Here is a 57,671-nt window from a genome sequence, read left to right as displayed (position 1 = left end):
GGCGGCGGGAAGGGCGGGAGCAACGACTCGCTCTTCACGTACAAGGCCGGCTTCTCCCCGTCCCGTCATCCCTTCCACACCTGGCGTGTCGTGACCGACTCCCCGGCGTACACGAGCCTGGTTCACGAACGCCGGGCCGGCGCCGACCCGGCGGATCTCACCGCGACCTTCCCGTCCTATCGCTAGGGGGTATCCATGCGTATCACCTGTATCGGCGGCGGACCCGCCGGGCTGTACTTCGCGGTGCTGGCCAGGCTCGCCGATCCGGCCAACCGGGTGACCGTCCTGGAGCGGAACCCCCCGGGCGTGACCTACGGGTGGGGGGTGGTCTTCTGGGACGACCTGCTGGACGACCTCTTCCGGTACGACCCGGTCAGCGCCCGCCGGATCTGGGAGGCGGCCTACCAGTGGGACGAGTACGAGGTCCGCGCCGCCGGCAAGCCGGTCACCCACCTCGGCGGATACGGGTTCAGCCTGGGGCGGCACCGGCTGCTCGACATCCTCGCCGAGCGGGCCCGTGAACTGGGCGTGGAGATCCACTACGAGGACGAGCCGACCAGCGTGGACGCGCTGCCGCCGGCCGACCTGATCGTGGCCTGCGACGGGGCGGGCAGCCGGATCCGGGACGCGGCGAGCGGGCACTTCGGCACGCAGATCGAGACCGGCAGCAACCGGTACCTCTGGCTGGGCACGCCGCACGTCTTCCGGACCTTCACGTTCGGGTTCGAGCGTACGGACGCGGGGTGGATCTGGTTCCACGCCTATCCGTTCACGTCGACGTCGAGCACGTTCATCGTGGAGTGCACCTCCGCCACCTGGGAGGCGCTGAATCCCAGCGTCGGCGACCTGGAGCGGATCTTCGCGAGACACCTGGACGGTCAGCCGCTCGACGACGGCGGACGGGGCTGGCTCAACTTCCGGCGGGTCACCAACGAGCGCTGGGACGCCGGGAACGTGGTGCTGATGGGCGATGCCGCGCACACCACACACTTCGCGATCGGCTCCGGCACCAAGCTGGCGATGCAGGACGCGATGGCGCTGGCCTCGTCCCTCTCCGTCTCCGACGGCCTTCCTGCCGCCCTGGAGCGCTACGAACACCAGCGCAAGGCGGCGATGGCGCCACTTCAGCGTGCGGCGTACGCGAGCAGCGCCTGGTTCGAGCGGATGCCCGACTACGCGTCGCTGCCCGCCAAGCAGTTCTCGTACGCGCTCTCCAACCGTCGCGGCGACTACCCGGCGTGGCGGTACCTGCTGCACATGTCCACCCAGGGTGCGGTGCCGCGGACGATGCTGCGCTGGACCCTCAGTGCCCGGCGCTGGAACCGGGCCCGCCGCCGTCCCCTCGTCCTCATATAACTGCGCAGGTAAGGAGCAGCGATGGCCGAAGGTGCTCTGCTCGAACCCGGTGACACCGCCTGGACCGAAGCACTGGACCGCGCACGACACGACGTCTACCACCTCCCCTCCTACGTCCGGCTCGACGCCACGCTCTCCGGCGGCACCCCGGTGGCGTTCCGCTACGACGAGGCTGATCACGTTCTGCTCGTACCGCTGATCCTGCGCCCGGTACCGGGGACCGGGCTGCTGGACGCGGTCTCCCCCTACGGCTATCCCGGGCCGGTCAGCGACCTCGGCCCGGCCAACACCGGCTTCTGGGCACGGGCGGCGCGGGCGATGGCCGAACTGCTCCGCGCCAACGACGTCATCTCCGCTTTCGTACGACTCCACCCGCTCCTGCCGGCGCCCCGGGTATCGCTCGAGGTCACCGGCACGGTCGTGCACCACGGGCAGACGGTGTCGATCGACCTGACACATACGCCGGAACAGATGTGGGAGCAGACCCACCGCAGCCACCGCAACCAGATCAACAAGGCCCAGCGGGCCGGTGTCACCGTCGTGATGGACGACTGGAGCCGGTACGACGCGTGGATCGACACCTACCACGCCACCATGCGACGGGTCGGAGCGACCGATTTCTATTTCTTCGGGCGTGAGCACTTCCACGAGCTCCGAGCGGCACTCGGTTCGCGGACACACCTCGCCGTCGCGCTCGATGATTCCGGCGGGCTCCTCGGGGGCAACCTCTTCTTCGAGTACGCCGGAATGATGCACACCCATCTCCAGTCCACCCGGGAGGCACCGATCTTCCACGCCGACAAGCTGCTCTACCAGCACGTCCGCCTCTGGGGCCGTGACCGCGGCAACCGGGTTTACCACCTGGGCGGCGGGCTGGGCGGTTCGGGAGACTCGCTGTTCCGGTACAAGGCGGCGTTCTCCTCGGGCCGGCAGGACTTCCACACCTGGCGGGTGATCACCGAGCCCGTCGTCTTCGCCCGCCTGGCCGGCCCGGTCACCCCGGCATCGCTGACCGGGCGGTTCCCTCCGTACCGGTGAGTCAGGGCTGTTGGATACTGGCCTGCGGTGCTGAGCCAGGTCCCTCGGGGAGGTGATGAGCGTGACGGACGGCGGTTGGGCCGGGACGCTGCACGGCCTGTGGCGCTCGGTGGCCGGGATCGGGGCGCGGGACGAACTCGCCGACCTGGTGCTGCCACCGCTGTGCACGCTGCCGGGAGTGATCGCGGCCTGGGGACTGCGATACGGGGTCGACAGGCGGGTCAGCGCGTACCGCTGGGCCGGAGTGCCGCTGGTAGGCCCACTGCGGCCGCTCGCCTGCTCCCTCGCCGCCGCCCCACCCACCTCCACCGCCCCTCCCGCCACGTCGTCCCTCAGCCCCACCTCGCCGACCGCAGGGCCGTCCCCCACCCCCACCTCACCGACCGCAGGGCCCTCCCCCACCTCGCCGACCACCGGGCCCTCCCCCACCCCCACCTCGCCGACCGACCCGGCTTTCCACCGCCCGGCCCCTCCGGGCGTCCCCGCCGTCGTCGACGTCACGGGGCCGGGGGCTCTCACCGAGGCCGGCGTGGTCGCGGCGGTCGTGCTCCACCTCGACGTGGCCGGGGAGTGGCCCGGCACGTTCATCGCGCTGGTGGACGCGACGGCGGACACGGCGTTCGTGGGCGAATCCCTCACCCAGGTGGCCGACGTGACCGCGGAGGTGCTCCGGCGGCTGGCCGCACGCCGGGTCGAACAGCAGCAGCACACCCGGGACGCACTGCTGGCCGAGGCGTCGCTGCAGATGGACGCGGTGCTGGACAGCACGCAGACGATGCACCGGGTGCCGCGGATGGCCGTACCGGCGATCGCCGAGGGCTGCCTGGTCTTCGTCTGCGAGGACGGCGACCCGGAGCTGCGCAGTGCCGTCCACGTCGACATGCGCCGCCTCTCCGCCCTGCTGAACGACCCGGCCGCCGCCACCCGGCTCGCCGCCCTGGCCAAGGCCGCGGTGGCCGGTGAGATCCTGCTCGACGAGCACGACGCGGCCGTGCTGGACAGCCGCTCCGTCGACCTGCAGGTACTCCGCGCCCGAGGCCGCGTCATCGGCGTGCTGATCTTCCTGTTCGACCGGGACCCGAACCACATACCGCCCAGCTCCTTCCTGCGCGACATCGCCTCCCGCGCCGCGCTCGCCATCGACAACGGCACGCTCTATGAACAGCGCCGCCACGACGTGATGACGATGCAGCAGCACCTGCTCCCCACCCGCCTGCCCGTGGTCCCGGGCCTGCAGATGGCCGCCTCGTACACGGTCGGCGACCGCGTCCTCGAAGTCGGCGGCGACTTCTACGACGTGGTCTCCCGCGACGACGGCACCACAGCCGCCCTGATCGGCGACGTCTGCGGCCGCGGTGTGGACGCCGCCGCCCTCACCGGCATGGCACGGCACACCCTGGCCGCCCTGGTCGCCGAGCGGGTGACCCCGGCCCGAGCGATGAGCCGCCTCAACTCCCGTCTCCGCTTGGACGGCTCGTGGCGTTTCGTCACCGCCGGCGCCGCCATGTTCCGCCCCGTCACCCCCATCTCGCCCAGCGCTCCCGGCTCGCCCGGTTCTCCGGCATCTCCCGGCTCGCCCGGCTCTCCGGCATCTCCCGGCTCGCCTACGTCTCCCGGCTCACCTACGTCTCCCGGTTCATCTACGTCTCCCGGCTCACCGGCTTCTCCCGGTGCGCGCGGTTCGCAGGACTTCGTGGTGGAGTGGCTCTCGGCAGGGCATCCGGCTCCGGTGGTCCTGCAGGCCGGGCGCCCGGCACGGCGCGGGCGCGGCGGTGGCGTACCGCTCGGCGTCCTCCCGCGCCCGCGTTTCGGCCGTTCCCGCCTCACGCTCTCCCCCGGCGATACTCTGATCATCTTCACCGACGGACTCACCGAGAGCCGCGACGAGCGGGACCGGATGTTCGAGGACGACGCGATGTGGACCGCCCTGAACCGGCTCCGCGAGGCGGACGCCCCGGTGGAGACCTTGGTGAACGAGCTGAGCACGGCCGCCGTGAAGTTCGGTGGCACGAAGGCCGACGACATCGCCGTCCTGGCGATCCGCGTGGAGGGTTCCCCGCATGACTGAGGTGTTCGTCGTCGAGGACTCGGACGAGGACGTCGAAGCCATCGAGCGCGCGATCGGCCGTTCCCACCCCGATGTCACGGTGGAGTTCTTCCGCTCCGGCAGCGAGGTACTCCCCCGCCTCACCGCTCCCGGCGCCGCCCTCCCCCACATGGTCCTGCTGGACCTGAACATGCCCGGTGAGAGCGGCCTCGACGTGATCCGCAACCTGCGCTCCCGCCCCGGCCTCGCCCGTCTGATCCTGGTCGTCTTCACCTCCTCCGAGGACCAGGCCGAGGCCGACGCCTGTTACGCCGCCGGCGCCGACAGTTACATCTACAAGCCCCTCAACTTCGCCCTCTTCCAGAGCGTCCTCAGCCAGACCCTGGACTACTGGCGGTCCCGCACGGCTCCCCGCACCCCCTGACCTCCCCTTCCGCTCACCCCGGCAACCACTCAAGCCTTTAACCGAGCGCATGAAACACCCCCAGAAAATCGCCGAAGCCCCCCAGCCCTTAAATTTCGCGCGTCGAGCTGCGATTGAACGCAGGACGTCAGACCTCATTGATCAAAGGTCGAAGCCAGCATGAGAATTTCCCGATGAATGCCGGGGAAGCACCTCCGAGACTAACGGCGAGTGCGATCCATGGCCAGCTCGGACGGCATCTAGTGTCGGTAAATAATTCACACTCCCCGGCTCACCACCTGCCAAGAATTGCAAACCCAGACACGACATTGAGCTTGCATATCCAGACTGGACGCGGCTAGCCTTCAGGCACGCTTTACAGCGCACCCGAAAGGGGGCTGCAAAAGAGCCTCGAACGCGCGATTCACTGCATTGACGGCGCGCTACCACCAGCCGCGCCGCTTGGCCCAGGCCAGGAGGACGGCGGACATGACGAGCATCAGGGTCAGGACGACCGCGAGGAGGGTGACGTCGGAGTGCTGGTTGACGATGATGTTCATGCCCAGGACTGAGGAGAGGGCGGTGATCGGCAGGGTGACGACGGCGATGACGGCCAGGCGTTCGGCGGCCACGGTCATCTTCGTATCGCTGCGGGTGCGGTAGAACTCGATGACGCCCTGGAGGTATTCCTTCTGGGAGTCGGCCACGCCGTAGACGCGGGTGAACTGGTCGACGATGTCGTCGAGCAGGGGCTTGGCGGCGGGCGGGACCGAGCGGCCGATGGCGGCGAGACGGCTGTAGATCTCGCGGCCCAGGGCGCCCATGGCACGGACGGCGATCAGGCCGTGGCGAGCGCGGAACATCTCGTCGAGGAACTGCTCGGGGTTGCCGAGGTGGCCGCTGGTGACGCGCTGTTCGAGCTGCCAGACGGCCAGGGTCTGCCTCTCGATGAACTCCTCCAGGCGGCGGGTCATCGCGGCGACCACGGCGTACGAGAGCTCGTGGCCGGAAGCGGGGTGGAAGCGACCGGCCTCGAGGCGGCGCAGGACCTCCTGCGTCTCACGGAGAGAGGAGGCGATCGACACGGCGGGGTTGAGCGGACCATGCACGGTGACCAGGTAGTTCGGGCCGATGAACTGGTCGAGTTCGACGTAGTGGACGTGGCCCGCGGCGCCGGCCTCGGGAGCGTGCAGGATGACGAACGCGTGGTCGGCGTAGACATGGACCTTGGGGACGCGGTTGCGTTCGGCGCAGTCGCGGACCGCCTGTGGGTGGAACGCGAAGACCTCGGTGAGGAGCCGTGTGGCCTCCTCGTCGCAGGACGGGATGTCGACCCAGACGACGCCCTCGGGACCGGCCAGTAGTTCCGGCAGGCGATCGGTGGTCTGCCGGGTGACGCCGTCCGGCTCCACCAGCCAGATGTCCATGCCTGCCAGCGTAGGACCGGGCCGCTGAACACCGGGAAGATCGCGCAAGGCCAGACGGGATCAGGTCCAGACGGGGCCAGACCCGGATGGGGCCAGACCCGGATGGGGCCAGACCCGGATGGGGCCAGACCCGGGCGGGACCGGGGGCAGGCGGGACCAGGCCCGGGCGGGACCGGGGGCAGGCGGGACCGGGGGCAGGCGGGACCGGGGGCAGGCGGGATCAGGTACGGCGGTCGGGGTGGGGCTGGCCGAGAACGCGCAGGTCGATGTGGCCGTCCAGGGTGGCGATGGCCAGGTTGAGTTCGCCGTAGCGGCTGAGGACCGTGGCGGAGCGGCCCGGGACCGGGGCGCCGACCTGCTCGCCCGTGGTGGCGTCCCAGCGCTGGACCACCTCGTCGGCGCCGGTGGTGATGAGTTCGGCGCGCCCGTTGACCAGGACCGGGGTCAGGCCGGCCACGGCGTAGCTGTCGACCACCACCGGGACGCCGACGGGCTCGCCGGTCAGGGCGTCCCAGCGGTACAGGTCGGCGCTCGCGGCGGCGATCAGCAGGCGGCCGTCGGGCAGGCGGATCTGGCTGAGCTGCATGACCACGTCGTCGTTGGTGTCCAGCGGGGTGCCGGCGGAGGCTCCGGTACACGGGTTCCAGCGGCGGATCGTGCCGCTCTTGTCCGCCACGCAGACGATCGGGCCGTCCGGGAGGTCGAGCACGGTGATCGCGGTGACCTGGTCCTCGTGGACGCCGAGCGGCTCCAGGCGGCAGCCGGTGCCGGCGTCCCAGCGCTGCACGGCGTACGGCTCGAAGACCGACCCGGCCAGCAGGGTGCCGGCCCAGGTGCCGAGGGCGCCGACGTACGGCGTCCGGTCCGGGGAGTACGCCGGGCCGCCGGTGCGCGGTTCCAGCCAGGAGACCTCGTCGTCGGTGGCCGCCACGATCAGCGGGTCGCGCCAGCCGACCGGGCAGACCGCGATCGCGGTAATCCCGCCACTGAGCGGGGCCGACTCACTCACCTGCTTCCCGGTACGCGGATCCCAGACGCGCACCCTCTCGTCATCCGCGGAAACAAGCATGTCGATGCCGCCCAGCGTGAGGGTCGTGAGGTGCGTGGCGTCGATGATCACGCCCGAATAATGCCATCGAAGGGGTTCTGTTTTGGCGTACGGGCGAGAAACGTGAGGCACGAGTCCACCCAGGGAGCCCACTCAAGGAGGGGAGAACACCATGGGCAACAGAGCGGTTGTCTACCAGGGGCCCGGCCGTGTGGAGGTCCGCGACACCGAGTACCCCGGCTTAGAGGTGAAGGACGGGCCGGGCGTCAACAAGGCGAACGTCGGACGGCGCACCCCGCACGGAGCGATCCTCAAGACGGTGGCCAGCAACATCTGCGGCAGCGACCAGCACATGGTCCGCGGCCGCACCACCGCCCCGGAGGGCCTGGTGCTCGGGCACGAGATCACCGGCGAGGTGGTCGAGGTCGGCCCGGACGTGGAGTTCGTCAAGACCGGCGACATCGTGTCGGTGCCCTTCAACATCGCGTGCGGGCGGTGCCGCAACTGCAAGGAGGGCAAGACCGGGGTCTGCCTCAACGTGAACCCGGACCGCCCCGGCTCGGCGTACGGCTACGTCGACATGGGCGGGTGGGTCGGCGGCCAGGCCGAGTACGTGATGGTCCCGTACGCCGACTGGAACCTGTTGCGGTTCCCGGACCGTGACCAGGCGCTGGAGAAGATCCTCGACCTGGCCATGCTGACCGACATCTTCCCTACCGGGTATCACGGCTGTGTCAGCGCGGGCGTCACCACCGGCTCGACCGTGTACATCGCGGGCGCCGGCCCGGTCGGGCTGGCCGCGGCCACCTCGGCGTTCCTGCTCGGTGCGGCCGTGGTGATCGTCGGTGACCTGAACGAGGAGCGGCTGGCGCAGGCCCGCAGCTTCGGGTGCGAGACGGTCGACGTGTCGAAGGGCGAGCCGGTCGCCCAGGTGCGGCAGATCCTGCGCCAGGAACTGGTGGACTGCGCGGTGGACGCGGTCGGTTTCGAGGCGCGCGGGCATGGCCGGGACTCGGCCACCGAGATGCCGGCGACGGTGCTGAACTCGCTCATGGAGATCACCCGGGCGGGTGGCGGCATCGGGGTTCCCGGCCTCTACGTGACCGGTGACCCGGGCGGCGTGGACGAGGCGGCGAAGGTCGGCTCACTGTCGCTGCGGCTCGGGCTCGGCTGGGCGAAGTCGCACTCGTTCGTCACCGGTCAGTGCCCGGTGATGCGCTACAACCACGGTCTGATGATGGCGATCCTGCACGACCGGGTGCAGATCGCGAGGAACGTCGGTGCCACGCCGATCGGCCTGGACGACGCACCGCGCGGCTATCAGGAATTCGACCGCGGCGCGGCCCGGAAGTACGTGCTCGACCCGCACGGCTTCATCAAGCGCTGAACGGGGCAAGGGGCCCGCCCGGGCGTGGAAGCGCCGTCCGGGCGGGGCCATAACCAAGGGGTGTAGCTCAAAGGCCGTGACTCAAAGGCCGTGGTTCACAACGGTGACTCTGAAAATCAGAGGTTGACCGAGATGGTCAGGTTCGCGACGTAGCCGGCGGAGACCGAGCCGGTGACCGTGGCCATCTCGCGCGCGGCCGAGTCGTCCCCGAACACGTTGTCCGTGGCCAGGGTGATCCGGCTCAGGTTGGTGACGCTGGCGGAGTATCCGGTGGCGCTGGAGTACACCGTCGACGACACGTCCTGCGGGAGCGCGATCTGCGAGGTCTTCTTGATCGGCCCGGATCCGCTGGTGGCGGCCGTGAGCGACGAGTAGACCTCGAAGTGGATGTGCGGCCAGCGACCCGAGTAGCAGCCCGGGTAGATGCTGGTGAAGGTCACCACGCCGGAGGAGTTGGTGACCTGGATGCCGCGCAGGTAGTTCTCGTTGGTCACGCCGGACGAGTAGAGCGAGTAGAGCCCCGCCCGGTCGCAGTGCCAGGCGTAGACCGCCGCGCCCGAGACCGCTACGCAGTTCAGGTTCTGCACGGTCAGCGAGAACTGCAGCGGAACGCCCGCCGCCGTGGTGGTGGAGGTGCCGAAGGACGAGCGGATGTCGCTGCGCACGATGCCGGAGAGCACCCGGACGTCCGGGCCGTTCGACCCGTCCGCGGGGTAGGGGCCGGCCGTCTCCGACTCGACCTCGGCCAGGCAGGCGGCCGCGGTGATGTCGTCGGCCTGGGCCGCGCCGCCGCCGAGCAGGGCGCCACCGGTCAGGGCCGCCGCGCCGACACCGCCGACCGCGCCGATCATCCGGCGACGGGACATGTTCGGCAGGTCGAACTGGAGCCCCTTGTCGTGCACCTCGCGCACGTACGCGTCGTTGTCTTGCATGGGGATTCACTCCTCCTCAGGGATGCCGCCGGGGGGACGGCTGGCCCGTATGCCGGGCCGGAGGAGAGCCAAACATTGAAGCCTATGAATGACCTGTGGTTGATCTTCATTTCATAGGCATCGTCCATATTCAATCAGTCAAATCGCCTGATCGTCACCCTCAGCGCCTTGTTTCCGCTTCTTTTCGGGTACGCACGGCGAATTCGTCAATCATCCTGTCAACATTTTTATCGGACACCGAGAACGGCACCGGCGCCCCTCACCGGCGGGGGCGCATGTCCACGGCGAGGGCCTCCTCGCGCACGTCCGGGTCGGCGTGCGCGCGCAGGCCCACCAGCAGTTCGCGCCACCGCCCCGCCCAGCCCGCCGCGGCGCCCCGGCGGACCAGCGCCACCGCGAACAGCCCGCCGGCCAGGTCGCCCCGGTCCGCCAGTCGCGCGATCAGCTCGTGCAGCACCGGGTCCTCGGGCATCTCGCGCAGCTCGCCCAGGGTCGCGCCGGCGCGTACCGCGGCCACCGGACGGTCCGCGCAGAGGTCGGCCACCCGGTCCAGGTTCTCCAGGCGGCCCAGGACGACCAGGGCGGACGCCGCGGTACCGAGGTACTCGGGGTGCTCGGCGAGCACCCCGAGCGCGGCGAGCTGCGCGGTCCGGTCGGCACTCGCGGGCAGCGTCCGGTTCAGCAGCGTGACGGCCCGGCCCAGCGCGACGATCCGCCGCCGAGCCGGGTGATCGGCAGCCGGGTGATCAGAAACGGGCGGCTGATCGGCAGCCGGGTGATCAGAAACGGGCGGCTGGTCGGCGGCGTCCCGGTCCACCAGGCGGGTGAGTGCCTGGCCGAGGGCGTCCGGGCCGGCGGCGAGCAGCAGCTGTGTGCCGGTCATCCCGTGCAGGTCCTCGCCCAGGTCGGTGAGGCGGTCCACGATCAGGCCGGTGACGTCGCCCGCCCAGCGCGACCAGGCCGGCAGGACGGCGTACGCCAGACGGCGCACCTCCCGGTCCCCGGCCCGGCAGGCACCGACGACCAGGCGCGCGTAGCGGTCCCGGTACGGCACCGGAACCGCGTGGGGCGGGGCGGCCAGGACCGCGCGGCGCTCCTCGCGGCTGCCGGACGCCGCCCGGTCGAGGATCCGCCAGGCCGCCCCGGTGTCCAGCCGCTGCCGGGCCGCGCCGGTGATCGCGGCCCGGACGTCCCGGTGCTGGTCCGCTGCGGCGTACGTGCCGAAGAGCAGCTCCATCGCGCTCGGTGGGCCGTGCACCGCGAGCACCCGGGCGGCCTCCTTCCGGCTGGTCACCTTCGCCGGGCCGGCCAGTACCGCGCCGAACGGCTCGACCAGCGCCGAGGGCGGGAGGTGCCGGGCGGCGCGGGACGCGGAGTAGAGCGCGACCCGGGCCCGGTCCCCGCCGGCGTGCGCGAGCAGCACCGGCAGCGCCTCGCCCGGGCGTACCGTCCAGACCAGAGCGGCCAGCGCCGCCTCGGCGATCTGCACCTCGGTGGCGTCCAGGAAGCGCAGCACCATCCCGCGCCCGGCCGGGCCGAGCGGGGCGGCGGTCCGGATCGCGGCGACCCGGCGCCACATGTCGTTCCCGGCGTCGTCGGCGATCGGCTCGAGCATCCCGACCAGCGCGGACTGCTGCCGGGGCAGCCACCGCCCGGGGTGCGCCACCCGGTCCGGCACCCAGCGCCTGCCGCCCTCCACGAAACGACCCGGCGAGGCCGGCGGACCGGGGGTCAGGACCCGGTCGAGGAGGTCGGTGCGGCGGGAGGCGACCGTCTCCCAGACGACGCGGAGGGCGATCGACGACGGGTCGGCGTCGAGCACCGCCTCGACGCGCTCCGCCCGGGTCCGCGGATCGGCGAGCCAGAGACCGATCGCCTCCGTCGCCACCCACGGCAGGGTCGCCGGGCCGGCCGCCGCGCCGAGCAGCGCCTGGAGCCCGGGCAGCCGCCAGGCGCGCTTGCCGAGGGCGACGGTGAGCGCGAGGAGCGGCGCGTACCGGCCGCGCGCGAGGTTCGCCTCCACCCAGCCGCGGAGCCGGTCGAAGACCATGGTCTCCCGGCCGCGCGGCAGCACCGCGTCGAAGCGGTGCAGGGTCGGCACGGTCGCCCTGGTGCTCAGCAGGTCGATGGTGAGCAGCGCCCACTCGCGCAGCTCCGGGACCTCGACGTGGTGCCGCAGCGTGCCGGTGGCGAGGTGGCTGAGCGCGGCGGTGGTGCCCGCCGAGGCATCCCGGGCCTCGACGGCGTCGGTGGTCAGCGCGGTCAGTCCCGCCGCGGCGTCCGCGGTGAGCAACCGGGCCACTCCGGCGAGCGCGCCGAGGGCGGCGGACCGGACCGGATCCTGCTCGTTGCGCAGCCGGGCGAGCCGGGCCACCACGGCGGCCACCGCCTCCGGGTCCCGGGAGCGCCGGGCCGCGGCGACCAGCCGGCGGTACGCACCGGCCCGCTCGTCCGCGTCGCCCGAGCGCAGCCCGGCCTCCTGCGCCGCCGACGCCTCCGGCCAGTCCAGGTACGCGCTCCACTCGGCGACGGCGGCCTCGGTCCGGCGGATCGTGTCGAGCCCGAGCACCCGGGTCGCCTCGCGGACCCGTGCCGTACGGGGCAGCACCTCCATGATCGCGGCCGAGGGGACGGAGTCTCCGGTCTCCACTCCCGCGAACGCCCCGTCGTACACGAGGAGGCGCCGGGAGGGAGGCAGGGCGGCGAGAAGGACCACCAGGGTCCGGTCGGTCTCCCGGGCGCGCCGGGCGAACGGGATCAGCTCCTCGGCGGGGAGCAGGGTGGCGAGGCGGCGGAGCAGGCCGGGCGGGAACGAGGTCTGCCGGACCCACTCGGCCCGGGTGGGCGCGGTGAGCAGGCGGACCACCCGTCGCGGGTCGTGCGCGGCGAGGACGCCGTAGAGCGCGAGGTCACCGGGGAGGCTCCGCTCCGGGCCGAACCGCTCCAGCAGGCCGAGGGCGTGCTCCGGGGCCGAGCGCAGCACCGCCCCGGCGAGCCGTGCCCATTCCCCGGCCAGGTCCACCGGATCGGCGGCGGCCAGCAGCTCCGTGGCGTACCCGAGAAGAATCTCCTGATGGGGACGGATCAGAGCGGTCAGGGTGACCGCGTGGCCCAGCTCGGGCAGCAGCGCGCGGACCGTCGCGGGACCGCAGCCCGGCAGCACCGCGGCCGCCTCCCGATCGCCGTGGGCGGCACGGATCTCGCCCAGCAGCGCGTCGGCGACCGCCGGGTCCCGGTGCCGGCGCAGCGTCCGGTAGATCCGGCGACGGTCCAGCGCGGCGAGGTCGGCGGCGTGCCCGGGCAGAGTGCCGTCGCGCAGGGCCGCACGCAGGGCGACGGTCCGGATGTGCGGGGCCGGATCGTGGGCCGCCGCGGCGAGACCCGCCGCGTCCCCGGTGATCATCGAGGCGACCAGGGCGAGATACCGCTCGTCGTCGTTGCCGGACCGCAGATCGGCGCAGATCCCGGCCCGATCGGGCGCGCTGCGGGCCCAGTCGGCGAGGCGGCTCATCCGCTCGCGGTGCGGGAGCGGATCGAGCGAGGTCAGCAGTGCGCGGGTGGCGGCGAGCATGCCGATCATTGTCGTCACACGCGCACCGCGAACCCCATCGAATTACGCGGCGGCCGCCGCTTTCGTGGCACGCTTCGCCTCGTACATCGCGGCGTCCGCGTCGCGCTGGAGCTGGCCGACGCCCCGCTCGCCGGGCAGGCAATCGGCCACGCCGATGCTCGCGCCGATCCGGACCGCGGCGGCCGGCAGCTCGACCGGCGCATGGATCCCGGACCGGAACCGCTCCGCCAGCGCGCCGGGATCACCGGTGGTGAGCACCGCGAACTCGTCACCGCCGATCCGGGCCACCACGTCGTCCGGGCCGGCCGCCGCGACCAGCCGCCGGCCCACCTCGACCAGCACCCGGTCGCCGCTGTCGTGGCCGTACACGTCGTTCACCGGTTTGAACCCGTCCAGGTCGATGAGGAGCATGCCCACCCGGCCGGCCCCGCCGTGCGGAGCGAGGGCCCGCTCGGCGCACTCCTCGAAGCGGGCCCGGTTGGCGAGCCCGGTCAGCGGGTCGTGCTCGGCCCGGAAGCGCAGCTCCTCGACGAGCGTCAGGTTGTCGTTGAGCACCAGCAGCTGCCGGAGCACCACCAGGCCGGTGAGGAGCAGGCTGAGCCCGGAGAGCACCCGGTCGATCTCCTCGCCGGTGATCAGCAGCGTCACGCCGGTGCCGAACGCGAGCAGGAACGGGACGTACGGCAGGTAGGTGCGCGGCCGGTTGACGACGCTGAGCCGGGTGACCCCGAGCAGTTCCGACCGGCGGGGCGCACCGACCGAGATGGTCAGGAACGCGATCAGCCAGAAGAGGTCGGGCAGCGCACCGAACCGGTACGTGCCGGCGACCGCCTGGTACGCGTACGTGGTGTCGGCCGCGAAGTTGAGGACCACGCCGACCGCCGCGATCTCCAGCGGTGTCCGGAGCGCCGGGCCGGTGTCGGCGAGCAGCAGGATCACCAGGCTCAGGATCACCACGTCGGCGAGCGCGTAGATCGTCGTGCCGGTCTGCGCGTCACCGGCCCGGAACCGCGGGCCGATCAGCAGCGCCCAGGCCACGAAGAAGAGCGAGGTGCCGATCAGGAGCGCGTCGAAGAGCGTACGCAGGCTCGCCGAGGGGCGGCCCACCAGCAGCCCGACCGCGACCGGGGTGGAGATCATGGTGATCCCGAAGCCGATGTTGGCGGTGGCGCTGATCGGGACTCCCACGCCGCCGCTGTGCCAGCCGTCGGTGAGCCAGATCGCCTCGCCCATCGACCAGCCGAGGCTGGCCAGACTCCAGAGCGCGAGCCCGATACGGATCCGCCCGCGGGCCCGGATCGCGGCCCAGCCCCAGACCACGGTGACCAGCCCGGAGACGCCGCTCAGCAGGATCTGGCTGATCCGGCCGGCGATCAGCTCGGAGACCGGCAGCACCCAGCTGATCAGGATCCAGACGGCGACCAGCCCGGCAGCCGCCGCGCCCGCACGCCACCGTCGCTCCATACCGGGGAGTATCGGCGGCCCGTTCCGGGGTCTTAGCCTTTCGTCTTCCCGGCGCGGCGCGTCCCCGGCGGCTATCGTCGGCCGGTGGGCAAGACCGACAACGAGTGGCTGCCGGATCGGGTCGTGGCGGCCGAACGGGAGGCCGGCGGCGGGTTCGACCTGGCGGCGTGCGTCCGGGAACCGATCCACCGGCTCGGCGGCGTCCAGTCGCACGGCGCGCTGGTGGCGCTCCGGGACGGCACGGTCGAGGTGATCAGTGCGAACGCCCCGGTGCTGCTCGGCGTGCCGGACCTGGCCGGCGCACCGGCGAGCAGGCTGCTCAGCGAGGACCAGCTGGCGACGCTCGTCGCGCTCGCCGACGCGGACACCGGGCAGACCGCGATGATGCCGATCGAGATCGGTCCGGCCGGGGATCGCCGTACGTTCGACGTGACCGTGCACCGCTCCGAGGGACTCCTGGTGCTGGAGTTCGAGCCGGCCAGCGAGGCGGGCGCGTTCGCCACGTTCTACGCGCCGGTCCGGCAGGCCCTGGTCCGGCTGCAGCGGGCGGTCTCCGTGGTCGAGGCGTGCCAGGCCGCGGTCGCCGAGATCCGCGCGATCACCGGGTACGACCGGGTGGTGGCGTACCGCTTCGAGTCGGTGGACGGCCCCGGTGAGGTGATCGCCGAGCAGGTCGCCGAGGACTGGGAGCCGTGGCTCGGTCTCTGGTTCCCGGCCACCGACATCCCGCCGCAGGCCCGCCGGCTCTACGAGCAGAACTGGATCCGGGTGATCGCGGACGCCGACGACAGGACCGCCCGGCTGGACCCACCGGCGCTGCCGGAGACCGGGGAGCCGCTCGACCTCTCCATGTCGGTGCTGCGTACGGTCTCCGAGTTCCACCTGGAGTATCTCCGGAACATCGAGGTGGTCTCCTCGATGTCGGTGTCGCTGCTCGCCGACGGACGGCTCTGGGGCCTGATCGCCTGCCACGGCCGGGCCGCCAAACAGCTGAGCCCGCCGGTCCGGGCCGCCTGCGAGTTCTTCGGCGTGGCCCTCTCGCTGCACCTCGCCGCCCTGCGCGAACGGGACGAGACGGCGGCGCGGGAGTATTCGCGTGTGGTCATCGCCCGCCTGCTGGAGAGGTTCTCCGCCGACATGCGCTCGCCGTGGGCCAAGGACCCGGCGATGCTGGCCGGCCTGATCGAATGCGACGCGGTGCTGGTCCGCTCCGGCGGCGTGATCCGGGTACACGGCGCGAACCCGGGACCGGAGACCGTCGCCGGCCTGCTGCGTGCCCTGCCCGCCCCGGAGCTGGGCGGTCTCTGGCACAGCGACCGGCTCGGCGAGGACCTGCCCGACCTGGCCGGGTACTCCACGGCGCTGGCCGGCGCCCTGGTCCTGCCGGCCGGCACCGACGACGACATCGTGGTCTGGCTGCGCGGCGAGCGCCGGGTGGCCCGCCGCTGGGCGGCCGACCCGGCGGGACCGGTCGTGGTGGGCCCGCACGGCCGCCGCCTCACCCCGCGCGGCTCCACCGCGGTCTTCCTGGCCTCGGTACGCGGCCGCGCCACCCCGTGGTCGACCAACGACCTCGCCACCGCGGTCGAGCTGGGCCGGGCGATCATGGGCGTGGCGATGACCCAGGTACGCCGGGTCGCCGCGCTCAACACCGAGCTGAGCCGCAGCAACGTCGACCTGGATTCGTTCGCCCACGCCGCCGCGCACGACCTGAAGGAGCCGCTGCGCGGGATCGCGAACACCGCCACGTTCATCGCCGAGGACGCGACGGGTATGGACGAGACGACCCTCCGGCGCCTGGAGACCATCCAGCGGCTCGCGGCCCGGATGGACGAGCTGCTCAACGCGCTGCTCTACTACTCGCGGCTCGGGCGCACCGAGCTGGCCCGGGAGCGGATCACCCTGGTCGACGCGGTGCACCGGGCGCTGGAGGTGGCCGGTCCCCGGCTGCGCGAGGCCGAGGTCGAGGTGATCCTGCCGCGTGACGAGGCGACCGTACTCGCCGATCCGGTCCTGCTCGACCAGGTCCTGGTCAACCTGCTGGTCAACGCCGCCAAGTACGCCATGGACCGGGGACCCCGCCGGGTCGAGGTCGGCATGGACGGCGCGCTCTTCGTCCGGGACAACGGCATCGGCATGCCCTCGCACCTGCGCGAACAGGCGTTCCAGCTGTTCCGCCGGCTGCACCCGGCGACCGACGGATCCGGGGTCGGCCTCGCCATCGTCCGCCGGATCGTCGAGCGCCACGGCGGCCGGGTCTGGGCCGAGGACACCCCCGGGGGCGGCACCACGATCCGCGCCACCTTCCCGGAGGACGGCCTCGACCGGCAGTGACGGCTTCTGGCTGGTGCTCACGGGTGTCTCGAGGGGCCGGAGACACCCGTGAGCACCAGCCAGATTGCCGGACTCACACCGGCGGGGCGGTGAAGAGGGGGTCGGGGTCGTTGAAGCTGTCCTTGGCGACCAGCTCGCTCATCGGGTCGGCGGTGCCCCACTGGTCCTGGGTCATCGGGTCGGCGGTGTCGTAGCGGCTCGGGTGCCAGGTGTCCTCGTCCAGCACGGCGAGCGCGGTGGTGTACTCGATGGTGTTCCCGTGCGGGTCCAGGAAGTACGCGAACGTGTTGTCCCCGGCGAGGTGACGGCCCGGTCCCCAGACGAACTTGGCGCCGGAGCGCTTCACCCGTCCGGCGCCGCGCATGTACTCCTCGACGCCGCGCATCTCGAACGAGGCGTGGTGCAGCGACGGGTGCGGGCCCCGGGCGATGGCGAAGCTGTGGTGCAGGCTGTTGCAGCGCAGGAAGTACATCAGGTCGCCCATGTGCTCGCTGTAGAGCGTGTCGCTGAGCCGGAAGCCGAGTGTCCGCTCGTAGAACGCGCGCAGCCGCTCCGGGTTCGGCGAGTTGACCACGCAGTGCGACAGCCGTACCGGAACCGCCTCACGCTCCTCGATCACCCGGTGCTTCCGGACCTCGACCTCGGCGGAGACCTCGACCACCCGGCCGTCCACGTCGAAGAAGCGCAGCCCGTAGCCGCCGCCGGGGGTGTCCATCTTGCCCGGTTCGCGGACCAGCGGGACGCCGGAGGCGATCAGGTGCTCGGCGAGCGCGTCCACGTCCGCCGGGGTGGCCGCGCCGAACGCGACCAGATCCATCCGCTTCTGCCGGTCGCGGCGGAGGCGGACGACGTACTGCTCGGGCGAGCCCTCGGCGGCCAGGAACGCCAGGCCGTCGTCGTCGGCGACCTTGGTCAGGCCCCACGTCTCCTGGTAGAAGGCCAGCTGCCGGTCGTAGTCCGGCACGGCCAGATCGACGTGGCGCAGATGGGTGATCGGCTGGAAGGCCATGGCAACTCCTCGATGCCTGTGGGATTCCCTCAGGCTAGGCGCGCCGTGAGCAGCCGCGGAAATGGAACGGAAACATACCTGGCATCGGGTGACGAATACCTGCGCACGGTCAATCCCGTACGGCGGCCCGGTCGCGGAAGATGTCGGCGAAGATCCCGCGCAGCCAGATCATCGCCGGGTCCTTGGCGCGGGCCGGGTGCCAGTGCACCGCCTCGACCAGCTCCGGCAGTGGGAACGGGACCTCCGCCACCACCAGGCCCAGCTCGGACGCGCAGAGCCGGGCCAGCCGCCGGGGCACGAACGCGCAGAGGTCGGTGCCGGCCACCGCGAACGGCAGCGGCAACAGGCCGTGCACGGTCACCTCGACCTTGCGCTCCACCCCGAGGTCGGCGAGCGCCCGGTCCGCGGGGGTGCTGTCCGGGCCGCCCAGCCCGGCCGCGGCGTGGTTCATCGCGGCCAGGTCCTCCAGGGTGAGGCGGCCGTCGCGCAGCCACGGGTTGTCCGCCCCGACCAGGCAGACGAAGGTGTCCCGGAAGACCACGCTGCGCTGCCCGGGCAGGCCGTACCCGAGAGGTCCGATGAGGATGTCGCAGCGCATCAGGTAGCTGAGGGTGTCGACGCCGGGGGCCGGCATCGGGGTCAGCTCGACGGTGACGCCGGGCGCGCGGCGGGCCAGCTCGGCCAGGAGCGGCTCGGCGAGCACGGTGATCGCGTAGTCGGAGAGCGAGACGGTGAAGTGCCGCGTGCTGGTCTCCGGGTCGAAGGCGGTGCGCTGCCCGAGCACCCCCTCGGCGGCGGCGAGCGCGCTGCGGACCACCGGCAGCAGCTCCTCGCCGAGCGCGGTCAGGTCGTACCGGCGGCCCTCGCGGTGCAGCAGCTCGTCGCCGAAGTGCGCCCGCAGCCGGGCCAGCGCGGCGCTCATCGCCGGCTGGCTCATATTGATCCGGGCGCCGGCGTGGGTGACGTTGCGCTCCTCCAGGAGAGCCCGCAGGGCCACCACGAGATTGAGATCGACCCCGGTCACACCCGCGTTACCCATCGCCATCCTCCCAGCTCGCACCCATGTTCACAGGCGCGAGGTGTGAGCCACACTACAGCGGTGACTCTGGGAGCCGTCGACCTCAACCTGCTCATCGCGCTGAAGGCACTGCTCGAGGAGGGCAACGTGACACACGCGGGCGCCCGGATCGGCATGGGGCAGCCGACGATGAGTGCCGCGCTCGCCCGGTTACGGCGGCACTTCGACGACGAACTGCTGGTCCGGGTCGGCCGGGAGTTCGAGCTGACCCCGTTCGCCCGGTCGGTGCTGCCCGAGGTGCAGCAGGCGGTGCAGTTGCTCGGCGACGCGCTGCGGGTGACCGACGGGTTCGATCCGGCCAGCAGCGAGCGACTCTTCACCATCACTCTGAGCGACTACGCGATGACGGTACTGCACGAGCCGCTACGCCGCCGGGTGAAGGCCGCCGCGCCCTCGGTCCGGCTGGCCTTCACCGACCTGACCGAGGACCTGATCGGCTCGGAACGTGCGCTGCTCCGGCAGGACGTGCTGGTCGGCCCGCTCGGCTACGGCTTCGCCGGGGAGCACGTCCGGCTCTTCCGGGACCGCCTGGTGTGCGTGGTCGACCCGCGGAACCCGTACCTCGAGGAGAACGTACTCAGCGTGGACGCGCTACGGCGGATGCCGCACGCGATCGCGGTGTTCCGCGGCGGCATCCCGACCCCGATCGACCGCGCGGTGAGCGAGCTGAGCATCGAACGGCGGGTGAGCATGCGGGTGTACGGGTTCCTGCCGCTGCTCTTCGCGGTACGCGCCACCGACGCGGTCGCCTTCGTACCGGAGCGGATCGCCCGGCGGTTCGCGCACGACGAGAACCTGCGGATCGTGGAGCCGCCGTTCGAGGCGCCGCTGATGCTGGAGGCGGCGTGGTGGCACCCGAGCCGGGACATCGACCCGGCGCACCGATGGTTCGTGTCGGTGCTCCGGGACGTCGCCGCCGAGCTGACCCTGAGCGAACCGGCTAGGTTGCCGGGTTGACCCAGACGGTGCGGGGGTTCGTGAACTCGCGGATCCCCAGGATGCCCAGCTCCCGGCCGTAACCGCTGCGCTTGATGCCGCCGAACGGGATGCGCGGGTCGGAGGCGACCACGCCGTTCACGAAGAGCGCGCCGGACTCGATCCGGGAGCCGACCGCCACACCGCGGGCCACGTCGCCGGTCCAGACACCGGCGCCGAGCCCGAACCCGGTCCGGTTGGCGATCGCCACCGCGTCGTCGTCGTCCTCGGCCCGGTAGACGACCGCCACCGGCCCGAAGGTCTCCAGATCGGGCAGGATGCCGTCATCCGGGGCGAGCAACACGGTAGGCGCATAAAAATATCCCGGCATATCGGAAATGTCGCCGCCGACCACCGCGCGCGCACCCGCCACGATCAACTCGGCGACCTGCTGACGCAGCCCCTCGCGCAGATCGGCCCGCGCCATCGGCCCGACGTCCGTGTCCACATCGAAGGGATCGCCGACCTTCAGTTTGACGACCGCCTCACCGAATCGTTCGACGAAGGCGTCGAAGACGGGGCCGGACACGATGAAACGCTTCGCCGCGATACAGCTCTGGCCCCCGTTTCCATAACGGGACCTCACCGCCGCCGCGACGGTGGAGGGAATGTCGGCATCATCCAGGACGACGAACGGATCGGAACCGCCCAATTCCAGGACGCACTTCTTCAGCACCCGTCCGGCGGCCGCCGCGACCGCCGCTCCGGCACGTTCACTTCCGGTCAGCGTGATCGCGCTGATCCGCGGGTCGGCGATCAGCTCCCCGACCACCGCCGGGGTCGCCGCCTCCCCCGCCAGCACCGTCCCGAACAGCCCCGACGGGAATCCGGCGTCCGCGAAGAGCTGCTCCAGCGCCAGCGCCGACCCGCTGACGTTCGGCGCGTGCTTGAGGATCGCGCCGTTGCCGGCCAGCAGCGCCGGCGCGGCGAACCGGACGACCTGCCAGAACGGGTAGTTCCACGGCATCACCGCGAGCACCACGCCGAGCGCCTCGTACCGGATCACGCTGGTCAGCGCCTCGGTCGTGACCGCCTCGTCGGCGAGCAGCCGCTCACCCTCGTCCGCGTAGAACCGGCAGGTCCGCGCGCACTTGGCCACCTCGGCGCGGGCCTCGGCGACCGGCTTGCCCATCTCCCGGGTGATCAGTTCGGCGTACTCCTCGGCACGCGCGTCGAGCAGTTCGGCGAGCGCGTGCAGGGCCGCCCGCCGCTCATCGAAATCGGTCTCGCGCCAGGCTCGCTGGGCCCGATCGGCGGCCGCGAGCAGATGCTCCCGCTCCTCCGCGCCGTGCTCGTCATAACTGGCCAGAGGCGCACCGGTGGCTGGATCGACCGTCCGTATCGAACTTCTCACGAGCATTTCCTTCTTCTGGTACGAGCCACGGGGCAGCCGCCCCGCTCAAAAGGCGACCGGCTGCCCCGAAACACGGGCTAGAGGCGCCGGGCTTTCGGAATGGGGGACGCCTCGGGCCGCGGCGCGCCGACCACGTTCGTGACGCTGCCCAGCCCGGTGACGGTCATGGTGACCTCGTCGCCCTCGCTCAGCGGCGCCGGTTCCCGCTTCCCGACCCGCCCCCAGACCTCGACGAGCGAACCGTTCGCGCAGGTCCCGGACGCGATCACGTCCCCGGCCCGGATCCACGCGGACCGGGACGCGTACGCCACCAGCTCCGGGAAGGACCAGGCCATCGTGCCGAGATCGTCCGACCCGACCTCGGTGCCGTTGATGCTGACCGCCATCCGCAGCCGCAGCCGGTCGCCGTCGTCGTGCTCGGCGAGCTCGTCCGGGGTGGTCAGCCAGGGCCCGAGCGTGGTCGCGAAGTCCTTGCCCTTCGCCGGCCCGAGCCCCATCTTCATCTCGCGTCCCTGCAGGTCACGCGCGGACCAGTCGTTGAGGACCGCGTACCCGGCGATGTGCCCGGCGGCCTCCTCGGGTGTCAGATCCCGGCCGTCGCGCCCGATGATCGCGGCGACTTCGAGTTCGAAGTCGAGTTCCCTGCAGCCGTACGGCGGCGCGACCGGCTCTCCGGTACCGATGATCGAGTGCGGGTTGAGGAAGAGGAAGGTGGGCTGCTCGAACCACGCGTCCGGCACCCCGGCCTCGCCCTCGACCGCCCGCTTCGCCCCCTCCACGTGCCGCTGGAAGCTGACGAAGTCCCGCACCGCGACCGGCTGCACCGGGGCGAGCAGCGTCACCTCGGCGAGCGGGACGATCGGCTCGGTGGCCTCGGGAACAGAACCGGAGGCGACCCCGAGGACGGTGGCGCCGGCCGGCAGAGGACGCACGGACTCGCCCTCCACCAGGCCGACACGCTCCGTGCCCGCGTACGAGAAACGGGCGATCCTCATGTCAGACGTCCAGCGTCTGGAAGAAGGCCCGCTCGCGCTTCTCCAGCACCGGGATCGCCTTACCGAACGCCAGGCGCTGGAAGTGCTCCGACTCCCCGTGCGCCTTGTACGCCTCCTCGTCGTCGTAGATCTCGAAGAGGTGGAAGACGCGCGGCTGCTCCGGGTCCTGGTAGGCCTGGTAGAACTGGTTGCCCGGCTCCTCGCGCGACGGCGGGGCCAGCTCGCGGAGGGCGTCGAGGACGATCTCCTCGGAGCCCTCGTTGGCGGTCCAGACGGCGCGGACGACGTACCCCATGGTGGTGTTCCCTCTCAGTTGCGGTGTGCCGGCGGCCGGGTGGCGTCGGCGATGGCCTTGTGTGAGACGTGCGCGGTGAGCCCGCCGTCGACGACGATCTCGGCGCCGTTGACGTACGCGGACTCGTCCGAGACGAGGTAGACGATGAGCGGGGCGATGTCGTCGGGCGTACCGACCCGGCCGAGCGGGATCTCCGGCAGCGCGGCGTCGAAGAAGGCCTGCGGCGCCGACTCCATCAGCGGCGTGTCGATCAGGCCCGGCATCACCGCGTTCACCCGGATCCCCCGGATGCCCAGCTCCAGCGAGGCGCTGCGGGTGAGCCCGCGCAGCGCCCACTTGCTGGACGTGTACGGCGCCGCCGCGTGCCCGGAGACCGCCGCGACCGAGCAGATGTTGACGATCGACGACCCGGCCGGCATCAGCGGGACCAGCGTCTTCATCGCCAGCATCGGACCGGTCACGTTGATCGCGAAGACCCGCTCCCAGGCGACCGGGTCGATCTCCGGCAGCCGGTCCCGCCCGGTCACCCCGGCGTTGTTGATCAGCGCGTCGACCCGGCCGTGCTCCTGGGTGACGTCCGCTGCCAGCGCGGCCCAGTCCTCCAGGCTGCTCACGTCCAGGTGCCGGACCCCGTCACCGTCCAGCACGTCGGTGGCGATGACGGTCGCGCCCTCGGCACGCAGGGCCGCCACCTCGGCGGCGCCCTGGCCCCGGGCCGCCCCGGTGACCACCACGATCTTGTCCTTGCACCTCACGGCGCCTCCCACGGGTTGACGTTGCGCGGCGGTTCCCCGTCGCCGGTGAGATAACCGACGAAGATCGACTCCGGGTCACGGACCGCGCGGATCTCCCGGAGGCGCGCGTACTGCGCGGCGCCCATGAAGCGCATCTCTCGGGCGGTGAAGTCGGAGTCGCCGAGGTACTGCCCGGCGGTGACCGGTGCCAACTCGGTCATCCGGGCGGTGAGCCAGTCGCGCAACCGACGATCGTCCGCGGGGTCGTCATAGACGAGATAGGTGGCGCAGTAGATCTCCGACTGCATCGAGAAGGCCATGTCCGGGAGTTCGCGGAGCGGCGCCATGCTGAACCAGATGACGAATGATCGTTCCGTCGGCAGGCCGGTGAAAAGCGGATTTATCGCCTTTGTGACCTCGGCGGGTGAGCCGGTCAGCCAGGCGTTGTCCACGATGTAGCGGAAGCCTTCCGGGTTCGCCGCGATCTGCCGCTCGGCGTGCGACTCGAAGGAGGAGGGCACCGCGGTCTCCCGCACCAGCGCTTTGTCGATCACCGGGCAGGTCTCCAGCGGCGCGAGCGCCTCCCGCCCGGCCTCCGCCGAGGAGGTCAGGGCGAACCCGGTGACGACCAGGTTGCCCCGCTCGGAGACCGCCACGATCTCGACGTCCGGTGAGATCGTGGCGTGGATCCCGTGCAGCCACGTCATCACCGTGTCGAAGTGGTCGAACGAGTACACGTGGATGGTCTCGACGATCGCCGCGGGGAACGGGCGGGTGCGCAGGTGGAAGCGGGTGACCAGGCCGAAGAAGCCCGGCCCGGCACCGCGGGCGGCCCAGAACAGGTCGCTGTTCTCGGTCTCCGAGGCGCGGACCAGCTCACCCTCGGCGGTGACCACGTCGATCGCGGCGATCTGCTCGGCCGCCCAGCCCCAGCCGCGGGCGTTGTAGCCCTGACCGCCCTGCAGCAGGAAGCCGCCGACCCCGACCGTCGGGCAGTGCCCGCCGCCGAAGAACCGGCCCCGCTCGGCGAGGAAGGGCCGCAGCTCCAGGCCGCCCTTGACCGACGGCGTCACCGACACGATCTCCGTCTCCGGGTCGTACGCCATCTCCCGGTAGCCGCCGAGGTCGATCAGCAACGCGTCGTCGCGGACGCTCCACGCCGCCCAGCTGTGCCCGCCGGAACGGACCGCGATCCGCCAGCCGCGCTCCCGGGCCAGCCGCACCCCGTCGACCAGATCCTGCTCCGTCGAAGCGAGCAGGACCGCGGCGGGCTGCCGGTCCGGGCGGCGCGCGTTGAAGACCCGCCCCACGCGGGCCTCGTCCCAGTCCGCGTCGCCCGGGAACACCAGCCGCCCCATCACTTCACCGCGATCGGGTTGACCGGGGCACCGACCGCACCGGTCACCGGCAGCGGGCCGGCGACCAGCAGGAACTCGTAGACACCGTCGGCCGCGCACTCCTCGCCGAGCTCCTCCAGGTCGAACATCTCGCCGAGCAGCAGGCCCATGTTCGGGATGGCGATCTGGTGCACCGGGGAGAAGACGTGGCCGGGGAACTCGTAGGGGCGGACCTCGAAGCCCCAGGTGTCGGTGGCGGCCGCGGCGATCTCGGTGCGGTGCAGCCAGCCCAGGCTGGTGAAGGAGAACCCGGGCGCCGCCCCGCCGGCGTAGTCGCCCCACGAGCCCTGACGGCGACAGCGCCCCAGCTGGCCCGTACGCAGAAGCACGATGTCACCGCGACCGACCGCCGAGGTCGGACCCTGCAGCGAGATGATCTGTTCCAGGTGCTCCTCCGTGATGGCGAAGCCGTCCGGAAGCTCGCCGTTCTCGCCCAGCGCGCGCCCCGCGTCGAGCAGGACGCCCCGGCTGACGAACTGCGAGGCCATGTTCTCGATGCCGGTGACGTGATCGCCGGTGCCGTCCACGATCGTGCAGGGCCGCCCGTTCCAGGCCTGCTTGCGGTCGAAGATGTGGCCGAGCCCGTCCCACTGGGTGCTGGACTGCAGCGGCATCACCACGTGGTCGTCGCAGCCGCCGAAGCCGTGCGGGAAACCCTGCGTCTCGGCCCACGCGTCGCTGCCGGTGTCCTTCATGTAGTGCTGCGGGTTGATCCGGCCCCGGAAGCCGTTCTGCGGCCCGTCCTCACCGAAACGCTGCGCCAGCGAGATGGACCGGCCGCGGCGGACCAGCGAGGCGGCCCGCGCCCGCTTCTCGTCGTCGATGAAGTTGAGCGTGCCGAGCACGTCGTCCTCACCCCAGCGGCCCCAGTTCCGGTACGCCGCCCGGGCCTTCGCCAGCTCCTCTTCCAGACTCTTCACGCCGACTCCTGCAGGAACGAGAGTGCACGGTTCATCACACCCGCCGGGTCCGCGCCGGGGGTGCCGGGATTGGTCTCCCAGAGGGCCATCAGCAGCGAGCTCTCGAGCACCACCCGGACCCGGGGCTCACGCCGGGCCAGGAAGCTCGCCAGCTGGTCGTCGAGCGGGCGGTCGTCGTCCAGCTCCTCGGCCAGCACCACCGCGTCCTCGGCGCACATCGCGGCGCCCTGGGCGATCAGCGGCGGGCAGGCGTGCGCGGCGTCGCCGATCACGATCACCCGGTTCTTGAACCACGGCTCGCGCAGCTGGACCGCCTCGATCCAGCGGTAGTCGAGCGCGGTGTCGTCGGGCAGCGCGTCGCGGATCCGGCCCCAGGTGCCGCCGTACCCCGCGGACCGCTCCCGGAACAGGCCGATCGGCGCGCGCGGCCCGATCAGCGACGCGTCCAGGTTCTCGTCCAGCAGGTACGCGTAGCACTGGGTCGCCGAGATCGGGCTGTACCCGGCCTTGTACCGCGGCCCGCCGTAGTACACCTCGGCACAGTCCATCTCGGCCGGGCGGTCGGCGATCAGGCGCCAGATGCCCATCCCGACCGGTTCCGGGGCGGCCCTGATGCCGATCAGGTCCCGGATGTGCGAGCGGATCCCGTCGGCGCCCACCACCAGGTCGTACACGCCGGCACTGCCGTCGGTGAAGAGCACCTCGACGGCGTCGGCGCCGTTGCGCATCGACGAGACGGTCAGGCCCAGGCGTACGGTGACCCCGGCCGCGTAGACGGCCTTGCAGAGGACCTCCTGCATCGACGAGCGCAGCGAGCCCATCGTGGACGGGAGGTCCTCGCCGCCGGTGTGCGGCGTGGGCACCTCGACGATCAGTGAGCCGTCCGCGTTGCGCATCCGCATCTGGTCGAACGGGACGCCCTCGACGGCGATCTCGTCCCAGACGCCGACCCGGCGCAGGGCCTTCATCGCGTTGCCCTGGATGGTGATGCCGTGCCCGACGCCGAACCAGCGCGGGCTGAGCTCCACCAGTTCGGCGGCGATACCCCGCTGGGCCAGCGCCAGCGCCAGCACACTGCCGGCGACACCGCCACCGACGATGAGGACCTTCGACACGGCCATGGTGTTTTCCTCGTTCCCCGAACCCTTATAAGTCACGCTAAATGTGGATTGCTGGTAGGCGGAAATGGACTGCCGCCATGGCAGCCATCACCCGGGCCGATGCGTGGATCAGCCGCCCATGGCGGAGACACCGCCGTCGATCGCGATGTCCGCGCCGTTGATGTACGTCGCGTCGTCGCTGGCCAGGAACGCGGCGAGCTTCGCCACATCGGACACCTCGCCGACCCGCCGGGACGGCGTGATCTTCATGAGGGCCGGCACCGGGCCGTCCGGGTCGTCGACGAACTGCGCGGTCTCCGGCGTACGGATCATCCCGGGCGAGATGGTGTTGGCCCGGATGCCGACGTCCGCGCCCTGTGCCGCCAGGTGCTTGGTGAGCGCGAGCACCCCACCCTTGGCCGCGCCGTGCGGTCCCATCGGCACGAACGCCGCGCCCCGCTTCGCCGCCACCGACGCCACGTTGAGGATCACCCCGCCGCCCCGGGCGACCAGGTGCGGCCAGGCCGCCCGGGTGCAGTGGAAGACCAGGTGCAGCTCGTTCTGGATGGTGAAGTACCAGTCGTCGAGCGGGATGGTGTCGACCGCCCCGTGCCGCAGCGCCGACGCGTTGTTGTAGAGGATGTCGACCCCTCCGAACGCGCCGATCGCCGCCTTCACCCAGTCGTCGGCGCCGGCCTGGTTGCCCAGGTCCACCGGGGCCAGCGACGCCATGACGCCACCGGCCTCCTTGACCAGGCGCTCGGTCTCCGCGTTGCCGTCCACGTCCAGGTCCGCACCGAAGATCCGGGCACCGCACGCCGCGAACTCCAGCGCCGCCGCGCGTCCCATCCCCCGCCCGGTGCCGCTGATCAGCGCCACCTTCCCGGTCAGGTCACTGCCCATTGATCGCGCTCCGGTCGAGTAGTTCCAGCAGGTTGCCCTCGGGGTCGGCGACCCAGGCCATGTGCACGCCCTTCTCCGGCGACTGCACCGGCGGCATCACCGAGGTGGCGCCGAGGTCGAGAAGGCGCTGGTAGGCGCCGTGCAGGTCGGGGACGTCGAACGCGGCGTGGCCGTACCCGTGGGTCAGCGCCGCCTCGGGGGGCGTGCCGGCCCGCAGACCGGTCGTGCCGCCCGGCCGGTGCAGCAGCTCGAAGCGGTAGCCGTGCTCGTCGCTGATCAGCATCACGATGTCCAGGTCGAACGCGTCCACCCGCAGCCGCCGCTCGGCCCGCAGCCCGAACGCCTCGCTGTACCACTTCTCGGCCGCGTCCAGATCCGTGACGTTGAGTCCTACGTGGTCGAGCCTCACTTCGCCGCCACCCCCCGGTGCCGTCCCAGGTAGGTGGAGAGCCCGACCGCGATCAGCAGGGCCGCGCCGTTGAAGACCGGGCTGACCCAGGCGCTCGCCCCGGCCAGGGTCAGGCCGCTGACGCTGACGCTGACCAGCAGCACGCCGATCATCGTGCCGACCACGTTGAAGAAGCCGGGCCGGACGGCGGTCGCGCCGAGGAACGCCGCGGCCAGCGCCGGGAAGAGGATGCTGGTCCCGGTGTCCGCGGTCGCCGAGCCCGAGCGGGCCAGCTGCAGCACCCCGACCACGCCCGCGATCAGGCCGGCGAGGACGAACGACAGGTGCACGTTGCGGTCGGCGGGGATGCCGAGCAGCTTCGCCGAGCGCGGGTTGGCGCCGATGGCGTAGAGCGTTCTTCCGTACGGCGTGTGCACCAGCAGGTACCAGAGCACGATCGCGAAGAGGATCACCACGTAGACCACGCGCGGCAGACCCAGCCAGGTCGACGAGCCGAAATCGATCAGCCCGTCGGAGATGCCGTTCACGATCGTCTGCCCGCCGGTGTACCACTGGATCACGCCGCCGAGCAGCGTCGCCATGCCCAGCGTGGTGACGAACGCGCTGAGCCGGAACCGGGTGACCAGCAGCCCGTTCACCCCGCCGATCGCCGCGCCGAGCAGGATGCCGAGCAGCGCGGCCAGCCAGAGCGGCACGTCGTGCCGGGACATCAGCCCGGCCTGCAGCACCGTGCTGGCCGCCGCGATCGAGCCGAGCGAGAAGTCGAAGTAGTTGCTGACCAGCGGCAGGATCGCGGCGAGCGCGAGCAGCGCGACGACCGCCTGGTTGCCCAGCAGCACGCTGAAGTTCTCGGTGGTGAAGAAGACCGCCGAGCTCTGCGGCCAGACCGAGAAGAAGACCACGATGGCGATCAGCAGGGCCAGCAGGGCGTTGCGCTCGGCCAGATCCTTGAAGCGGAGATCGCGCTTCTTCTTCGGCGCCGCCTGGGCGGGCGCGGCGGCAAGCGTCTGTTCCATCAGGAAGCCCTCTCGAGAGGCGCGGACGATTGGGTGAGGGCGGTGAGACGGTCGACGGTGAGGGCCTCCCCCTCCACCGAGGTGGTGACGGCGCCCTTGGCGAGCACGGCGACCCGGTCGCAGAGTTCGCAGAGCTCGACGAAGTCGGAGGAGGCGACCACCACGGCGCACCCGGCCGCAGCGGCCTGCCGGATGCTGGCGTAGATGTCGCGGCGGGACATGATGTCGACGCCCTGGGTGGGCTCGTCGAGCAGCAGCAGCCGGGGGTTGCGGCGCAGCCAGCGGGCGAGCACCACCTTCTGCTGGTTGCCGCCGGAGAGCGAGGCGAAGACCGCGTCCACCGACGTCGTCTTCACCTTGTACGTGCCGACCAGTCCCTCGGCCGCGTCGCGCTCGGCCCGGTGCGCCATCCGGCCCCCGCGCCAGAAGCTCCGCAGCACCGAGGCGCTGAGGTTCTCCCGGACCGAGAGCTCGTTGAGGGCGGCCTCGCCGAGCCGGTCCTCCGGCAGGTACGCGACCCCCTCGGCCATCCGCCGGCCCACGCCGTCGCGGGCGGACGCCGCCCGTCCCGCGATGCTGATCGTGCCCTCGGCCGGCCGGTGCTCGCCGAAGACCGTCTTGAGCAGCGAGGTACGCCCCGACCCGACCAGCCCGGCGATCCCCACGATCTCGCCGGCCCGGACGGTCAGGTCGACCCCGGTCAGCGGCCCGCCGACCAGCCCGCGCACCTCCAGGACCGGCTCGGTGGTCGCCTCCCGGGACGCGGGCGCCGCCTCGTGCGCGGTCACCACCGCGCCGGTCATGTGGGCGATCAGCTCGTCCTCGGTCGGCGACGCGTCCACCAGGTTCGCCACCGTACGACCGTCCCGGAAGACCGTGAAGTCGTCGGAGACCGAGAGCACCTCCTGCATCCGGTGGCTGACGATCAGCACGGTCTGCCCGAGGTCGGCGCGGCGGCGGACCGCGCGGAGCAGGATCTCCGACTCGTGCAGCGGCAGCGCGGCGGTCGGCTCGTCGAGGATCAGCACCCGGTCCGCGCCGTCGTGGTCCTGGACCGCCCGGGCGATGGCGAGCATGGTGCGCTGGGCGGGGCGGAGCTTGGCCACGATCATGTCGGGGGTGGCCTCCACCTCGTACCGCTCCAGCAACTGAGCGACACGTGAGCGCAAGGCGCCCCACCTGATCCGACCGCCGCGGCCGCGCGGCCATCCGTGGTCGAGGGCGAAGTTCTCCGCGACGGTCAGCTCGTCGAAGAGGCCCAGGTCCTGGTGGACGAAGCGGAGACCGGCCGCGAAACCCTCCCGCGCGTCGTAGGACGGTGCGTCCCAGCGCCGCTCACCGATCTCGATCGTCCCCGCGTCCGCCACGTACGCCCCGGCAAGGATCTTGATCGCGGTGGACTTTCCCGAGCCGTTGCCGCCGAGCAGGGCGTGCACGGTGCCGGGGCGCAGCGTCAAACCGGCCCCGGCCAGCGCCTTGGTGGCGCCGAAGGTCTTACTGAGGTCTTCCAGACGGACCGCCGCTTGCGGCATGGGGGCTCCTTTCCTGGGAACTGCCGCCGCCTCTCGCCGAGGCGGCGGCTTCCTTCAAAAACCGGTCAGCTCAGGCCCCAGAGCTTCTTGTACGCGGCCTTGTAGTCGACCGAGCCGTCGTAGTCCGTGCCGGCCGTGGCGGGCAGGTTGTGGTCCTTGTCGACGATCTGCATGCCGTCGCCCTCGACCTGCGGCTCCTCGCCGTTGATGATCCGGATGGCGGTGTCGATCGAGCCGTACGCGCCCCACTGGCTGGCGTAGCCGATGACCGCGTCCTGGCCCTTGTCGTCGCGGATCAGGTCCATGTTGCCCTCGTTGCCGAACCCGGTGACCACGTTGAGCTTGTCGCTGCGGCCCGAGGAGACGATCGCCTGGGAGAGGCCGGAGGACATCCAGCCGCCGACCGGGATGCTGACCGCGTTGGCGGTCGGCGCCTGCAGCAGCGCGGTGGAGAACTTGGTCGCCGCGGTGTTGTTGACGAAGTCGTTGTTCGCGACGTCGAGGTTGGCCACGATGGTGCAGCCGGAGCAGGTCGCCATCTCCTCCTTGAAGCCGGCGGCGAGCCACGGGCCCCAGATCGGGTCGGTGAAGGTCAGCATCAGGACCTTGGCCTCACCGTTGGTCTTGCCGATGATCCAGTCGGCCTGGAGCTTGCCGTTGAGCTTCCAGTACTGCTCGTTGGTGACGTCCTTCAGCTGGAGCCGCTCGCTGGCCATCAGCTTCTCGCCGCCGGCCGCGTCGCAGTCCGAGGCGCCGCCACCGACGATCTTCACGCCGGCGTCCTTGGCCTCCTGGAACGGCGCCTTGACGCTGGCGCAGTCGATGCCGATCGGGATCACCACGTCGGCCTTGGCGCTGGTCGCCTGCCGGATGCAGTTGCCCCAGCCGGTCGGGTTCAGCTGACCGTCGCAGACCTTGACGGTCCAGCCGACCAGCTTGGCCGCCTCCTCCATGCCGGAGGTCGGGGTCGAACAGGACGGGACCTGCTGGCCGCAGGAGACGACCCAGAGGTTCACACCGGCCTTGGGCGTGGTCGGGACGGTCGGCGGGGTGCCGATCTCGCCGGTGTACGCCGCCTCCAGGGCCTTCGCGGCCTCGGCCGACGTCGTGCTCCCCGAGTCGCCGCTGCTGGTCGTATCGTCAGAGGAGCTACAGGCTCCGGCGAAGAGGGCGAGGGTGGCGGCGAACGTGACCGCGACCCGCCGGTGGACTGAAAACATGGGCGACTCCTGGGATCTCGCACCTGAGCTTCACGTCTATGTGAGCGCCATCACTGGCGTGGAAGGAGCTAATCAAAGCGCGAAACATCGCGGAAATCGCCCGTTGATATGGCTGCGATCGGTGTGACCGATGGTGCTTCTTCCGTTACCGAAGCACCGCGAGCCCGCCGGCGTCGAGCCGGCGGGCTATTTTGGGATGATTGTTCTAGATTGTCTCGGCGATCCAGTCGGCCACATACGCACCCACCACGCGCAGGTTGTCGATGCCGATATGCTCGGCGCCACCCTCCTCGGGGGTGAACAGCCGCAATTCCCGCTTCGGGCTGTTAATCGCACCTTCGTACGATTTGTGGGCATAGTTCACTGAGATCTGCCGGTCGTTGACCCCGTGCGTGACCAGGAACGGCACGGTGATCTTGTCGATCACGCCCTCCAGCGTCACCCGATCGGCGATCGCGAAGAAGCTCTCCCGCCCCTGCGCGCCCCACACCCAGTAGACGTGCTCCCAGTAGTGCGGCACCGGGTTCTCCCCCTCGCGCCGCAGCCGCCCATGCTGCACCTCACCCCAGTCGTGGTTGGCCCCCCACGCCACCACCAGCTTGATCCTTTTCTCGTACGCCGCGGCGCGGGGCGCGTAGTACCCGCCGAGCGACCAGCCGACCAGGCCGATCCGGTCGTGATCGACGTCGTCCCGGCTCTCCAGGTAGTCGACGCAGGCGGCCGCCCAGACCTCGGTGTCCGGGCGGGCCCGCAGGTCGCGCAGCCGGAGGGCCTCACCGCTGCCGGGCGTGTCGACCATCAGCGTGCTCACGCCGCGCGCGGCGTTCTCGTCCCCGAACCCGGAGTAGAACATCATCTCCTTGGTCGAGTCGAGCCCGTTCCACTGGATCACGCAGGGCTTGGGTCCCTCGCCCGGCGCCGGCACGAAATAGGCCGGAAGCGATCCGCCCTCATAGGGCACCTCGACCGGGATGATGTTCGCGCCCCCGAGCTCGGCGGCGCGCTTCAGCAGGTCGATCGAGTGCCGGTACGCGGCCTTGCGGCCCGGCCAGTTCGGCGCCTGCAGCCGCTCCGACTGGGAGACGTAGAGGCTCGCGCGCCGGAACTTGTCACCGGCGCCGATCAGCCGGCCCCGCTTCACGTCCTCCTCCGCGGAGGCGATCAGGCCGTCGGCGACCGCACTCCACGCCGCGTACAACTGATCCGTGCCCGCATCCGCACCCTGAAGCGCTAGGTCGCGGACCGGGCGGCAGGCACGGTCCACCTCGTCGATGTAGCCGCCGCTGTTCAGCGTCGCGACCACGGCCAAGTTCCACACGTAGTTGCCGGGGAAGTACTCGAACATGCGGCCGACGCTAGGGCCGTTCGTTCACACTACGGAAATGGCGAGTTCGCATGCCTGGCATCGCCGCCAGTTGTGGTCGCCGTCACGCCGCCATCGGCGACGCCCATGCCAGGTATGGCGACGGAACATTTCTGGTTTGTTACGGGCGCTGTTTGACTCTTCCCACACGACGGGATTCCCTCCACAAGGGAGATTGCATGAGAATCAGACCCCGTAATCTGACCATCGCCGCGACTCTGGCCCTTTCTCTGGCACTCACCACCCCGGGGACCGCCAGCGCGGCGGCCGCCACGGCGGGTGGCAAGGTCACGATCGGGTCGGGCGAGACCTGGGTGGTCTCCCAGACCACCAAGCTCAGCGCACTGACGCTGGCCGAGGGCGGCACCATCTCCGCCCCCGCCGGATACAGCCTCACGCTCACCGTGAACGGCGTCGAGACCGGTCAGAAGCTGACCGCGACCGGCGGCACCGACGCGGCGATCGTGGCCGGCACCTACCGCGGCGACGTCGTGGTGACGGTGACCGAGCAGAACGCCATCACCTACCAGGGGCTGACCTTCCCCTTCCGGCAGGCCCTCTACGTCGACGCCACCGGTGTGGTCAAGGCGAAGTCGGTCTCGGCGGCGATCAACGGTTCCGCGACGATCACGGGCAGCTCGGCGCGTAACCTCAAGATCCAGTCGACCGGTGAGGTGTTCAACGGCGTCTACGTCAACGACGCCGACTACGACCTGGTCGACCCGACCATCTCCCTCAAGGGGAACGGCCGGAGCGACTTCGTCGGGTACGGCTCGGCGATCACCGCCACCGGCGACGACACCACCCTGGTGGTGGACGGCGCGAGGATCGACAACAAGGGCGTCGTCCGGACCGCGGTCGTCGCCGACGGCGGATCGAACGTGATCGTCAAGAATTCAAAGATCCACACGGCGGACGGGACCCTGCCGTCCGACTACGTCTCCACGGTGAACCTGCCGTACATGGAGGACATGCCGTGGATGCTCGGCGCCACCGGCACCGTGCGGGCGACCAACCTGCTCGGGGCGAACACGCAGGCGTCGTACATCAACTCCCAGGTCTCCTCGGAGAGCTGGGGCGTGCTGTCGACCGACGGCGGCTCCGACATGAAGCTGACGTCGATCAACAGTGACCTCGCCATCACCGGCAAGGGCGGCTACGGCTCGTACGTCATCGGCAACGCCACCGAGGAGTTCCTCGGCACCACCATGAACGTGGCCACCTACGCCGCGATCAACCGCGGTGGTTCCGTGCACTACGGCGACAGCAGCCGCGCGGCGGTCAAGAGCCTCAACTCCTCGTTGTCGCTCGGGCTCACCGCGAAGGAACTGCAGTCGCTGGCCCAGCGCCGTACCGTCATCAACTCGAAGAAGTTCGGTGTGATGTGGCACGGCGCGGGCACCGTCGACATCGACGGCGGCACCGTCCTGAACACGGCGCAGGCCGCATTCCTCAACAAGGGCCAGGCCGTGGGGATCACCGTCGACGGCTCCCAGGGCGCGTCGGTGAACGCGAAGAACGGCGTCATCCTCCAGGTCATCGAGGACGACGACCCGGGCCCCGTGATGGTGAACGGGCAGCTGGTCAACGCGGGCGTCTACACCGAGCCCACCGGTGAACCGGCCAAGTCGAGCACCTTCGACCTGACCGCGGCGCACTCCAGCGACACCGTCGCCACCTTCAGCGACATCAGCCTGAAGGGCGACTTCTACAACGCCATCCGGGGTTCCGCCTCCTCCGGCAAGAACCTGATCCTCACCCTGGACGGCACGAAGCTGACCGGCGTGGTCACGTCGTCGGAGTCGCACCACGCGGTCTCCACGATCACCTCGGCCGACTACGAGCAGCTGGGCGTCGTCACCAACACCGCCGAGGCGGCCGTCAACAACGGCGTCGTCGTCGACCTGTCGGGCTGCTCCACGTGGACCGTGACCGGCACCTCCTACCTGACGAAGCTCACGATCGGCGCGAAGGCCTCGATCGCGGCTCCCAAGGGCAAGAAGCTGACCGCCACCGTCGACGGGGTCACCACCACCCTGAAGGCCGGTGCCACCTATACCGGGGCGATCGTCCTGCGCGTCAAGTAGCCATCGCAGTTCCCGGGAGGGGCCGCACCTCGGTGTGGCCCCTTTCGGCCGCCCGGGCCCGGGTGGCTGCCGGGGGAAGCGGCGAACCGCGCCGGTTGCGATGCGGGCCCGGGGCGGAACGTAGGCTTGCTCCGCCGCGCCGGCGTCGCCGACTGACAGGCTGGAGAACCGAGTGAGCGTCAGCTATGCCGAGTTGCAGTCGCTGTGGGGCGATCGCAACCTGATTCATTTTCCGCTCGACAGGTTCGACGGGGTGCTCGGGCCGCTCGGGCCGGAGGTCTTTCCGCCGGACGGTGCGCAACCGGTCGATGTGCCGATCCTGTTCACGGCCCTGATCGATCATCCGCAGATCGCCGTGTTCACGCATCTGGAGCTGGAGTTCGAGGGCGAGAAGCCCGGCTCGCTGATCGTGCTCGGCAGCGCGCCCGGCAACGCCGTGATGCTGTTCTGCCTCGACGCGATCTCCGGGGAGGTGCTCCTCCTCGACCTGGACACGGCGGCGATCGAGGTGTGCAACGGCACCTATGCGACCTTCGTCGAGTTCCTGTTCCGGCTCGGTCAGCTGATCGCCACCGATCCGGGTGGTCGGGAGCGGGCCGAGCGCGCGCGGGAGCTGCACGACCGGCTGCGGGCGCTGGACCCGGCCGCGTTCGAGGATCCCGAGTCGTGGTGGTCGGCCGCGTTCCTGCGACTGGAGTCGACCGGGAGTCAGCTTGAGTCTTGACGTGTGACGGGGTCGATGCCACCCCACCACACGTTAAGGCTCCAGGCTAGGCGGCGTCCCGGTCGCGGGTGGGGCGCCAGGGCAGCGAGGCGGAGCGCACCGCACGGCGTACCGCCGGGAGTTGCGGGCCGACCCACGCGGGCCAGATGCGCAGCGGGCCGCGTTCCAGGGCATCCTGGTCGCGGGGCTCGAGCGTGCGGTCCGGCGGGACCCAGATCGGGCGCGGCGCCGTCGGCGGACCCCACCAGAGGATCGTGCCGTAGCCGCGGACCAGCGGGGGCTGCAGTGCGGGCCAGTGCGCCTCGAGCGGGATCGCCAGCCGCCACGCCTCGAACCCGATGGCCGGGACGACCGGGTGACCGGCGGCACCGAACGCGACCGGCAGCGGCGGGGCCGGCAGCGCGTGCGGTTCGGCGCCGGCGGGCAGCGGAGTGGGGCCGGACGTCTCCGCGGTGGCGGCGGTCGCGGTGGCCGCCGGGGCGCTGGCCAGGACGATCGCGCAGGTGACGGTGATCAGTGCGGCGCCGAGGGCGACCGGCTCCCAGCCCGGGCGGACGGTGTCGCCGAGGATGGTCAGCGCGATCACCGACGGGGCGATCACCTCGCCGGTCCAGTGCACCGCGGTGACCCGGCCGACGTCGCCCTTCTGCAGCGCGTTCGCGTACATCACCATGCCGTTGGCGGCGAAGACCAGCAGGACCCAGGTCAGCGGCTCGGTGGCGATGGTCAGCGCCGCCGAGCCGAGGGTGTTCATCTGCTCCTCGGGCAGGTGCAGGGCGCGGCCGCCGAGGGCCGCGCCGCCGACCGAGAGGCCGCCGACCGTGGCCATCAGGCCGGGTTTGCCGATCTTCGTGGCCGCCCAGCCGCCGACCAGGAGCAGGATCAGCGCGCCGCAGAAGCCCAGGCGCAGCGGGAGCGAGGCGGCGACCACCTGCTGCTGACCGGCGGACAGGGCCAGCGCGCCCAGGGCGCAGATGGTCACCACGATCGCGACGACGTCACGCTTGCGCAGGCGGGAGCCGAGGAAGAGCCAGGCGCAGAGCGCGGTGATGGCGAGCGAACCGGCGAGCACCGACTCGACGAGGTAGACCGCCAGCTCGCGCAGCGCGACCATCGACCCGATCCACGCGGTCATGTCGAGACCGATACCGATCAGGTAGAGCGGGTGGCCGAGGGTCTGCACCGCGCCGGTGCTGCGCTTGGCGCCGACCGCCTGCAGGATCGAGCCGGCCGCGTAGCAGAGCGAGCCGAAGACGGCGATGCCCAGCGCGACCCAGCCTCCGGCGCCCATCGCTATCGGCCGCCGTTGCTCTCGGTCCCCGGACGATCGCTCTTCAGCCGTCTCACGCCACGACTATATGCCCCACCTTCGATTCGCACGATGCCAGATCGGTGAACTCGACCATCACGTGCGCGATCCGCTGAACATCCTCTGAGCTGCACCGATGATCAACTGGCAGGGTCAGCATCCGCGCCGCGAGGGCCGCCGCCGCGCGATCACCGCTCCACCAGCCGCGCCGCTCCTGCCGCCAGTGCACCGGCGCGAAGATCCGGTGCCGCGCCAGGTGTGCCAGCAGCGCATCGCGTGCCGTCTCCGAGGCACAGGCCAGGGGGAGACGAAAAGGACCTTCAACGACAAGGTCGAATTCCTTCCGCGTACGGGAGAGGAGCTCGTGCCGAAGGCTCCCGGCCGCGGCGCGTCCCCGGTCGCGCAGGCCGGCCACGTCGAGGAGGGGAAGCAGGGCGGCCGTCACCGCGCTGGCCGGACCGGCACTGCACAGCAGGGCGCGCTCACCGTGCTGCTGCAGCGCCCGGAAGTCGCCCTTCGCGACCGGCCGGCCGTCCCGCCACGCGGCCTTGAGCAGCATCGCGGCGAGTTTCTGGGCGGCACCCCGGCTCTCCGGACCGTCCGGACCGGGCAGCGGCCGGCCGGACGGCGACCAGAGCAGCCCGCCGTCCGGCAGCGGCAGCGTCTTGCGCAGCGAGGCGACGGCGTACGCGGCGGTACTGTGCCGGGCCCAGTCGCCGAACGGATCGTGCGAGTGGTCCTCGACGACCGGCACCCCGGGATGGGCGGCGATCCACTCCCGCCACGGCCGCGGATCCTCGACGCCGAACAGGTTCTGGGCCAGCACCACGTCGCCGGGCCGGGCGTGCAGGGTCTCCAGGTCCGGGCCGTCCCGCAGCGGCAGGTGCTGGTACCAGGCGATCGGCACGCACTCGGCCAGCGCCTCGGCGACCCCGGTGCAGAAGTAGGTCGGCACGTGCAGCCGCCCGGCCGGGGCCAGCTGCCGGAGCAGCGCGCGCAGCGCCCCGGTCGCCGTGGCGAAGAGCCGGTGCCCGTCCGGCAGCCGGTGGTGCGGCGCGTCGAGCAGGGCGGACGGCTCCCAGTGGTACTCGGAGCCGATCTCGTCCCGCCGTCCCTCACGCCGCACGGCCGTAGTCCCCCGCGCGCTTGACGTTCAGGTCGTCGACGTGGACCGGGGGCTCGCCGCGGTGCAGGCCGGTCACCGTCATCCAGAGGATCCGCAGGTCGAGCCGGGGTGACCAGTGGTCGATGTACCACCGGTCGAGCCTGAATCGCTCCGGCCAGTCGATGTCGTCCCGGCCGTTGACCTGGGCCCAGCCGGTGATGCCGGGCTTCACCTCGAGGCGGCGGGCGTCCTCGGCCGAGTAGTTCGCCACCTGCGGGAGCACGTCCGGGCGGGGGCCGACCAGCAGCATCTGGCCGCGCAGCACGTTGACCAGTTGCGGCAGCTCGTCGAGGCTGGTCCGGCGCAGGATCCGGCCGCAGCGGGTGATCCGGGGATCGTTCTCCACCAGCCCGAACGGGTCGCCGATCCCCATCTCGGCGGTCATCGCGACGGAGCCGTGCACCATCGAGCGGAACTTCAGCATCCGGAACGGCTTACCACCCCGGCCGGCCCGGTCCTGGACGAAGAGCACGCCCCGGCCGTCGGCGGTCCGGACCCAGAGCGCGACGGCCAGGATCACCGGGGAGAGCAGGAGCAGGGCGACGGCGGCGGTGAGTTGGTTGAGGACGTGCCAGATCGGGCGTACTCCCACGGTTTCTTCTCCCCCTAGATCGTTTCCACATCGGGTCCGTCGAGGCGATGGCGGGTGTCGAGCACGTAGGCGGCGTGCTCGACGATCTGGTCCAGGTCGAAGGCGTCGTGGTCGGCGAGCAGCACCACGGCGTCCGCGGCGCTCAGCTGCTCGGCGGAGAACGCGACGCGGGTGACCCGCTGGTCGACGCGGGCGTCCTCGACCACGTGCGGGTCGGCGGCGCGGACCTCGGCGCCCATCTCCAGCAGCAGCGCGGCGACCCGGCGGGCCGGCGACTCCCGGGCGTCGCCGCTGTTCTTCTTGTACGCGAGCCCGAGCAGCAGGATCGTCGACCCGTTGACCGCCTTACGCCGCCGGTTCAGCCCGGCGACCAGGCGGCGTACCACGTAGTCGGGCATGTGGTTGTTGATGTCGTTGGCGAGTTCGACGAAGCGGAAGCTCTGCCCGAGGGTCCGCTGCACCCGCCAGGAGAGGTACGACGGATCGATCGGCAGACAGTGCCCGCCGACGCCGGGCCCGGGCGTGAACCGCATGAAGCCGAACGGCTTGGACGACGCCGCGTCGATCGCCTCCCAGACGTCGATGCCGAGCGCGTGCGCATACACCGCGAGCTCGTTGACCAGGGCGATGTTGACGTGCCGGAAGGTGTTCTCCAGCAGCTTGGCCAGCTCGGCCACCTTCGGGTCGGAGACCGGCACGGTGCTGTCCACGATCGACGCGTAGAAGGCGCGGACCCGCTCCAGCGAGGCGGCGTTGATCCCGGAGACCACCTTCGGGGTGCTGGTCAGGCTCCACTCCCGGTTGCCGGGGTCGATCCGCTCCGGGCTGTACCCGAGGTGGAAGTCGACGCCGGCGACCAGCCCGGAACCCTCCTCCAGCAGCGGCGCGACCAGCTCGGTGGTGGTGCCCGGATAGGTGGTCGACTCCAGCGCCACGGTCGCCCCGGGCCGCAGGTAGCGGGCCAGGGTCCGGGCCGCGTCCTCGATGTAGCGCAGGTCGGGGGTGCCGTCCCGGAGCGGGGTGGGCACCGCGATCACCGCGATGTCGAAGCCGCCGCACGAGCGCGGATCGCAGGACGGCTGGTACACCCCGACCTCGAGGATCTCCTGGAGCTGGGCGCAGGAGACGTCGTCGACGTACGACTCACCGGCGGCCAGCCGTTTGATCCGCTCGTCGTCGACGTCGTACCCGATCACCGAGTGACCGGCCTGGGCGGCGCGGACCGCGAGCGGGAGCCCGACGTAGCCCTGTCCGGCGATGACCACACGCTGCTTCTTCACGGGTGCCTTCCGATCCGCATGGTGAACTCGGCGCGCTGGGCGTTGCCCTTCCCGCCCACCGGGAGGGCCGGGCTCTCCGCGAGCCATCTCAGAACCGCGATCAGGTCCTCCCGGGGCGCGCCCGCGTCGAGCAGCGAGAGCACCGCGCCGTCCAGCGGCGGCACCGGGGCCTGGGAGATCAGCGGATGGCTGGGCCGGTGGTCCGGCTCGTCCGGCCCGAGCAGCACCTCGGCCAGCTTCTCGCCGGGCCGCAGTCCGGTGTAGACGATCTGCACGTGCCGGTCGGCCGCGTCGGCCAGGCGTTTCGCGACGTCCGCGATCCGCACCGGCTCGCCCATGTCGAGGATCAGCACCTCGCCGTGGCTGTCCAGCGCGCCCGCCTGGACCACCAGCCGAACCGCCTCCTGCACGGTCATGAAGTACCGGGTCACGTCCGGGTCGGTCACCGTGATCGGCCCGCCCGACTCGACCTGCGCCGCGAACGCGGTGAGCACCGATCCCCGGCTGCCCAGCACGTTGCCGAACCGGACGCTGGTGTACGTCCCCGGTGCGGTCGCGTCCGCGGCGGCGGTGAGCCGTTCGGTGATCCGCTTGGAGTACCCGAGCACGCTGCACGGGTCGGCGGCCTTGTCGGTGGAGATGTTGACCAGCCGGTCGACGCCGTGCCGGATCGCCGTCTGCAGGATCTGGTACGTACCGATGATGTTGGTCTTGAGGGCCTCGGAGGGGTGCATCTCCAGCAGAGGGAGGTGCTTGAGCGCCGCCGCGTGGAACACCACGTGCGGCCGGTGCTCGGCGAAGACCTCGTCGAGCCGCTGCTGGTCGCGGATGTCGGCGACCACCAGGTTGCGGTCGTTCAGCTGACCGCGGCCGTCGAGCGAGAGCTGCACCGCGTGCAGGCCGGACTCGTCCCGGTCCAGCATGATCAGCTCGGCCGGCTTGAACCGGGCGACCTGGCGGCAGAGCTCCGAGCCGATCGAGCCGCCGGCCCCGGTGACCAGCACCCGGCGCCCGGCCAGGTAACCCGCCACCGCCTCCAGGTCGATGGTGATCTCCCGGCGGCCGAGCAGGTCGGCGTGGCTGACCGGGCGGATGTCCTCGACGCTGACCGTGCGACCGAAGAGCTCGACCACCGGGGGGACCACCTTGAGGTCCACGTTGAGCGGCGCGGCCAGGTCGGTGAGCTGCCGGACCAGGTCGGCCCCGGCGCTCGGGATGGCGATCACCACGGCCCCGGCCCGGAACCGCCGGACCACCTCGGCCATCGCGTGCCGGTTGCCCGCCACCGGAACGCCCATGATCTGCAGGGCCCGCTTGGTCGGATCGTCGTCGAGCAGGGCGACCGGCGCGTACGGGCTGGACGGGCTGCGCAGCATCGCCCGGATCACCTGGGTGGCACCCTCACCCGCACCCATCACCACCACCCGGGTGCCCGGCTCGTGCGGGCGCAGGCGCTGGTCGTACCGGAGGCGGGCGGTGTACCGCAGGGCCGCCGCGAGCACCAGGCCGATCAGCCCGGCCGCGATGATCGCCGAGCGCGGGGCGAGCCGGCCGAGCAGCGTGTCCAGGGCGAAGACCAGCGGGATGGTGAGCGCCGCGGTCTTGGCGAGCGCGAGGATCTCCTCGAAGCAGCCGTACGACCAGCGTCCGGTGTAGAGGCCGAACCGGACGCCGGCGGCGGTGTGCACCAGTCCGGCGACGACCGCGAGCTCGGCCAGTCCGACGAGATTCAGGTGGTCGAAGTGCCCGTCGTGGCGGAGCACCGTCGCGATGAGCAGGGCGGCCGCCAGCGCGAGAGCGTCACCGGCGGCCCGGGCGGCCCGGCCGGGCAGTGCCGCGCGGAACCACGGCGCTGCCCGGCTCGGCCACTCTCCAGGTATGGAGTCCGTCACCTGCATGGATTCCCCCTAGTTATGCCAGGTGGGACCGGCCGGCGCGCGGCCTGATCGCCATGGATCTGATCGCAGCGGTCCCGATCGCACCTGAGGACGACATCGCTCCATGGCGACATCCGGAAATCGGTTTCGGACGCCCGGAATTCATTCACGCCGGGTCGGCGGATCGCCATTTCGGCCATTCGCACAAATCAGCGTTCCAGTCGGCGGCGGGTCGATCACAGTAGCAATTGTCACGGGCTACACGAGAGAGTCTCATGTTCCGCACCCGGCCCTCGATCGCCTATTCTCGATCTCTTTGCGGACCGCCCCGAGGGGCCATTCGGGGGAGGATGTCATAGCAATGACGAGGAAAACTCACCTTAGACATGACATCCGCGACTTACATTTCCGGCGCCATTACGGCAGCCTTCTCCTCCAAAGGCGCCGCAATAGTTCTGTCGACAATGCGACCAGGGGACGACGATGAGGGTGCTGCACATCATCACCGCGCTCGCCGAAGGGGGTCCCGTTCGCCAGCTGCGCCTGCTGCTCGACCGCCTCCCACACGAGAGCGAGGTGGTCACGCTGACGGCGCCGGGCGCGGCCGGCCTCTCGTTACGCGCCGACGGCATCCCGGTGCACGAGATCCTCCCCGCCCCCGGCCGCTCCCCCCTCCCGGGCAGCTCGCCCCTTCCCGCCCGCTCGCCCTTCCCCGGCCGCCCGCCCCTCCCCGGCTTCTCTTCGGGCCGAGAGAACGTCTTCGCCGGCGTCCGGCGTCTGCGGCGGCTCATTCGGCAGGGCCGATTCGACCTGGTACACACGCATTCGTACCGGGCGGGCATCGCGGGACGGATCGCCGCACGGCTGGCGGGTGTCCGCCGCGTGGTCGCCACCGAGCACCATCTCGGCCGGCTCGGCCCGGTCTACCTGGCCGGCGAGCGCCTCGGCCTGATCACGATCGCCGCCTCCGCGACGATCTCCCGTCGCCTCCGCTCCTCCGGGGTGCCGGCCGGCCGGATCACCGTCATCCCGTGGGCGGTCGAGCCTTCCGATTTCGCGTACGACCCCGGCCTGCGATTCGCCACCCGCGCCCACCTCGGCCTGCACCCGGACGTGCCGGTGATCGGCGCCGTCGGCCGCCTCGACCCGGCCAAGCGCTTCGACCTGCTGATCCGCGCACTGACCGGCGTCCCCGGCGCCGAACTCCTGCTGGTCGGCGACGGCCCGGCCCGCCACGCGCTGGAACGTCTCGCCGACATCGAGGGCGTCGCCGACCGGGTCACGTTCGCCGGCCCGGTCGGCCATCCCCGCGCGATGCTCTGCGCGATGGACGTCTTCGCCAGCCCCGGCCCGCACGCCTCCGGTCTCGCCACCCTGGAGGCGATCGCCGCCGGCCTGCCCGCCGTCTACGCCTCCTGCGGACCCCTCGAGGAGCGGATCGCCGCCCGGGCACCGGTCCGCGGCACCCACCGGATCACCCCGAACGACCGCGAGTCCCTGCCCCGCTCGCTCCGCGCCGAACTGCTCTGCCACACCGAGCGCGGCGGCGCCCGCCTTCCCGCGCGAACCGCCGGCCCGCGCTACGACGCCGGGCACATGGCCGCCGCGGTGGGCCGCGTCTACGACCGCGTGATCCGTTCCCACCCGGTGCCCGGAGCGCTCCCGGACCGCCCGCGCCCGATCACCTCGCGCTGACCTCACACGCCGCCGGCCTCGCCGTTCGCCGTCACCGCACGCACGCACACGCACGGCCGCCACCGGCACCGCACGTGCCGCCGGTCAGCGCACCGGGTCCGGGGTGCGGGTCAGAGCACCGGGTCCGGGGTGCGGCCGCCCCGCCCCGCGGTCGCCCGCTCCACCGCGTCGCGGACCGGTTCCCAGCGCATGACCCGCTGGAGGATCAGGTATCCGAGCACCGCACCGGAGGTGTTCGAGATCAGGTCGTTCACGTCGGCCCAGCGCTGGCCGTGCAGGGTGAGCACGAGCAGCCCCTGGGCCGACTCGATGAGCAGGCTGCCGAGGAAGGCGTACCGCGTCACCCGGCGCAGCTCCCGTACCCCGCAGAGCACGTGCAGCAGCGCCGCCACCGGCAGGGTCATCACGGTGTTGAGCAGGAAGTCCAGCGGCCGCATCGTGGTGATCGGCGGGAACAGGATGATCCGGTAGAACTCCGGCTCCCCGGCACCGGGCCCCCACGCCAGGTGCATCGGCAGCATGGTCGCACCGACGACGGCCACCAGATACCAGCTCCCGAACCAGGCCACCCCGGTCTTCACCGCACCCTGCCCGCGGAACGCCAGCCAGGAGACGACCATGAGAACGGCGCCCAGCGGCAGCAGCACGGGCAGCGCCGGGATATCGATCTGCTCGGTCCCCATCGACACCAACGCTACCCGTGGAGTCAGCCCGACCAGCCCGGTTTCCCCGCGTGGGCGGCCGCACTCACGGCGCTCCGGGCGCTCACGCCTCGCTCCCGGCGCTCATCGCAGCCAGCCCTCTTTGCGGGCGATGCGGATGGCGTCGAGGCGGTTGCGGGCACCGGTCTTGGCGATGACCGCGGACAGGTAGTTGCGCACGGTCCCCCCGGACAGGAACAGCCGCCCCGCGATCTCCTTCACCGACTCGCCCTCCGCCGCGAGTCCGAGAACTTCCAGCTCACGGGTGCTGAGCCCGCGATCCGTGTTGAGCGAGGCGGCCTGCAGCATCGGCGAGACCACCCGTTCCCCGGCGGCGAGCCGGCGCACCGACTCGGCCAGCGAACTGCCCGCCGCACTCTTGATCAGGAAGTTCAGTCCGCCACTCCACCGCCGTGGTGGGAGCATTCCGCGCTTCGACGGGTCACAGAGCAGGAGCATGGCGCAGGACGGGATCGCCGTGTGCAGCGTGTCCGCGATGGGGAGCACCTGGCTCACCATGTACTCGGTATCGATCACGATGACGGCAGGCCACAACTGTGCCGCGCGCTGCGCCAGATCGGCGTTGATGGGCAGCGTGGCGACGTAATGCATGTCCGGTTCGGTCTCGAGGAAGGCTCTGACCGGGACACCGAAGTATCCCTCGTCTCTGACCACAACGACCCGGATCATCACACCACCCTCGTCGAGGAGCACCGGCGGTTCACGCCGGCCGCATGACGCAATCTTTCTATGTTTTGACGCCCATTCTGGTACCACCGGACAAGTCGATCTGATAAAGATCTCCAAAGGAAGTGGTACGCCCAGTTCAGATCAGATCCGTGCCATTACCCAGCACCCGGGGCACCTACTAAAAGTAGCCGTCACAAACACGCTCCGCACTGCCAGATACCCGATCTACCGAGCCAGGTGTGCCGGATCAACGATTCGGACTACCGAAATGAGGGTGACACCACCCGGATACGCGACAGAAATTACCGGCAAACCTTGACATCTCCGGCATTCCACGCATACCCCGCCACTACATTTTGCCACCCGAAAATCAATATCCACCTTCGAGCGAAAAGCAGATCGCCATTTCAGCGTTCCCCGGGTGACCGTTTCCCACCATGGCCTGCATCCCGCGATCACCTCACCCGCCCGTGCCGGAGCCGGGACGGTGCTGCTGAGATGGGGACATGCGAACGACTGTGGAGAGCCGGACCGGCAGCGCGACGGCGGAGAGCCGACGGCCATGACGGTGATGCTGACCCGGATGGCGGACGTCCGGATCCCGCACGATCCCGCGGATCTGCGGGACGTGGCGCCCGTGCTGCTCGGCGGCCGGGCGTCGATGCTGGCCACCGGAGCGACGACGGTGACGGTGCACGACCTGACCGGCACGGGCGGTCCAGCGGCGGTGTTCCCGGTACCGCGGCCGGTGGGATGCGACGAGATCGCGGTGAGCCCGGATCGGGAACTCCTCGTCGTGTGTGACCCGGGTGCGGTGCGCGCGATCGCCCCGGACGGAACCCAGCGGTGGACGGTCCACCACCGGGACTGGCCGCGCGGATGCCGGGGATCGGTCGCCGTGAGCGCGGACGGTTCGGTGGTGTGGGCGCACGTCCGCGGCCCCCTGATCCAGCACGGCGAGGCGACGGGCGAGCGCCTCGACGGTGAGCTGTGGCTGGTGATCGACGCGCGGAGCGGTGACGTGCTGGACCGGACCGGGGTCGGGACCGGTACGGTCGGGTCGGATCACGTGGCGGTGCCGGGTACCGGACGCATGGGGCTCGCCGTGGACCGGGGCCAGGAGGGCGCACCGATCGTCTGGGGCCGCTGGGACGGCGCCGCGCTGACCACCGTCCGGCACGGTGACGACGACCGGGTGCTGCTCGCGGTCGATCCCACCGGGCGGCGATACGTCACCGTCGACCACGCGTCGCAGCAGTTCCTCGCGATACACCGGCTGGCGGACGGCTCGATCGAACGGGAACTGGACGCCGAGGAGTTGCCGGGCGCAGACCTGGACACCGACGGCGAGGACCGCCCGGCCTGGAACTTCACCTGCGGCTTCCTGCCCAGCCGCCACCGCACCGGCACCGGCACCCGCGACAGCGACAGCGACAGCGACAGCGACAGCGACAGCGACAGCGTTGGCGTTGGCGTTGGCGTTGGCGAGACCGGCAGCGGCGGCGGGGCGCTGATCGTTTCGAGCGGTGACGGCGGCTATGCGGAGAACGGGGTCCGGAACTGGGTGGTCGATCCGGGGAGCGGCCGTGTCCGCGGGCCGATCCCGCATCTGGGTGGGGAGGAACAGCAGGCCTGGCCGGTAGGGGACGGCAGCTGGCTCACCCGGGGAGGCGACGCGCTCACCTACGCGCGCTGGCGTCTCACCGGTGCGTAGGTGAGACGCCGGCCCGTACGGGAGAAGGGGTCAGTGCATGATGACCGGAGTCGCCGGAGCGTCGTCGCCGAGGTGGGATTCCTGGCGCTTGCGCGGCAGGAAGAAGGCCGGGATCAGGGTGACCAGGACCAGGATGAAGCCGACCCAGAACGTGGTGGCGAACGAGTCCGCGACGAAGGCCAGCCCTCGCTCCAGGATGCCGCTCTCCGTGATGGCGGGCGGAAGCTGAGCGGCGATCTCGGGCTTCTGGACCACGCCGATGGCCAGGCCCGCCTCGGTGACCGGGGCGCCGGTCTCCGAGGGGAGGCCCGGGATGATCGCGGAGTCGTTGAGCTGCTGGGTCAGGATGACCGACATCATCGCGGAGCCGACCGAGCCGGCGATCTGCTGGAAGATGTTGAGCAGCGTGGAGCCGCGGGCCACCTCGTGACTGGTCAGGGTCTTCAGCGCGGAGGTCATGATCGGCATCATGGTGCCGCCCATGCCGAGGCCCATCACGAAGAGCGAACCGCAGAGCAGCCAGTACGACGTGTCCGTGCCGACCTGGGTGAACGTGAAGAAGCCGGCGGCGATGAACAGTAGCGCGAACGGCACCGTACGCCCGACCGGGATCTTGTCGGCGAGCATGCCCGCGATCGGCATGGTGACCATGGCGCCGATGCCCTGCGGTGCCATCAGCAGGCCGGCGTCGAGCGTCGACTCGCCGCGGACCTGGAGGAAGTAGCTCGGGAAGAGCAGGCCGGCACCCATGAACGCGACCATGAACACGGACATGGTGATCGACGCGACGGAGAGGTTGCGGTCGCGCAGCAGGCGCAGGTCGAGCAGCGGGTGCCGGGGCTTGAACGAGTAGAACACGAAGCCGACCACCAGCAGGCCGCCGACCAGCATCGGGAGCCAGACCTTGGTGTGCGAGAAGGTGCCCGCCTCGGGGAGCGAGGAGACGCCGAAGAGGAAGAGCGCGAGACCCGGCGAGAGCATCAGCATGCCGACGAAGTCGAAGGACTCGGAGGGCTCCGGATTGTCCTTGGCCAGCGCGAGACCGGCGTACACCAGAGCGATCGCGCCGATCGGCAGGTTGATCAGGAAGATCCAGTGCCAGCTCGCGGCGTCGATCAGCCAGCCGCCGAGGATCGGGCCGGCGATCGGGCCGAGCAGCATCGGGATGCCGAGGACGGCCATCAGGCGGCCGATCCGCTCGGGGCCCGCGGCGCGCGTCATGATCGTCATGCCGAGCGGCATCAGCATGCCGCCGCCGAGGCCCTGGAGCACCCGGTAGCCGATCAGCTGGCCGATCGAGTCGGCGGTGGAGCAGAGGCCGGAGCCGAGCGTGAAGAGCACCAGCGCGGCCATGTACAGCCGTTTGGTGCCGAAACGGTCGGCGGCCCACCCGGTCAGCGGGATGACCGTGGCCAGGGCCAGCGTGTAACCGGTCATCGTCCAGGCGACCTGAGCATACGAGGCGCCGAACTCGGTCTGGAAGGTCGGCAGCGCGACGCTGACCACCGTCACGTCGAGGATCGACATGATCGCGCCGAGGACGACGACCCCGGCGATCTTGAGGACGGCCGCGTCGAGTTTGGCCGGCGCCGCCACGGTCTGAATAGTCACCACGGACCCCCGTCGGATACTTCGGAAGGCCTGAGACTATCGACCGTAGCCGCAGCTCACCTCCCCTTTATCGGACCCGCGACTGTGTCCCTCCCCACTGATTCAGTACGTACGTCGATGCCAGCACCCCGAGTCCGTCGGCCGCCCAGTGCACCGCCACCGGTGCGAGGAGTCCGCCGGAGACGTCCCGGAGTCCACCCAGTACGGCCCCGGCCACGGTCATCGCGAGCGCGTCGGTCCACGCCCGATCGGGTGACAGGTGCCAGAGGCCGAAGAGCACCGCGGTGATCGCTGTCGCCCAGAGTGGCCCGTGGTCCGCGGCGATCAGCGGCCAGAGGACCCCCCGGAACGCGGCCTCCTCGAAGGCGACGGTGGAGAGCGGGATCGCCACGAAGGTGGTGTAGAGGGGACGGGGGTAGCGCTTCGTGAAGAACCGCCGCCCCCACCGGATCGCCGCCAGGTATCCACCGGCGATCACCACGACCCCCACCAGCGCGTACCGGTAGTCGCCCCACGGCAGCGAGACCCCGGTCAGCCAGAGGAGCAGGGCGGCGGCGATCGGGTTGGTGACCGGCTGGGCGTTCCGGGGGCCGTAGCGGGTCCAGAGCCGGACCGCGATCATCGCCACGATAATCAGGTAGACCATCGGCTCTCGCCTCCGTATCTTCAGGACGTTCATCAGCGTGCCCGTGACCGGAGAGGGGGCCCATCGTGGTGACCCCCGTGTCGCGATTCGACCTGATCAACGTGTCTGGTGTGCCCGGCTCCGGCCGCGCCACCGGGGCTGGACGTTCCTGACCGCCGAGCTCGACGAGCCACGGCGGCCGGGTGGGCGCATCACGTCCGTCAGCCGAACACGTCTGGAAAGAACGAATTCTCATGCGTACGCGCAATATCGGTATTCTCGCGCACGTCGATGCCGGTAAGACCACCCTGACCGAGCGGATCCTCTTCGCCACCGGTCTCGTACACCGCACCGGCGAAGTCCACGACGGCACCACCGTGACCGATTTCGACCCCCAGGAGCGGGAGCGCGGGATCACCATCTTCGCGGCCGCGGTGAGCTGCGAGTGGGGCGGTCACCGGCTCAACCTGATCGACACACCGGGTCACGTGGACTTCTCCGACGAGGTGGAGCGGTCGCTGCGCGTCCTGGACGGAGCGGTGGCCGTGTTCGACGGTGTCGCGGGCGTCGAGCCGCAGAGCGAGGCGGTGTGGCGCAGGGCCGACGAGTACGGCGTACCGCGGATCGCGTTCGTGAACAAGATGGACCGGCCCGGCGCGGATCTCGACGCCGTGGTCGCCTCCATCCGGGAGCGACTCGGCGTGATCCCGCTCGTGGTCCAGCTGCCGATCGGCGCGGAGGGCGACTTCCGCGGCGTGATCGACGTGGTGGAGTCGTCGGGTGAATCGGAGAGGGCCCAGGCGGCACGGCAGCGGCTCGAAGAGCAGGTCGCCGAGCTGCACCCCGACGCACTGGAGGAATGGGGCGACATGTCCGACACGACCCTGCGGAAAGCGCTCCGTGACCTCACCCTCTCCGGCGAGGCCGTGGTCGTGCTCTGCGGCTCCGCCTACCGCGACAGGGGCATCGAACCCCTGCTCGACGCCGTCGTCCACTACCTGCCGTCACCGGCGGGCGATCCCACCAAACCCCTGACCGCGCTCGCCTTCAAGGTGCACACCGCGCGGACCGGCCGCCTCACCTACCTCCGTGTCTACGACGGAACGCTCGCGAAGGGAGACATCGTGCTGAACACCGGCACCGGGCGTACCGAGAGAATCGCCCGCATCCTGCGGCCGCGCGCCGACCGCAACACCGACGTCGACCTCGCGCGGGCCGGCGACATCGTCGCCGTGGCCGGTGTCAAGGCGGCCCGGCCCGGCGCCACCCTCGCCGACCCGCGGCACCCGGTGCTGCTGGAGGCGCCGCGCACGGCCGAGCCGCTGGTCTCGATCGCGGTCGAGGCGAGCACCCGCACCGGCGCCCAGCGGCTGCCCACCGCCCTGGCCACGCTCGCCGAGGAGGACCCGTCGCTGGTCGTCCGCACCGATCCGGAGACCGGGCAGACGATCCTCGCCGGCCTGGGCGAACTGCACCTGGAGGTGGCCGTGGAGAAGCTGCGGCAGGCGACCGGCCTGGCGCTGACCACCGGCCGTCCGCGGGTCACCTACCGGGAGACGGTCGCCGAGGGCGCCACCGGCGTGACCTACCGGCACGTCAAGCAGGACGGCGGCGCGGGACAGTTCGCGGTGGTCGTGCTCGACGTGGCGCCGGCGACCCTGGAGGAGGGGTTCGTGTTCACGTCCACGGTGGCCGGTGGGCGGGTGCCGGCCGAATTCGTCCGGGCGGTCGAGGCGGGCTGCCGGGAGGCGCTCGCCGAGGGCCCGCTCGGCGGTCATCCGGTCACCGGTGTCCGGGTCACGCTGAGCGACGGTCAGACGCATCCCAAGGACTCGTCCGAGCTCGCGTTCCGGGCAGCCGGCCGGTTCGGCCTGCGTGCCGCGCTGCGCGCGAGCACGATGCGCCTGCTCGAGCCGGTCGCGGAGGTCACCGTGAGTGCACCGTCGGACGCACTCGGCGCGGTGCTCGGCGACCTCGCGGCGCGTCGCGGTCACATCGTCGATTCCGGCGTACGCACGGTGACCGCCGTCGTCCCGCTCGCCGAGCTCTTCGGGTACGCGACGTCGCTGCGCTCCCGCACCAGCGGCCGTGGCACGTTCAGCTCCCGCCCAGCGGGCTACCGCCCGGCGGCGTGACCGGCCGACGGCCCGCGCGCGTCGCGGCCAAGCTGACGCTGACGGCTGTATCGCGCGCCGCGATGCAGCGCTGACCCGATCGTCGGCTCCGTCGGCCCGGGGTTCGGTCGTGGACCGGCCGGGCGGCGCCCCGTGGGCGGTGGGCCGGCGGTCCGGGGGTGCCCGCGGCCGATGGGCCGGCGATCCGGGGGTGCCCGCGGCCGATGGGCCGGCGATCCGGGGTGTCTCAGCGCGGTGGGCTGGTGGTCCGGGGTGTCTCAAAGCGGTGGGCTGGCGATCCGGGGTGTCTCGGGCGGCCCGATTGACCCGTGAACGCCAGCCGCGCCGGGCGAGCTGGCGCTCACGGGTCTCTCAAGCCCGCCGAGACACCCGTGACCACCAGCCACGAAGACGATCCCACCGGAATCGACCAGCGGGGTCAGCGCTGAGCGCCAGCCGGGCCTGTCCCGGCGCACTCGGGAACGCGCCGCACTCGGGAACGCGCCGCACTCGGGGCCGGCGTCAGCAGGTGCCGACGGTGACGGGTGGGGCGAACGGGCCCAGCCGCACTTCCTGCCGGGGTGGGTCCTCAGGGATGGGGGCCGCCCCGGCACCCGCGATCGGGCGGGGCTGGCTCGGCACGACCCGCCCCGAGCTCCCGCCACGCCCCGGATACATCAGCAGCCCGTTGATCGGATCAGGCACCGCGTCCAGCGCCGCGCGCACGGCCGGCAGCTCCCGGTAGGAGGCCCAGCCGTCCTCACTGCGGAACGCGATTTCGAAGAGCACTCCCCAGGAGTGCCGATGCCACGTCCAGTCGTAGGCGCCGTGCGAGATCGCCGCCTCGACCAGGACATTGGCGTGTGTGTCCTGCCAGCGCGCTCCCGAACCCCGCGCGCCGTCCAGGACTTCGACGGACCACCAATGCAGTTCCATGGTGCTTCCACGCTACGCCCGCGAAACCCCCTCATGCGTGCCAACCGCGGGCGTGCACGCCGTGCAGCGCGAGCCTTCCGATCGGGTCGACCAGGTACGGGTCCGTGGTCACCCCCGCCTCCGCCGGCTCCAGCCCGAGCAGCACCCGCATCAGCAGCAACGGGGTGCCGGACGCCCACGCCTGCGGCGAGCACGCGGTCGGGTACTCGACCGGGATCCCGGTGTCGTCCCGGGAGTACCCGACGAAGACCTCGGGCAGCCGGTCGCCGAAGTGCCGGGCCGCCTCCAGGACGGCCACCGAGAGACGGCTCGCCTCGCAACGGAACCCGTACCGGGCCAGTCCCGCCGCGACCAGCGCGGTGTCGTGCGGCCAGACCGTGCCGTTGTGGTACTCGACCGGGTTGTAGGCGAGCTGGTCGCTGGCCAGGGTGCGGACGCCCCAGCCGGAGAAGAGCCGGTCGCCCATCAGGTGCCCGGCGATCCGCCCGGCGTACTCCTCCGGGACGATGCCGCTCCAGAGCAGGTGGCCGATGTTCGAGGTCAGGGTCGGCACCGGCTCCTTGTCGCCGTCCAGCGCCAGTGCGTAGAAGCCCTGGCCGGGCAGCCAGAAGGCCTCGTGGAAACGGTCCCGCAGCTCGTCGGCGTCCCGGTCGAGCCGGTCCGCGAGCTCCGGGTCACGCCAGACCTCACGCGCCAGCCTGGCGGATCGCCGCCTGGCGTCGTACGCATAGCCCTGGATCTCGCAGACGGCACGCGGACCTCGCGCGATCTCGCCGTCGGGGTGCAGGATCGCGTTCCAGGAGTCCTTCCAGCACTGGTTCTCCAGGCCGCTCTCCTCATTGCGGCGCTGGTACTCGATGAAGCCGTCGCCGTCCAGGTCGCCGTGCTTCTCGATCCACTCCAGCGCCGCCCGCGCGGCCGGCTCCAGCTCGCGGATCAGCTCCCGGTCGCCCGTCCAGCGTTCGTACTCGTCGAGCACCACCAGGAAGAGCGGGGTGCTGTCGGCCGACCCGAAGTACGGCGAGTGCGGCCGCTCGCCGAAGTGGGTCAACTCGCCGTGCCGTACCTCATGAAGGATCTTTCCCGGCTCGGCGTCCCGGAAGTCGTCGAAGCCGTCCGCCTGCTGCGCGGCCAGCGCTCGCAGCGTGGTGCGGCACAGCTCCGGGGCGAACGGCAGCGCCTGATAACTGGTGATCAGGCTGTCCCGGCCGAAGAGCGCCATGAACCAGGGCAGCCCGGCAGCGGGCAACGACGAGTCGGGCGCGACGTCGGGGCGACAGCGCAGCGCGGCGAGATCGACGAGAGTCCGGTGGTAGATGCGGCACAACTGGTTCCAGTCGGTGTCCAGCCGGGGTGCCGCGTTCAGCCACTCCCCGAGCGAACCCGGCACGTCCGGATGGTGCGAGCGCTTCGCCTGCGGCCGGTGCCGCTCGGTGGCCACCCCGACCTCGATCGCGGCCCGCCAGGACTCCCCCGGCTCCAGACTCGCCCGATAGGTGAGCGTGGACGCGGTCAGGAACGCCCCGGGCGCGTGCACGATCGTCTCCCGCAGCAGGTCCGATCGCTCGTACCCGAGGATCACCCGCTCGCCGTCGATCCGGTGGTAGAACCGGCCGGCCTTGCGCAGATGGTCCTTGATCTCGAAGATGTCGGCGAAGTCCGCGGCGAAGAGCACGGTGATCTCGGCCAGCAGCGTCTCGGTGCCGTGGTTGTCCAGCTGGAGCTGCTCCTGCATGCCCTCGCCGACGTGGCGCCGCCGCAGCAGGGCCAGCGGCGAGTTCCGGTAGATCGAATCCGTCCGGGCCACCAGGAAGAAGAGCGCCTCGTCGTACTCCACGGCGTCCCCGGAGAGCGCGTGCAGCTCGCCGCCGTTGAGGCGTACCTGCCATCGGGACAGGTGGCGCATGTCCCGGTAGAACAGCCCGGCCGGCTCGTCCGGGCGCGCGTGCACGTCGCCGGCCAGATCGCTGACCACGAAGGTGCTCCCGTCGAGAATGCTCACCTGATTCTCCCGCACGGCACCCGGATCCCCCCTCCGCGAATTCGTAAACCCGCAGGTGAGAAGCAACTTTTCCGGGGTATGCGGCGGCCGTGACAGCCTTACGCATCGCCATGATCGCACCGCCCTTCTATGAGATCCCACCCCTCGGGTACGGCGGCATCGAGCTGATCTGCGCCGAACTGGTGGAGGCACTCGTCTCCCGGGGGCACCGGGTGACCCTCTTCGGGGCGGGCACCCGCAGCCGCACCCGTGCCCGGTTCGTCAGCACCAATCCCCGGCTGCAGCACGACCGGCTCGGGCAGGCCGTACCGGAGCTGCTGCACGCGGCCCGGGTACGCCGTCTCCTGCAGGACTCCGGCGGGGCCTTCGACATCGTGCACGACCACTCCGCCGCGGGCCCGCTCACCGCCGGCGCCCGCGTCACGCCGACCGTGCTGACCATGCACGGACCGGCCGACGGCGAGTTCGGCGACTACTACGCCGACCTCGACCCGGCGATCGGGCAGGTCGCCATCTCGGACTTCCAGCGGCAGCTGCGCCCCGGTCTGAACTGGGTCGGCACCGTGCACAACGGGGTGGACCCGGACCGGTTCGTCCCCGAGCACCACCCGGACGGCCCGGTGCTCTGGCTCGCCCGTTTCAACGCGGAGAAGGGCCCCGACCTGGCCATCGAGGCGTGCCGCGCGGCCAAGCTCCCGCTCGTGCTGGCCGGCAAGTGCAACGAGCCCGCCGAACGCCGCTACCTGCACGACGTGATCGACCCGATGCTCGGCCCGGACGTCGACCTGGTCCTCGACCCGGACCGGGAGGCCGTCCGGAGGATGCTCACCGCGGCCCGCTGCCTGATCCTGCCGATCCGCTGGCACGAGCCGTTCGGCCTGGTCATGATCGAGGCGATGGCCTCGGCGACCCCGGTCGTGGCCCTGCGCCGCGGCTCCGTCCCGGAGATCGTCGACCACGGCGTGACCGGCTGGATCGGCGACGACCCGGACGACCTGCCCGCCCTGCTGCGCCGCTGCCGCACCATCGATCCGGCGGCCTGCGTGGCCCGCGTCCGCCGGCACTTCTCCACCGGCATCATGGCCCGCGGTTACGAGAACGTCTACCGCTCCATGATCATGCGCGGCCTGCCACTCACCGAGCCGGCCGGCACCTGACCGTCGCCGGACGTGAACCGGCCCGGGTCCCGGCACGTGGTACCTCTGCCCACAGCCCAGGGACACATCTGCCCACAGCCCAGGGACACATCGACGGAGGTCCGGAAACCATGCCCGACACACGCCCCGGCGGCACGCCGTTCGACCGAGCGGTCCTCGCCCGCCTGCTGCGGAAGGACCGCGAGGTTCTGCACGACCTGTCCTGGGCCCGCGGCGGCCGGGGTGTCGGCGTCGGCGAGCGGGAGGTCGTCGCCGGGCCGCCGCGTACCACTGCGGAGTCCGCCCTGATCGAACGCCAGGTCCTCGGCACCCTGGACAGGTTCAGCCACGCGGACGCCCGGCGCGCCCTCGAGTCGGTCTCCGCCACCGGCACCCGGTCGTACCGGTACCTCCGCCAGGTCCAGGGCACCGCCGACCGGATGACCGCGCCCGAACACCTGCGAACCACACTGCGCCTGCTGGAGCTGGACCGCGGCGTACCGAACCACCCGGCCCTCGCCGATCTGCGCGCGACACTCGAAACACCGGGCAGGACCCTTCCGGACACCGTACGGGAGGCCCGGCAGCACGCCGAACGCCTGCACGCGGCCGACCCCGACACCCGCGACAGCGCGTGGGCCCGGGAACTCGCCCGGCATCTCCCCGCTCCGGGGCGGGGTACGCCGTTCTCGGAACCGGAGTTCCAGGCCACACTGGAGCGGGATCGCCCGCTGCTGCATCAGGTGTCCGAGGCCCACGGCAACAGGCCGGACACCCCTTCCGTCGTCGAGCGCGCCGTCGCCGACAGCCTCCGGGCGGGCGGACTCACCGCCGCCATGACCGTCCTCGAGGTCACGGCCGCCACCGGCACGGAGACCTACCGGTATCTCCGCGAGATCGCGGGCACCGCCCGGCAGATGACCCCGGCCGAGCACTTCACGACCACGCTTCTGCTGCTGCACTCCGACCGGAACGGCGACATCAGACCGTTCACCCACCGTCTGGAGGCCGTGCTCACCAGCGGCACGAAGACCCCCGCCGAGGCCGTACGGGAGGCGAAGCCGATCGTCGACGCGATCCACGGCGCGCATCCCACCACCGCCCAGAGCCCCTGGGCCGAGGAGTTCCGCAGGCAGTACGCTCGCCACACCCCAGCATCCCGGGCCGTGGCCGCGCAGCAGCTCTCCACCACCGGCGACCGCACCCGGGACACCCGCCCGGCGAACCCGGAGCGCTCCCTGACCACACCGGCCTCCGCCACCAGCACCGCCCCACCGCTGGTGCGCTGAGGCGTTCCGTCGCAGGCCCCGGTGTCGAACCGGGCTGTCCGCCCTTATGAGGGGCAGCCGAGACCCGCGCTCGCCTGCGTCGTCACTCACAGTGGATGGCATCGCGGAGGAGGTGGGATTCGAACCCACGGGGCCCGCAGGGGCCCACGCCGTTTCCAGCGGCGTCTCCGAAGCCGGGCCGGCTCCTCCAAGTCGGGTCGGCCGGATTCGAACCGGCCGCCTCCCGCTTGCAAGGCGGGCGCTCTCCCTGATGAGCTACGAGCCCCTGCGTACCCGGAGCGCGATTCGAACGCGCACTGCCACCGTCCTGAGCGGTGTGCCTCCTGCCGTTGGGCTACCCGGGCAGATGAAAAGCGTGTCCCCGGAGAGATTCGAACTCCCGACACCCGGATCCGTAATCCGGTGCTCTATCCGCTGAGCTACGGAGACGAGACTTCCATGCCATCCACTGTGGATTTGTCAAGAAACGCGGACTTGTCGGGAAACGCACGCACGGGCAGCAGGATTCGAACCCGCATCCGACAGCTTTGGAGGCTGGCGCTCTGCCGTTGAGCTACACCCGCGGGAAAAGAAGAGCCGCCCTGTCCCAGACTCGGGAGGGGCGGCGGATCGTCGGGGTGGAGTCCCTGATAGTGGTGTAACGCGGTTGGCGTGATCGTCGGACATCCTGTCCGGCATAGAACGCGGCCATCGCGTGATCTTTCGAGCGAACGTCTCACGGAACTCTCGAAAGGGATCAACCACGATGGCCGCACCACACATCATCGACCCTGCCGGCCTGCTCGGCCAAGCACTGACCGACGCGTCACCGGATCTG

General features: G+C 71.2%; 46 protein-coding genes and 5 tRNA genes (1 of these 51 running past the window's edge). 15 read left to right on the top strand and 36 right to left on the bottom strand.

All coding sequences use genetic code 11. The annotated features are described in order from the left end of the window. From AB0M08_RS22960 to AB0M08_RS22940, 5 genes are all read left to right on the top strand, one after another. Positions 1–186 carry the 3' portion of a GNAT family N-acetyltransferase gene (locus AB0M08_RS22960; protein ID WP_364496613.1) on the top strand. Its footprint begins 837 nt before the window's first position, so the window shows 186 of its 1,023 coding nt (coding positions 838–1,023); the start codon falls outside the window, past its left edge; the stop codon is at positions 184–186. Positions 187–195: 9 nt separating this feature from the next. Then, on the top strand, positions 196–1,356 hold the full coding sequence (locus tag AB0M08_RS22955; RefSeq protein WP_364496610.1) for an FAD-dependent monooxygenase: 1,161 nt from the start codon (positions 196–198) through the stop codon (positions 1,354–1,356). Positions 1,357–1,377: 21 nt separating this feature from the next. Then, positions 1,378–2,394: a GNAT family N-acetyltransferase gene (locus AB0M08_RS22950; RefSeq protein WP_364496607.1), complete on the top strand. Its 1,017-nt coding sequence runs from the start codon at positions 1,378–1,380 to the stop codon at positions 2,392–2,394. A gap of 61 nt (positions 2,395–2,455) precedes the next feature. Next, entirely contained in the window at positions 2,456–4,462 is a 2,007-nt protein-coding gene (locus tag AB0M08_RS22945; protein ID WP_364496605.1) for a GAF domain-containing SpoIIE family protein phosphatase, read from the top strand. After that, positions 4,455–4,865 carry a response regulator gene (locus AB0M08_RS22940; RefSeq protein WP_364496603.1) on the top strand — a complete coding sequence of 137 codons (411 nt, stop codon included), beginning with the start codon at positions 4,455–4,457 and terminating at the stop codon, positions 4,863–4,865. The genes AB0M08_RS22945 and AB0M08_RS22940 overlap by 8 nt, the downstream gene beginning before the upstream one ends. Positions 4,866–5,287: 422 nt before the next feature. Here AB0M08_RS22940 and AB0M08_RS22935 read toward each other — a convergent pair whose 3' ends face one another. Together AB0M08_RS22935 and AB0M08_RS22930 are read right to left on the bottom strand one after the other, a co-directional pair. Then, positions 5,288–6,271 (bottom strand): magnesium transporter CorA family protein, encoded by a 984-nt coding sequence (locus AB0M08_RS22935; RefSeq protein ID WP_364496601.1) that lies wholly within the window; start codon positions 6,269–6,271, stop codon positions 5,288–5,290. Positions 6,272–6,491: 220 nt separating this feature from the next. Then, complete coding sequence (locus AB0M08_RS22930) at positions 6,492–7,391, bottom strand: WD40 repeat domain-containing protein (RefSeq protein WP_364496599.1); 900 nt, start codon at positions 7,389–7,391, stop codon at positions 6,492–6,494. Between the two features lie 100 nt (positions 7,392–7,491). On the opposite strand from AB0M08_RS22930, the gene fdhA reads away from it, so the two are divergent. Continuing rightward, positions 7,492–8,706: a formaldehyde dehydrogenase, glutathione-independent gene (gene fdhA, locus AB0M08_RS22925; RefSeq protein ID WP_364496596.1), complete on the top strand. Its 1,215-nt coding sequence runs from the start codon at positions 7,492–7,494 to the stop codon at positions 8,704–8,706. A gap of 116 nt (positions 8,707–8,822) precedes the next feature. Here fdhA and AB0M08_RS22920 read toward each other — a convergent pair whose 3' ends face one another. The 3 genes from AB0M08_RS22920 to AB0M08_RS22910 form a co-directional block, all read right to left on the bottom strand. Then, positions 8,823–9,638 carry an intradiol ring-cleavage dioxygenase gene (locus AB0M08_RS22920; protein ID WP_364496593.1) on the bottom strand — a complete coding sequence of 272 codons (816 nt, stop codon included), beginning with the start codon at positions 9,636–9,638 and terminating at the stop codon, positions 8,823–8,825. Between the two features lie 259 nt (positions 9,639–9,897). After that, positions 9,898–13,218 (bottom strand): hypothetical protein, encoded by a 3,321-nt coding sequence (locus tag AB0M08_RS22915; RefSeq protein ID WP_364496810.1) that lies wholly within the window; start codon positions 13,216–13,218, stop codon positions 9,898–9,900. 33 nt (positions 13,219–13,251) lie between these two features. Beyond that, complete coding sequence (locus AB0M08_RS22910; RefSeq protein WP_364496590.1) at positions 13,252–14,673, bottom strand: GGDEF domain-containing protein; 1,422 nt, start codon at positions 14,671–14,673, stop codon at positions 13,252–13,254. An 84-nt stretch (positions 14,674–14,757) separates the two neighbouring features. On the opposite strand from AB0M08_RS22910, the gene AB0M08_RS22905 reads away from it, so the two are divergent. After that, entirely contained in the window at positions 14,758–17,007 is a 2,250-nt protein-coding gene (locus tag AB0M08_RS22905) for an ATP-binding protein (RefSeq protein WP_364496587.1), read from the top strand. A 73-nt stretch (positions 17,008–17,080) separates the two neighbouring features. On the opposite strand, the gene AB0M08_RS22900 is transcribed toward AB0M08_RS22905, so the two are convergent. Together AB0M08_RS22900 and AB0M08_RS22895 are read right to left on the bottom strand one after the other, a co-directional pair. Next, positions 17,081–18,016 carry a VOC family protein gene (locus tag AB0M08_RS22900; protein WP_364496584.1) on the bottom strand — a complete coding sequence of 312 codons (936 nt, stop codon included), beginning with the start codon at positions 18,014–18,016 and terminating at the stop codon, positions 17,081–17,083. Positions 18,017–18,125: 109 nt separating this feature from the next. After that, complete coding sequence (locus tag AB0M08_RS22895; RefSeq protein ID WP_364496582.1) at positions 18,126–19,055, bottom strand: LysR family transcriptional regulator; 930 nt, start codon at positions 19,053–19,055, stop codon at positions 18,126–18,128. 60 nt (positions 19,056–19,115) lie between these two features. Here AB0M08_RS22895 and AB0M08_RS22890 point away from each other — a divergent pair, with 60 nt between their 5' ends. After that, positions 19,116–20,051 (top strand): LysR family transcriptional regulator, encoded by a 936-nt coding sequence (locus AB0M08_RS22890; protein ID WP_364496579.1) that lies wholly within the window; start codon positions 19,116–19,118, stop codon positions 20,049–20,051. Here the strand turns inward: AB0M08_RS22890 and AB0M08_RS22885 are convergent. From AB0M08_RS22885 to AB0M08_RS22825, 13 genes are all read right to left on the bottom strand, one after another. After that, a complete protein-coding gene (locus tag AB0M08_RS22885) occupies positions 20,035–21,423 on the bottom strand; it encodes an NAD-dependent succinate-semialdehyde dehydrogenase (protein WP_364496576.1) in 1,389 nt (462 codons plus the stop codon). The genes AB0M08_RS22890 and AB0M08_RS22885 overlap by 17 nt on opposite strands. A 77-nt stretch (positions 21,424–21,500) precedes the next feature. After that, complete coding sequence (locus AB0M08_RS22880; RefSeq protein WP_364496573.1) at positions 21,501–22,418, bottom strand: fumarylacetoacetate hydrolase family protein; 918 nt, start codon at positions 22,416–22,418, stop codon at positions 21,501–21,503. A 1-nt stretch (position 22,419) separates the two neighbouring features. Beyond that, positions 22,420–22,713: a putative quinol monooxygenase gene (locus tag AB0M08_RS22875; RefSeq protein WP_364496570.1), complete on the bottom strand. Its 294-nt coding sequence runs from the start codon at positions 22,711–22,713 to the stop codon at positions 22,420–22,422. A gap of 14 nt (positions 22,714–22,727) precedes the next feature. Next, positions 22,728–23,468, bottom strand: a complete 741-nt coding sequence (locus AB0M08_RS22870; RefSeq protein ID WP_364496567.1) for an SDR family oxidoreductase — start codon at positions 23,466–23,468, stop codon at positions 22,728–22,730. Next, complete coding sequence (locus AB0M08_RS22865; RefSeq protein ID WP_364496564.1) at positions 23,465–24,805, bottom strand: FAD-binding oxidoreductase; 1,341 nt, start codon at positions 24,803–24,805, stop codon at positions 23,465–23,467. Before AB0M08_RS22865 ends, AB0M08_RS22870 begins: the two co-directional genes overlap by 4 nt. Beyond that, on the bottom strand, positions 24,805–25,764 hold the full coding sequence (locus AB0M08_RS22860; protein WP_364496562.1) for a cyclase family protein: 960 nt from the start codon (positions 25,762–25,764) through the stop codon (positions 24,805–24,807). The genes AB0M08_RS22865 and AB0M08_RS22860 overlap by 1 nt, the downstream gene beginning before the upstream one ends. Then, positions 25,761–26,885 (bottom strand): FAD-dependent monooxygenase, encoded by a 1,125-nt coding sequence (locus tag AB0M08_RS22855; protein WP_364496559.1) that lies wholly within the window; start codon positions 26,883–26,885, stop codon positions 25,761–25,763. Before AB0M08_RS22855 ends, AB0M08_RS22860 begins: the two co-directional genes overlap by 4 nt. Positions 26,886–26,993: 108 nt before the next feature. Then, on the bottom strand, positions 26,994–27,767 hold the full coding sequence (locus AB0M08_RS22850) for an SDR family NAD(P)-dependent oxidoreductase (RefSeq protein WP_364496556.1): 774 nt from the start codon (positions 27,765–27,767) through the stop codon (positions 26,994–26,996). After that, positions 27,757–28,176 carry a VOC family protein gene (locus AB0M08_RS22845; protein ID WP_364496553.1) on the bottom strand — a complete coding sequence of 140 codons (420 nt, stop codon included), beginning with the start codon at positions 28,174–28,176 and terminating at the stop codon, positions 27,757–27,759. The genes AB0M08_RS22850 and AB0M08_RS22845 overlap by 11 nt, the downstream gene beginning before the upstream one ends. After that, positions 28,173–29,192, bottom strand: coding sequence for an ABC transporter permease (locus AB0M08_RS22840; protein ID WP_364496550.1), 1,020 nt, complete (start codon positions 29,190–29,192; stop codon positions 28,173–28,175). The genes AB0M08_RS22845 and AB0M08_RS22840 overlap by 4 nt, the downstream gene beginning before the upstream one ends. After that, positions 29,192–30,724 carry a sugar ABC transporter ATP-binding protein gene (locus tag AB0M08_RS22835; RefSeq protein WP_364496547.1) on the bottom strand — a complete coding sequence of 511 codons (1,533 nt, stop codon included), beginning with the start codon at positions 30,722–30,724 and terminating at the stop codon, positions 29,192–29,194. Before AB0M08_RS22835 ends, AB0M08_RS22840 begins: the two co-directional genes overlap by 1 nt. 65 nt (positions 30,725–30,789) lie before the next feature. Continuing rightward, entirely contained in the window at positions 30,790–31,944 is a 1,155-nt protein-coding gene (locus tag AB0M08_RS22830; protein ID WP_364496544.1) for a substrate-binding domain-containing protein, read from the bottom strand. Positions 31,945–32,149: 205 nt separating this feature from the next. After that, on the bottom strand, positions 32,150–33,289 hold the full coding sequence (locus AB0M08_RS22825; protein WP_364496542.1) for an alpha/beta fold hydrolase: 1,140 nt from the start codon (positions 33,287–33,289) through the stop codon (positions 32,150–32,152). A 197-nt stretch (positions 33,290–33,486) separates the two neighbouring features. Here AB0M08_RS22825 and AB0M08_RS22820 point away from each other — a divergent pair, with 197 nt between their 5' ends. Both AB0M08_RS22820 and AB0M08_RS22815 read left to right on the top strand, forming a co-directional pair. Then, positions 33,487–35,394 (top strand): hypothetical protein, encoded by a 1,908-nt coding sequence (locus tag AB0M08_RS22820; protein ID WP_364496539.1) that lies wholly within the window; start codon positions 33,487–33,489, stop codon positions 35,392–35,394. A 172-nt stretch (positions 35,395–35,566) separates the two neighbouring features. Continuing rightward, positions 35,567–36,118: an SUKH-4 family immunity protein gene (locus AB0M08_RS22815; protein WP_364496536.1), complete on the top strand. Its 552-nt coding sequence runs from the start codon at positions 35,567–35,569 to the stop codon at positions 36,116–36,118. Positions 36,119–36,164: 46 nt separating this feature from the next. Here AB0M08_RS22815 and AB0M08_RS22810 read toward each other — a convergent pair whose 3' ends face one another. Genes AB0M08_RS22810 through AB0M08_RS22790 form a run of 5 tightly spaced genes read right to left on the bottom strand, consistent with a single transcriptional unit; the run spans position 36,165 to position 42,362 of the window. Beyond that, positions 36,165–37,409: a hypothetical protein gene (locus AB0M08_RS22810; RefSeq protein ID WP_364496534.1), complete on the bottom strand. Its 1,245-nt coding sequence runs from the start codon at positions 37,407–37,409 to the stop codon at positions 36,165–36,167. Between the two features lie 52 nt (positions 37,410–37,461). Further along, positions 37,462–38,553 (bottom strand): hypothetical protein, encoded by a 1,092-nt coding sequence (locus AB0M08_RS22805; protein WP_364496532.1) that lies wholly within the window; start codon positions 38,551–38,553, stop codon positions 37,462–37,464. Further along, positions 38,543–39,184 carry a sugar transferase gene (locus AB0M08_RS22800; protein WP_364496530.1) on the bottom strand — a complete coding sequence of 214 codons (642 nt, stop codon included), beginning with the start codon at positions 39,182–39,184 and terminating at the stop codon, positions 38,543–38,545. Before AB0M08_RS22800 ends, AB0M08_RS22805 begins: the two co-directional genes overlap by 11 nt. Before the next feature lie 14 nt (positions 39,185–39,198). Next, complete coding sequence (locus tag AB0M08_RS22795; RefSeq protein ID WP_364496528.1) at positions 39,199–40,464, bottom strand: nucleotide sugar dehydrogenase; 1,266 nt, start codon at positions 40,462–40,464, stop codon at positions 39,199–39,201. Then, complete coding sequence (locus AB0M08_RS22790) at positions 40,461–42,362, bottom strand: nucleoside-diphosphate sugar epimerase/dehydratase (protein ID WP_364496525.1); 1,902 nt, start codon at positions 42,360–42,362, stop codon at positions 40,461–40,463. Before AB0M08_RS22790 ends, AB0M08_RS22795 begins: the two co-directional genes overlap by 4 nt. Positions 42,363–42,824: 462 nt before the next feature. On the opposite strand from AB0M08_RS22790, the gene AB0M08_RS22785 reads away from it, so the two are divergent. Continuing rightward, positions 42,825–44,036 (top strand): glycosyltransferase, encoded by a 1,212-nt coding sequence (locus tag AB0M08_RS22785; RefSeq protein ID WP_364496522.1) that lies wholly within the window; start codon positions 42,825–42,827, stop codon positions 44,034–44,036. 110 nt (positions 44,037–44,146) lie between these two features. Here AB0M08_RS22785 and AB0M08_RS22780 read toward each other — a convergent pair whose 3' ends face one another. Continuing rightward, positions 44,147–44,719 carry a VanZ family protein gene (locus tag AB0M08_RS22780; RefSeq protein WP_364496520.1) on the bottom strand — a complete coding sequence of 191 codons (573 nt, stop codon included), beginning with the start codon at positions 44,717–44,719 and terminating at the stop codon, positions 44,147–44,149. Positions 44,720–44,821: 102 nt separating this feature from the next. Beyond that, positions 44,822–45,427: a response regulator transcription factor gene (locus tag AB0M08_RS22775; protein ID WP_364496517.1), complete on the bottom strand. Its 606-nt coding sequence runs from the start codon at positions 45,425–45,427 to the stop codon at positions 44,822–44,824. A 421-nt stretch (positions 45,428–45,848) separates the two neighbouring features. Between AB0M08_RS22775 and AB0M08_RS22770 the strand changes: the two genes are divergently transcribed. Continuing rightward, on the top strand, positions 45,849–47,141 hold the full coding sequence (locus tag AB0M08_RS22770; RefSeq protein ID WP_364496514.1) for a hypothetical protein: 1,293 nt from the start codon (positions 45,849–45,851) through the stop codon (positions 47,139–47,141). A gap of 30 nt (positions 47,142–47,171) precedes the next feature. On the opposite strand, the gene AB0M08_RS22765 is transcribed toward AB0M08_RS22770, so the two are convergent. Then, positions 47,172–48,752 carry a DHA2 family efflux MFS transporter permease subunit gene (locus tag AB0M08_RS22765; protein WP_364496512.1) on the bottom strand — a complete coding sequence of 527 codons (1,581 nt, stop codon included), beginning with the start codon at positions 48,750–48,752 and terminating at the stop codon, positions 47,172–47,174. Positions 48,753–48,819: 67 nt separating this feature from the next. Next, the gene (locus tag AB0M08_RS22760; RefSeq protein WP_364496509.1) at positions 48,820–49,398 is read right to left on the bottom strand and encodes a CPBP family intramembrane glutamic endopeptidase; all 579 of its coding nucleotides are present in this window, start codon (positions 49,396–49,398) and stop codon (positions 48,820–48,822) included. A gap of 233 nt (positions 49,399–49,631) precedes the next feature. On the opposite strand from AB0M08_RS22760, the gene fusA reads away from it, so the two are divergent. After that, positions 49,632–51,512 (top strand): elongation factor G, encoded by a 1,881-nt coding sequence (gene fusA / locus AB0M08_RS22755; protein WP_364496507.1) that lies wholly within the window; start codon positions 49,632–49,634, stop codon positions 51,510–51,512. A 501-nt stretch (positions 51,513–52,013) separates the two neighbouring features. Here the strand turns inward: fusA and AB0M08_RS22750 are convergent. Further along, entirely contained in the window at positions 52,014–52,427 is a 414-nt protein-coding gene (locus AB0M08_RS22750) for a hypothetical protein (protein ID WP_364496504.1), read from the bottom strand. 31 nt (positions 52,428–52,458) lie between these two features. Then, positions 52,459–54,429 (bottom strand): glycogen debranching N-terminal domain-containing protein, encoded by a 1,971-nt coding sequence (locus tag AB0M08_RS22745; RefSeq protein WP_364496501.1) that lies wholly within the window; start codon positions 54,427–54,429, stop codon positions 52,459–52,461. An 89-nt stretch (positions 54,430–54,518) separates the two neighbouring features. Here AB0M08_RS22745 and AB0M08_RS22740 point away from each other — a divergent pair, with 89 nt between their 5' ends. After that, positions 54,519–55,586, top strand: a complete 1,068-nt coding sequence (locus AB0M08_RS22740; protein WP_364496498.1) for a glycosyltransferase family 4 protein — start codon at positions 54,519–54,521, stop codon at positions 55,584–55,586. A 110-nt stretch (positions 55,587–55,696) separates the two neighbouring features. Next, positions 55,697–56,854, top strand: coding sequence for a hypothetical protein (locus AB0M08_RS22735; RefSeq protein ID WP_364496496.1), 1,158 nt, complete (start codon positions 55,697–55,699; stop codon positions 56,852–56,854). A gap of 104 nt (positions 56,855–56,958) precedes the next feature. On the opposite strand, the gene AB0M08_RS22730 is transcribed toward AB0M08_RS22735, so the two are convergent. From AB0M08_RS22730 to AB0M08_RS22710, 5 genes are all read right to left on the bottom strand, one after another. Beyond that, a tRNA-Ser gene (locus AB0M08_RS22730) sits at positions 56,959–57,043 on the bottom strand. 4 nt (positions 57,044–57,047) lie between these two features. After that, positions 57,048–57,119: transfer RNA gene (locus AB0M08_RS22725), tRNA-Ala, on the bottom strand. Between the two features lie 5 nt (positions 57,120–57,124). Then, positions 57,125–57,198, bottom strand: a tRNA-Leu gene (locus AB0M08_RS22720). A 12-nt stretch (positions 57,199–57,210) separates the two neighbouring features. After that, positions 57,211–57,283 (bottom strand) — tRNA-Arg (locus tag AB0M08_RS22715). Positions 57,284–57,345: 62 nt separating this feature from the next. After that, positions 57,346–57,417, bottom strand: a tRNA-Trp gene (locus AB0M08_RS22710). Positions 57,418–57,671 lie beyond the last annotated feature (254 nt).

Source organism: Actinoplanes sp. NPDC051851 (genome assembly GCF_040681165.1).
GTDB lineage: Bacteria > Actinomycetota > Actinomycetes > Mycobacteriales > Micromonosporaceae > Actinoplanes.
Note: the sequence above shows the minus strand (reverse complement) of the source record. Positions and strands in the feature narration are given on the sequence as shown.

Excerpts from the sequence above, each read along its gene's own strand:
- AB0M08_RS22785 (WP_364496522.1), top strand. The coding sequence starts at position 42,825 with ATGAGGGTGCTGCACATCATCACCGCGCTCGCCGAAGGGGGTCCCGTT.
- AB0M08_RS22935 (WP_364496601.1), bottom strand. The coding sequence starts at position 6,271 with ATGGACATCTGGCTGGTGGAGCCGGACGGCGTCACCCGGCAGACCACC.
- fdhA (WP_364496596.1), top strand. The coding sequence starts at position 7,492 with ATGGGCAACAGAGCGGTTGTCTACCAGGGGCCCGGCCGTGTGGAGGTC.
- AB0M08_RS22760 (WP_364496509.1), bottom strand. The coding sequence starts at position 49,398 with ATGGTCTACCTGATTATCGTGGCGATGATCGCGGTCCGGCTCTGGACC.
- AB0M08_RS22915 (WP_364496810.1), bottom strand. The coding sequence starts at position 13,218 with ATGATCGGCATGCTCGCCGCCACCCGCGCACTGCTGACCTCGCTCGAT.
- AB0M08_RS22840 (WP_364496550.1), bottom strand. The coding sequence starts at position 29,192 with ATGGAACAGACGCTTGCCGCCGCGCCCGCCCAGGCGGCGCCGAAGAAG.
- AB0M08_RS22830 (WP_364496544.1), bottom strand. The coding sequence starts at position 31,944 with ATGTTTTCAGTCCACCGGCGGGTCGCGGTCACGTTCGCCGCCACCCTC.
- AB0M08_RS22900 (WP_364496584.1), bottom strand. The coding sequence starts at position 18,016 with ATGGCCTTCCAGCCGATCACCCATCTGCGCCACGTCGATCTGGCCGTG.
- AB0M08_RS22735 (WP_364496496.1), top strand. The coding sequence starts at position 55,697 with ATGCCCGACACACGCCCCGGCGGCACGCCGTTCGACCGAGCGGTCCTC.
- AB0M08_RS22790 (WP_364496525.1), bottom strand. The coding sequence starts at position 42,362 with ATGCAGGTGACGGACTCCATACCTGGAGAGTGGCCGAGCCGGGCAGCG.
- AB0M08_RS22920 (WP_364496593.1), bottom strand. The coding sequence starts at position 9,638 with ATGCAAGACAACGACGCGTACGTGCGCGAGGTGCACGACAAGGGGCTC.
- AB0M08_RS22835 (WP_364496547.1), bottom strand. The coding sequence starts at position 30,724 with ATGCCGCAAGCGGCGGTCCGTCTGGAAGACCTCAGTAAGACCTTCGGC.
- AB0M08_RS22855 (WP_364496559.1), bottom strand. The coding sequence starts at position 26,885 with ATGGCCGTGTCGAAGGTCCTCATCGTCGGTGGCGGTGTCGCCGGCAGT.
- AB0M08_RS22810 (WP_364496534.1), bottom strand. The coding sequence starts at position 37,409 with ATGGGCGCCGGAGGCTGGGTCGCGCTGGGCATCGCCGTCTTCGGCTCG.
- AB0M08_RS22750 (WP_364496504.1), bottom strand. The coding sequence starts at position 52,427 with ATGGAACTGCATTGGTGGTCCGTCGAAGTCCTGGACGGCGCGCGGGGT.
- fusA (WP_364496507.1), top strand. The coding sequence starts at position 49,632 with ATGCGTACGCGCAATATCGGTATTCTCGCGCACGTCGATGCCGGTAAG.
- AB0M08_RS22875 (WP_364496570.1), bottom strand. The coding sequence starts at position 22,713 with ATGGGGTACGTCGTCCGCGCCGTCTGGACCGCCAACGAGGGCTCCGAG.
- AB0M08_RS22895 (WP_364496582.1), bottom strand. The coding sequence starts at position 19,055 with ATGGGTAACGCGGGTGTGACCGGGGTCGATCTCAATCTCGTGGTGGCC.
- AB0M08_RS22780 (WP_364496520.1), bottom strand. The coding sequence starts at position 44,719 with ATGGGGACCGAGCAGATCGATATCCCGGCGCTGCCCGTGCTGCTGCCG.
- AB0M08_RS22850 (WP_364496556.1), bottom strand. The coding sequence starts at position 27,767 with ATGGGCAGTGACCTGACCGGGAAGGTGGCGCTGATCAGCGGCACCGGG.
- AB0M08_RS22880 (WP_364496573.1), bottom strand. The coding sequence starts at position 22,418 with ATGAGGATCGCCCGTTTCTCGTACGCGGGCACGGAGCGTGTCGGCCTG.
- AB0M08_RS22940 (WP_364496603.1), top strand. The coding sequence starts at position 4,455 with ATGACTGAGGTGTTCGTCGTCGAGGACTCGGACGAGGACGTCGAAGCC.
- AB0M08_RS22950 (WP_364496607.1), top strand. The coding sequence starts at position 1,378 with ATGGCCGAAGGTGCTCTGCTCGAACCCGGTGACACCGCCTGGACCGAA.
- AB0M08_RS22910 (WP_364496590.1), bottom strand. The coding sequence starts at position 14,673 with ATGGAGCGACGGTGGCGTGCGGGCGCGGCGGCTGCCGGGCTGGTCGCC.
- AB0M08_RS22955 (WP_364496610.1), top strand. The coding sequence starts at position 196 with ATGCGTATCACCTGTATCGGCGGCGGACCCGCCGGGCTGTACTTCGCG.
- AB0M08_RS22825 (WP_364496542.1), bottom strand. The coding sequence starts at position 33,289 with ATGTTCGAGTACTTCCCCGGCAACTACGTGTGGAACTTGGCCGTGGTC.
- AB0M08_RS22820 (WP_364496539.1), top strand. The coding sequence starts at position 33,487 with ATGAGAATCAGACCCCGTAATCTGACCATCGCCGCGACTCTGGCCCTT.
- AB0M08_RS22775 (WP_364496517.1), bottom strand. The coding sequence starts at position 45,427 with ATGATCCGGGTCGTTGTGGTCAGAGACGAGGGATACTTCGGTGTCCCG.
- AB0M08_RS22865 (WP_364496564.1), bottom strand. The coding sequence starts at position 24,805 with ATGGGGCGGCTGGTGTTCCCGGGCGACGCGGACTGGGACGAGGCCCGC.